Source organism: Pseudomonas sp. W2Aug9 (assembly GCF_023127755.1).
Taxonomy (GTDB): Bacteria; Pseudomonadota; Gammaproteobacteria; order Pseudomonadales; family Pseudomonadaceae; genus Aquipseudomonas; species Aquipseudomonas synxantha_A.
The window spans coordinates 413,199-454,803 of record NZ_SPKL01000010.1 but is presented as its reverse complement, the minus strand read 5'-3'; the positions used below and the strand labels follow the sequence as shown (position 1 = coordinate 454,803).

48 protein-coding genes (1 of these 48 running past the window's edge) are annotated in these 41,605 nt (G+C 58.7%); 16 read left to right on the top strand and 32 right to left on the bottom strand.

Annotated features, from left to right (window positions below):
• Positions 1 to 255: 255 nt before the first annotated feature.
• The gene (locus E3O56_RS08920) at positions 256 to 963 is read right to left on the bottom strand and encodes a tellurite resistance TerB family protein (protein WP_148852476.1); all 708 of its coding nucleotides are present in this window, start codon (positions 961 to 963) and stop codon (positions 256 to 258) included.
• Positions 964 to 1,266: 303 nt separating this feature from the next.
• On the opposite strand from E3O56_RS08920, the gene E3O56_RS08915 reads away from it, so the two are divergent.
• Positions 1,267 to 2,892, top strand: a complete 1,626-nt coding sequence (locus E3O56_RS08915) for a glucan biosynthesis protein D (protein ID WP_032877493.1) — start codon at positions 1,267 to 1,269, stop codon at positions 2,890 to 2,892.
• A gap of 53 nt (positions 2,893 to 2,945) precedes the next feature.
• Here the strand turns inward: E3O56_RS08915 and E3O56_RS08910 are convergent, their stop codons facing one another.
• The 3 genes from E3O56_RS08910 to E3O56_RS08900 form a co-directional block, all read right to left on the bottom strand.
• Positions 2,946 to 3,131, bottom strand: a complete 186-nt coding sequence (locus E3O56_RS08910; RefSeq protein WP_005785481.1) for a hypothetical protein — start codon at positions 3,129 to 3,131, stop codon at positions 2,946 to 2,948.
• 301 nt (positions 3,132 to 3,432) lie between these two features.
• Positions 3,433 to 4,539 (bottom strand): NADH:flavin oxidoreductase/NADH oxidase, encoded by a 1,107-nt coding sequence (locus E3O56_RS08905; protein WP_194440210.1) that lies wholly within the window; start codon positions 4,537 to 4,539, stop codon positions 3,433 to 3,435.
• A gap of 126 nt (positions 4,540 to 4,665) precedes the next feature.
• Positions 4,666 to 6,567, bottom strand: a complete 1,902-nt coding sequence (locus E3O56_RS08900) for a potassium transporter Kup (RefSeq protein WP_005785476.1) — start codon at positions 6,565 to 6,567, stop codon at positions 4,666 to 4,668.
• 399 nt (positions 6,568 to 6,966) lie between these two features.
• Here E3O56_RS08900 and E3O56_RS08895 point away from each other — a divergent pair, with 399 nt between their 5' ends.
• From E3O56_RS08895 to tsaA, 7 genes are all read left to right on the top strand, one after another.
• On the top strand, positions 6,967 to 7,290 hold the full coding sequence (locus tag E3O56_RS08895; protein WP_032877494.1) for a type II toxin-antitoxin system RelE/ParE family toxin: 324 nt from the start codon (positions 6,967 to 6,969) through the stop codon (positions 7,288 to 7,290).
• Positions 7,287 to 7,622: an addiction module antidote protein gene (locus E3O56_RS08890; RefSeq protein ID WP_032877495.1), complete on the top strand. Its 336-nt coding sequence runs from the start codon at positions 7,287 to 7,289 to the stop codon at positions 7,620 to 7,622. Before E3O56_RS08895 ends, E3O56_RS08890 begins: the two co-directional genes overlap by 4 nt.
• Positions 7,623 to 7,814: 192 nt before the next feature.
• Entirely contained in the window at positions 7,815 to 9,143 is a 1,329-nt protein-coding gene (gene rimO, locus E3O56_RS08885) for a 30S ribosomal protein S12 methylthiotransferase RimO (protein ID WP_169899532.1), read from the top strand.
• 109 nt (positions 9,144 to 9,252) lie between these two features.
• The gene (locus E3O56_RS08880) at positions 9,253 to 9,726 is read left to right on the top strand and encodes a GNAT family N-acetyltransferase (RefSeq protein ID WP_078820442.1); all 474 of its coding nucleotides are present in this window, start codon (positions 9,253 to 9,255) and stop codon (positions 9,724 to 9,726) included.
• Between the two features lie 71 nt (positions 9,727 to 9,797).
• Positions 9,798 to 10,508, top strand: a complete 711-nt coding sequence (locus tag E3O56_RS08875) for an rRNA pseudouridine synthase (RefSeq protein WP_005785471.1) — start codon at positions 9,798 to 9,800, stop codon at positions 10,506 to 10,508.
• 68 nt (positions 10,509 to 10,576) lie between these two features.
• The gene (locus E3O56_RS08870) at positions 10,577 to 11,038 is read left to right on the top strand and encodes a DUF1456 family protein (protein ID WP_005785469.1); all 462 of its coding nucleotides are present in this window, start codon (positions 10,577 to 10,579) and stop codon (positions 11,036 to 11,038) included.
• Positions 11,039 to 11,041: 3 nt separating this feature from the next.
• Positions 11,042 to 11,737, top strand: coding sequence for a tRNA (N6-threonylcarbamoyladenosine(37)-N6)-methyltransferase TrmO (tsaA, locus tag E3O56_RS08865; RefSeq protein WP_103733430.1), 696 nt, complete (start codon positions 11,042 to 11,044; stop codon positions 11,735 to 11,737).
• Positions 11,738 to 11,803: 66 nt separating this feature from the next.
• Here the strand turns inward: tsaA and fpr are convergent, their stop codons facing one another.
• A complete protein-coding gene (gene fpr / locus E3O56_RS08860) occupies positions 11,804 to 12,583 on the bottom strand; it encodes a ferredoxin-NADP reductase (protein ID WP_003189055.1) in 780 nt (259 codons plus the stop codon).
• Between the two features lie 125 nt (positions 12,584 to 12,708).
• On the opposite strand from fpr, the gene E3O56_RS08855 reads away from it, so the two are divergent.
• On the top strand, positions 12,709 to 13,635 hold the full coding sequence (locus tag E3O56_RS08855) for a LysR family transcriptional regulator (protein WP_010212678.1): 927 nt from the start codon (positions 12,709 to 12,711) through the stop codon (positions 13,633 to 13,635).
• A gap of 3 nt (positions 13,636 to 13,638) precedes the next feature.
• Here the strand turns inward: E3O56_RS08855 and E3O56_RS08850 are convergent, their stop codons facing one another.
• The 3 genes from E3O56_RS08850 to E3O56_RS08840 form a co-directional block, all read right to left on the bottom strand.
• On the bottom strand, positions 13,639 to 14,001 hold the full coding sequence (locus E3O56_RS08850; protein ID WP_003189051.1) for a diacylglycerol kinase: 363 nt from the start codon (positions 13,999 to 14,001) through the stop codon (positions 13,639 to 13,641).
• A 75-nt stretch (positions 14,002 to 14,076) separates the two neighbouring features.
• Positions 14,077 to 14,727 (bottom strand): response regulator transcription factor ErdR, encoded by a 651-nt coding sequence (gene erdR / locus E3O56_RS08845; protein WP_032877498.1) that lies wholly within the window; start codon positions 14,725 to 14,727, stop codon positions 14,077 to 14,079.
• Positions 14,728 to 14,978: 251 nt separating this feature from the next.
• A complete protein-coding gene (locus tag E3O56_RS08840) occupies positions 14,979 to 15,698 on the bottom strand; it encodes a tRNA-uridine aminocarboxypropyltransferase (RefSeq protein WP_032877499.1) in 720 nt (239 codons plus the stop codon).
• 178 nt (positions 15,699 to 15,876) lie between these two features.
• On the opposite strand from E3O56_RS08840, the gene E3O56_RS08835 reads away from it, so the two are divergent.
• The gene (locus E3O56_RS08835; protein WP_103733429.1) at positions 15,877 to 16,317 is read left to right on the top strand and encodes a PA3611 family quorum-sensing-regulated virulence factor; all 441 of its coding nucleotides are present in this window, start codon (positions 15,877 to 15,879) and stop codon (positions 16,315 to 16,317) included.
• Between the two features lie 293 nt (positions 16,318 to 16,610).
• A complete protein-coding gene (locus E3O56_RS08830) occupies positions 16,611 to 17,723 on the top strand; it encodes a TIGR00730 family Rossman fold protein (protein ID WP_032877501.1) in 1,113 nt (370 codons plus the stop codon).
• A gap of 61 nt (positions 17,724 to 17,784) precedes the next feature.
• On the opposite strand, the gene recX is transcribed toward E3O56_RS08830, so the two are convergent.
• From recX to E3O56_RS08715, 23 genes are all read right to left on the bottom strand, one after another.
• Positions 17,785 to 18,252, bottom strand: coding sequence for a recombination regulator RecX (gene recX, locus E3O56_RS08825; protein ID WP_005785456.1), 468 nt, complete (start codon positions 18,250 to 18,252; stop codon positions 17,785 to 17,787).
• A gap of 8 nt (positions 18,253 to 18,260) precedes the next feature.
• Positions 18,261 to 19,319 carry a recombinase RecA gene (gene recA, locus E3O56_RS08820; protein WP_005785454.1) on the bottom strand — a complete coding sequence of 353 codons (1,059 nt, stop codon included), beginning with the start codon at positions 19,317 to 19,319 and terminating at the stop codon, positions 18,261 to 18,263.
• Positions 19,320 to 19,402: 83 nt separating this feature from the next.
• On the bottom strand, positions 19,403 to 19,903 hold the full coding sequence (locus E3O56_RS08815; RefSeq protein WP_005785452.1) for a CinA family protein: 501 nt from the start codon (positions 19,901 to 19,903) through the stop codon (positions 19,403 to 19,405).
• An 81-nt stretch (positions 19,904 to 19,984) separates the two neighbouring features.
• Complete coding sequence (locus tag E3O56_RS08810) at positions 19,985 to 20,464, bottom strand: lysis system i-spanin subunit Rz (protein WP_248128105.1); 480 nt, start codon at positions 20,462 to 20,464, stop codon at positions 19,985 to 19,987.
• The gene (locus E3O56_RS08805) at positions 20,452 to 21,009 is read right to left on the bottom strand and encodes a glycoside hydrolase family 19 protein (RefSeq protein WP_032877504.1); all 558 of its coding nucleotides are present in this window, start codon (positions 21,007 to 21,009) and stop codon (positions 20,452 to 20,454) included. Before E3O56_RS08805 ends, E3O56_RS08810 begins: the two co-directional genes overlap by 13 nt.
• Positions 21,010 to 21,076: 67 nt before the next feature.
• The gene (locus E3O56_RS08800) at positions 21,077 to 22,087 is read right to left on the bottom strand and encodes a contractile injection system protein, VgrG/Pvc8 family (protein WP_248128104.1); all 1,011 of its coding nucleotides are present in this window, start codon (positions 22,085 to 22,087) and stop codon (positions 21,077 to 21,079) included.
• A 9-nt stretch (positions 22,088 to 22,096) separates the two neighbouring features.
• Entirely contained in the window at positions 22,097 to 22,309 is a 213-nt protein-coding gene (locus E3O56_RS08795) for a tail protein X (protein WP_005785409.1), read from the bottom strand.
• The gene (locus E3O56_RS08790; protein ID WP_248091054.1) at positions 22,302 to 22,685 is read right to left on the bottom strand and encodes a phage tail protein; all 384 of its coding nucleotides are present in this window, start codon (positions 22,683 to 22,685) and stop codon (positions 22,302 to 22,304) included. Before E3O56_RS08790 ends, E3O56_RS08795 begins: the two co-directional genes overlap by 8 nt.
• Complete coding sequence (locus E3O56_RS08785; protein WP_248128103.1) at positions 22,685 to 24,526, bottom strand: phage tail tape measure protein; 1,842 nt, start codon at positions 24,524 to 24,526, stop codon at positions 22,685 to 22,687. The genes E3O56_RS08790 and E3O56_RS08785 overlap by 1 nt, the downstream gene beginning before the upstream one ends.
• 127 nt (positions 24,527 to 24,653) lie before the next feature.
• Positions 24,654 to 25,226: a phage tail assembly protein gene (locus tag E3O56_RS08780; protein WP_032877507.1), complete on the bottom strand. Its 573-nt coding sequence runs from the start codon at positions 25,224 to 25,226 to the stop codon at positions 24,654 to 24,656.
• A 180-nt stretch (positions 25,227 to 25,406) separates the two neighbouring features.
• Positions 25,407 to 25,913, bottom strand: coding sequence for a phage major tail tube protein (locus E3O56_RS08775; protein WP_005785401.1), 507 nt, complete (start codon positions 25,911 to 25,913; stop codon positions 25,407 to 25,409).
• Complete coding sequence (locus tag E3O56_RS08770; protein WP_032877508.1) at positions 25,913 to 27,079, bottom strand: tail protein; 1,167 nt, start codon at positions 27,077 to 27,079, stop codon at positions 25,913 to 25,915. Before E3O56_RS08770 ends, E3O56_RS08775 begins: the two co-directional genes overlap by 1 nt.
• A gap of 2 nt (positions 27,080 to 27,081) precedes the next feature.
• A complete protein-coding gene (locus E3O56_RS08765) occupies positions 27,082 to 27,255 on the bottom strand; it encodes a hypothetical protein (RefSeq protein ID WP_248128102.1) in 174 nt (57 codons plus the stop codon).
• An 85-nt stretch (positions 27,256 to 27,340) separates the two neighbouring features.
• Positions 27,341 to 27,577 carry a tail fiber assembly protein gene (locus E3O56_RS08760; protein ID WP_122736075.1) on the bottom strand — a complete coding sequence of 79 codons (237 nt, stop codon included), beginning with the start codon at positions 27,575 to 27,577 and terminating at the stop codon, positions 27,341 to 27,343.
• A gap of 11 nt (positions 27,578 to 27,588) precedes the next feature.
• Positions 27,589 to 28,341, bottom strand: coding sequence for a hypothetical protein (locus E3O56_RS08755; RefSeq protein ID WP_148852481.1), 753 nt, complete (start codon positions 28,339 to 28,341; stop codon positions 27,589 to 27,591).
• Between the two features lie 89 nt (positions 28,342 to 28,430).
• Complete coding sequence (locus E3O56_RS08750) at positions 28,431 to 28,967, bottom strand: hypothetical protein (protein WP_032877511.1); 537 nt, start codon at positions 28,965 to 28,967, stop codon at positions 28,431 to 28,433.
• On the bottom strand, positions 28,964 to 29,602 hold the full coding sequence (locus E3O56_RS08745; RefSeq protein WP_078820421.1) for a phage tail protein I: 639 nt from the start codon (positions 29,600 to 29,602) through the stop codon (positions 28,964 to 28,966). The genes E3O56_RS08750 and E3O56_RS08745 overlap by 4 nt, the downstream gene beginning before the upstream one ends.
• Entirely contained in the window at positions 29,599 to 30,594 is a 996-nt protein-coding gene (locus E3O56_RS08740) for a baseplate J/gp47 family protein (RefSeq protein ID WP_248128101.1), read from the bottom strand. The genes E3O56_RS08745 and E3O56_RS08740 overlap by 4 nt, the downstream gene beginning before the upstream one ends.
• Positions 30,591 to 30,923: a phage baseplate protein gene (locus E3O56_RS08735; protein WP_148852484.1), complete on the bottom strand. Its 333-nt coding sequence runs from the start codon at positions 30,921 to 30,923 to the stop codon at positions 30,591 to 30,593. The genes E3O56_RS08740 and E3O56_RS08735 overlap by 4 nt, the downstream gene beginning before the upstream one ends.
• A 9-nt stretch (positions 30,924 to 30,932) precedes the next feature.
• Positions 30,933 to 31,544 carry a phage baseplate assembly protein V gene (locus E3O56_RS08730; RefSeq protein ID WP_060767087.1) on the bottom strand — a complete coding sequence of 204 codons (612 nt, stop codon included), beginning with the start codon at positions 31,542 to 31,544 and terminating at the stop codon, positions 30,933 to 30,935.
• Positions 31,545 to 31,547: 3 nt separating this feature from the next.
• A complete protein-coding gene (locus E3O56_RS08725; RefSeq protein WP_078820417.1) occupies positions 31,548 to 32,063 on the bottom strand; it encodes a hypothetical protein in 516 nt (171 codons plus the stop codon).
• Between the two features lie 23 nt (positions 32,064 to 32,086).
• Entirely contained in the window at positions 32,087 to 32,425 is a 339-nt protein-coding gene (locus E3O56_RS08720; protein WP_005785384.1) for a phage holin family protein, read from the bottom strand.
• A gap of 590 nt (positions 32,426 to 33,015) precedes the next feature.
• Positions 33,016 to 33,759 (bottom strand): XRE family transcriptional regulator, encoded by a 744-nt coding sequence (locus E3O56_RS08715; RefSeq protein WP_177327421.1) that lies wholly within the window; start codon positions 33,757 to 33,759, stop codon positions 33,016 to 33,018.
• Positions 33,760 to 33,992: 233 nt separating this feature from the next.
• On the opposite strand from E3O56_RS08715, the gene E3O56_RS08710 reads away from it, so the two are divergent.
• From E3O56_RS08710 to fdxA, 5 genes are all read left to right on the top strand, one after another.
• Complete coding sequence (locus E3O56_RS08710) at positions 33,993 to 34,481, top strand: type II toxin-antitoxin system antitoxin SocA domain-containing protein (RefSeq protein WP_248128100.1); 489 nt, start codon at positions 33,993 to 33,995, stop codon at positions 34,479 to 34,481.
• Complete coding sequence (locus E3O56_RS08705; protein WP_248128099.1) at positions 34,474 to 34,845, top strand: hypothetical protein; 372 nt, start codon at positions 34,474 to 34,476, stop codon at positions 34,843 to 34,845. Before E3O56_RS08710 ends, E3O56_RS08705 begins: the two co-directional genes overlap by 8 nt.
• A gap of 203 nt (positions 34,846 to 35,048) precedes the next feature.
• Positions 35,049 to 36,992: an acyltransferase family protein gene (locus E3O56_RS08700; RefSeq protein ID WP_148852485.1), complete on the top strand. Its 1,944-nt coding sequence runs from the start codon at positions 35,049 to 35,051 to the stop codon at positions 36,990 to 36,992.
• A gap of 288 nt (positions 36,993 to 37,280) precedes the next feature.
• Positions 37,281 to 39,872, top strand: a complete 2,592-nt coding sequence (gene mutS, locus E3O56_RS08695) for a DNA mismatch repair protein MutS (RefSeq protein ID WP_032877521.1) — start codon at positions 37,281 to 37,283, stop codon at positions 39,870 to 39,872.
• Positions 39,873 to 40,014: 142 nt separating this feature from the next.
• Positions 40,015 to 40,338, top strand: coding sequence for a ferredoxin FdxA (gene fdxA, locus E3O56_RS08690; RefSeq protein WP_003208688.1), 324 nt, complete (start codon positions 40,015 to 40,017; stop codon positions 40,336 to 40,338).
• Positions 40,339 to 40,800: 462 nt separating this feature from the next.
• Here the strand turns inward: fdxA and apbC are convergent, their stop codons facing one another.
• On the bottom strand, positions 40,801 to 41,605 hold the 3' portion of the coding sequence (apbC, locus tag E3O56_RS08685) for an iron-sulfur cluster carrier protein ApbC (protein WP_032877523.1). Its footprint extends 290 nt past the window's final position; only the last 805 of its 1,095 coding nucleotides appear in the window; its start codon lies beyond the right edge, outside the window; its stop codon occupies positions 40,801 to 40,803.

The window sequence follows — 41,605 nt, the reverse complement described above, 5'->3', positions numbered from 1 at the left end:
TCTTGCCCCACCACTCGGCACCTCGCTTAGGCTCGGTGTGCCCGTAATCCGCCATGGATTTGGGAGGCCGCCGCCACGCGCCGTCCATGGCGCGGGGCGGCTAAACCGGCATCCCTGCCGGTTTACCCCCCAAATCCCTGTCGAATTCCGGCCAGCGTGGTTTGACGGGGCGCCTAAGATCAAGATCAAAAGCAGATCAAGAGCGGCTCGCTTCGCATCGTGGTTAGCGGGGCAGAGCTGCGTCGATAGCCTTACTTATGCGTTGAGCCGCACTTGCTTTTCCAACTCCAGCTTTAAGCCGGGTTCAAGTTTCAGTTGGCGGGCCAGTTCATCCAGGTAGGCTTTTTCCATGAAATTTTCCTCATCCACCAGCATTACGCTGGCGATGTACATTTCGGCGGCCATTTCCGGGGTGCTGGCGGCGCGGGCGACGTCGGTGGGGTCCAGGGGCTTGTTGAGTTCAGCGTGCAGCCAGTGTTGCAGTTCCTGGTCGTTGTCCAGCTTGGTGAATTCGCCTTCGATCAACGCGCGCTCGCGCTCATCCACATGGCCGTCTGCCTTTGCGGCGGCCACCAGTGCCTTGAGAATGCCCTGGCTGTGTTGTTCAACCTGGGCCGGAGGCAGGCGGTCGATGGTTTGTGGTTCGCCTTGGGGGGCGCTGGCTTGCTGGGCTTGCCAGTTGCCGTAGGCTTTATAGGCAATCACACCCAATGCGGCCAGGCCGCCGTAGGTCAGGGCCTTGCCGCCGAATTTGCGCGCTTTTTTGTTGCCCAGCAGCAAGCCCATGGCTCCGGCCGCCAGGGCGCCGCCACCGGCACCGCCGAGCATGCTGCCCAGCCCGCTACCCCCGAGTAAACCGCCAAGGGCGCTTTTGTCGCTGGATTTGCGTTGGCCGCCAGCCTTGTTTTGCAACATATCCTGGCCAGACTTGAGCAACTGATCGAGCAATCCGCGGGTATTCATTCGTAGCCTCCAGACACTTGGGTTCATAGGACCAATAGGCCCCCAGCGTAAGACGAAGTGCCAAAAAGCCGCGATCTAGAGTGCTTCCAGATGTAACGCGGGTATTCGACCAGGAAATGTCTTGTTGCATATGCAGCGCCATCATCCCGCCATCAATCAATTTGCCTTGTTCATCGAACCGCTTAAGCTATCCGGCGTCTGTTTATTGTCCGTTGCGTTTGGCCGAAGGCATGTCCGAACCGTTATTTCTGATCCGCTACGTGCCAGGAACGGCGCGGGATTTGCTCACGACAGGTTGTCTCTATGCACCGCAGGAATTTGCTCAAAGCATCCATGGCCATTGCGGCTTACACCGGTTTGTCGGCCAGCGGCCTGCTGGCCGCGCAGGCTTGGGCCGGGAACCGTGCCGCCGACGGCGAGGCCGTGGCGTTCGATTTCGAAGCGCTCAAGGCGCAAGCCAAGCAACTGGCCACCCGTGGCTATCAAGACACTAAGCAGGTGCTGCCGCCAACCCTGGCCACCATGACCCCGCAGAATTTCAACGCCATTGGCTACGACGGTAACCATTCGTTGTGGAAAGAGTTGAACGGCCAACTGGACGTGCAATTCTTCCATGTCGGCATGGGCTTCAAGACGCCGGTGCGCATGCACAGTGTCGACCCCAAGACCCGCGAGGCTCGCGAAGTTCATTTCCGCCCTTCGCTGTTCAACTATGAAAAAACCACGGTAGACACCCAGCAACTGACCGGCGACCTGGGTTTTTCCGGCTTCAAGCTGTTCAAGGCGCCGGAGCTGGACCGCCATGACGTGCTGTCGTTTCTCGGCGCCAGCTACTTTCGCGCGGTGGACTCCACCGGCCAATATGGCCTGTCGGCCCGCGGCCTGGCGATTGATACCTACGCGAAAAAACGCGAGGAATTCCCCGACTTCACGCAGTTCTGGTTCGAAACTCCGGACAAGAATGCCACCCGCTTTGTGGTCTACGCCCTGCTTGACTCGCCAAGCGCCACCGGCGCCTACCGCTTCGATATCGACTGCCAGGCCAACCAGGTGGTGATGGCAATCGACGCGCACATCAATGCACGCACTGCCATCGAACAATTGGGCATCGCCCCCATGACCAGCATGTTCAGCTGCGGCACCCATGAGCGGCGCATGTGCGACACCATCCACCCGCAAATCCACGATTCGGACCGCTTGGCCATGTGGCGCGGCAATGGCGAGTGGATCTGCCGCCCGCTGAACAACCCGGCCAAGCTGCAATTCAACGCGTTCGCCGACACCGACCCCAAAGGCTTCGGCCTTGTGCAGACCGACCATGAGTTCGCCAGCTACCAGGATACCGTCGACTGGTACAGCAAGCGCCCAAGCCTGTGGGTTGAACCGACCACCGCGTGGGGCGAAGGCTCGATCGACCTGCTGGAGATCCCCACCACCGGCGAAACCCTGGACAATATCGTCGCCTTCTGGACCCCGAAAAAGCCCGTAGCCGCGGGTGATTCGCTCAACTATGGCTACAAGTTGTACTGGAGCGCACTGCCACCGGTGAGCACGCCGCTGGCGCAGGTCGACGCGACCCGGTCAGGCATGGGTGGTTTTACCGAAGGCTGGGCACCCGGCGAGCATTACCCGAAGGTGTGGGCGCGGCGTTTCGCCGTAGACTTCAAAGGCGGCGGGCTGGATCGCCTGCCAGCGGGCACCGGCATCGAGCCGGTGGTGACCTGCTCCCATGGTGAGGTGAAGGATTTCAGCGTGCTGGTGCTGGATAACATCAAGGGCTATCGCATTCTGTTCGACTGGTACCCCACCAGCGACAGTGTGGAGCCGGTGGAGCTGCGCCTGTTTATTCGCACCCAAGACCGCACCCTGAGCGAAACCTGGCTGTATCAGTACTTCCCGCCCGCACCGGAGCAGCGCAAGTACACCTGAAATTAACCGCCTGATCATTCCCACGTCGCAGCGTGGGAATGATCGCAGGTGGCTTAGAACCGCGATACGCTTTTCATCGCGCCAATCAGATACCGCATCGCCACCTGATCACTCTCGGTCAGCGCCCGGTACTGGGCCAGCAACTCCATTTCATCCGAACTCAACCTTCGACCCCGCAATGACATCCGGCGGCTCAGAAAAGACGCCATTGCACCCGCTACGCCATAGGATTTGGCCATGGACCACTACTCCTGATATCAGTCAAATACTCCTGGTGCCCATTTCCAAACTCCCCCCGAAGCACAACGCTTTCGTGGTCAAGCAGCCTACCTCCCTGGGCTAGGAACCAGGCTTACCCTAAGCTTAGAAACTATCTTGTGGCACGTGGGATTTTTTTAGAGTATTCACTTAAAAAAATGGCCTCGGTAATAAAACCCTACAGCGCTTGCTTACGCCGTGGTCGATACAGGACGCGAGTTCTGGCAACCGCAAGAAAAAACCCACCGTATCAGGGTGGGTTCGACCTAACTGTGCGCGGGATCAATCGCGCAGATCCGACTCATGAATCGGCTGGTCCCGATGGGTTGCCCGCTGGTACTGCGCCGGCCAGATAGCCTTGCGCCCGCCCAGGTCATCGTCGGCATGCAGCGGCCAGTACGGGTCGCGCAGCAGTTCACGGGCCAGGAAGATGATGTCGGCCTGGCAGGTGCGCAGGATGTGCTCGGCCTGGGCCGGTTCGGTAATCATGCCAACCGTGCCGGTGGCGATGCCCGACTCCTTGCGCACGCGCTCGGCGAAGCGCGTCTGGTAGCCAGGGCCGGTGGGGATCTCGGCATTGGCGGCGGTGCCCCCGGAGGACACGTCGATCAGGTCGACGCCCAGTTCTTTGAGGCGGCGCGCCAACTCCACGGTTTCATCCGGGTTCCATCCGTCTTCGACCCAGTCGGTAGCCGATACCCGCACAAACAGTGGCAACTCCTGAGGCCAGGCCGCACGTACGGCCTTGGTCACCTCCAGTACCAGGCGAATGCGGTTTTCGAACGAGCCGCCGTAGTGGTCCTGACGCTGGTTGCTGATGGGCGAGAGAAACTGGTGCAGCAGGTAGCCATGGGCAGCATGGATTTCCACCACTTCAAAACCTGCGGTCAAGGCGCGCTTGGCGGCAGCGACAAAGTCGGCGATTACTTGCTGAATCTGCCCTTCGTCCAATTGCTTGGGCTGGGTGTGATTGGGGTCGAAGGCAATCGGCGAAGGGCCCACCGGCACCCACCCGCCCTCCTCCGGCTTGACGCTGCCATGCTTGCCGATCCAGGGCCGATGGGTGCTGGCCTTGCGCCCGGCATGGGCCAGTTGAATACCCGCCACCGCGCCCTGGGCCGCGATAAAGCGCGTGATACGCCGCAGCGGCTCGATCTGGGCGTCGTTCCACAGGCCCAGGTCCTGGGCGGTGATACGCCCATCAGCCGTCACGGCGGTGGCTTCGGTGAAAATCAGCCCCGCGCCCCCCACGGCTCGGCTGCCGAGATGCACCAGGTGCCAGTCATTGGCCAGGCCGTCGTCGCTGGAGTATTGGCACATCGGCGAGACCGCGATGCGGTTGAGCAGGGTCAATTGGCGCAGGGTATAGGGTTCGAGCAGTTGACTCATGGCGCACCTCTTCTGGGTTCTATGGGCACTGTTCAACAGTGTTTAGAGCCTAGTCGACAACCACCGATTGCACAGGGTTCAGAAAGGAAAGCGGGAGCCGATTGCCGGCTCCCGTTATGCAGCGCCTTACATTTCGACCTGGGTGCCCAGCTCGATCACACGGTTTACCGGCAGCTTGAAGAAGCGCAGGTTACCGTTGGCGTTCTTCAACATGAAGGCGAACAAGGTTTCGCGCCAGCGCGCCATGCCCTTGATGCGCGAGGCGATCACGGTCTCGCGGCTGAGGAAATAGGTGGTGCGCATCGGGCTGAAATCCAGATCATCCAGATGGCACAGTTTCAGCGCTTCGGGCACGTCCGGTTCATCGGTGAACCCGAAATGCAGGATCACGCGAAAGAAACCTTCACCGTAGGAGTCCACCTCGAAACGCCGTGCGGCAGGCACCCGTGGAATGTCTTCGTAGACCACCGTCAGCAGCACCACCTGCTCATGCAGCACCTGGTTGTGCAGCAGGTTATGCAACAGCGCGTGGGGCACCGCATCCGGGCGCGCGGTCAGGAACACCGCCGTGCCCTGCACGCGATGAGGCGGCTGCACGCGGATGCTGCTGATAAAAATCGGCAATGGCAGCCCACCCTCGTCGAGGCGCTCGACCAGCAATTGCTTGCCGCGCTTCCAGGTGGTCATCAACACGAACAACACAATCCCCGCCAGTACCGGGAACGCGCCGCCCTGGATCACCTTGGGCACGTTGGCGGCGAAAAACAGACCGTCCACCAGCAAGCAGCAGAGCAACACCGGCACCGCCAGCACCGGCGGCCACTTCCACAGCAACAGCATGACCGCCGACACCAGGATGGTGGTCATCAGCATGGTGCCGGTCACCGCTACGCCGTAGGCCGACGCCAGGGCACCGGAAGATTCGAAGCCCAGCACCAGCAGGATCACGCCCACCATCAACGACCAGTTCACGGCGCCGATGTAGATCTGGCCTTGCTCGGCACTCGAAGTGTGCTGGATGTGCATACGCGGGATGTAACCCAACTGGATCGCCTGGCGGGTCAACGAGAACGCACCGGAAATGACTGCCTGGGACGCGATCACGGTCGCCAGGGTGGACAAGCCCACCAGCGGGATCAGCGCCCAGCTCGGTGCCAGCAGGTAAAACGGGTTGCGCGCGGCCTCCGGATCGCCCAGCAGCATCGCGCCCTGGCCGAAATAGTTGAGCACCAGCGCCGGCAGCACCAGGATGAACCAGGCACGGGCGATGGGCTTGCGCCCGAAGTGGCCCATGTCGGCGTACAACGCTTCGGCGCCGGTCAAGGCCAGCACCACCGCGCCAAGAATTGCCACGCCGATGCCGGGGTGAACCATAAAGAAGCGCACGCCCCATGCAGGGTTCAGCGCATTCAATACTTCAGGCTGCTGCAGAATGCCGTACACCCCGAGACCGCCCAACACCAGGAACCAGGTGACCATCACCGGGCCGAACAGCTTGCCGATACGATCGGTGCCGTGTTTCTGGATCAGAAACAGCGCCACCAGCACGATCAGCGCGATGGGCACCACCCATTTTTCCAGGCCGTCAAACGCCAGCTCCAGACCTTCAATGGCCGACAATACCGAAATCGCCGGGGTGATCATGCTGTCGCCATAAAAGAGCGCCGCGCCACACAGGCCGCACACCACCAGGAAACTGCGCAATTTAGCGCGCTCCCCAGCAGCCCGCCGCGCCAACGCGGTGAGAGCCATGATGCCGCCCTCGCCCTGGTTGTCGGCACGTAGCACGAACAACATGTACTTGATCGACACCACCCAGATCAGCGACCAGAAGATCAGCGCCAGAATCCCCAAGACGCCGTCATGGTTGACCTGCACCCCATAACCACCGTTGAACACCTCTTTAAGGGTGTAGAGCGGGCTGGTCCCGATATCGCCATAAACCACCCCGACCGCTGCCACCAGCATGCCAATCGGCTTGGCGTTTGAATGCTCGGCACCTGCTGCCTGACTACTTGCCTGACCCATCAACCACTCCTGCCCTTTGACCCAAGGTCTTTTATAAACAGCACGACTAAGCTGACCCTAGCATGCGCTGTTTTACTTCTCGAAACAGACGTTTTATTGACCCAAGGGCATTACCCGTGCGCAACGGCGCGAAGCATAGCGCAGCACTCGTCGCATTTCGCTGTTCCAGTAGCTGAGACGTCGCTTTATGTAGTCAGCAATGACTGAGGCGGCATTTTGGCGCCTTTTTGCCTGCATTGATGACATCGCGGCCAACCGTATATGTTGGCCCGGCTCAGCAGGGTTGCCTCAGAAACTACTTAATCAGCTTGGCCGATCAATAAATTACGATCCGGCATGTCACCTTCAGTCCATATAAAAACTCAATCATCGCCCTGTCTCTTTTAAGGTACATTGCTCATGTACGAAGTGAAACATGTGCTGTCAGTCAATGGCGTGGATATCTACCAAGCTTGGCTAGACACCGTGCAAGACACACGTTCAAAAGCAAGAATCACTGCCAGAGTGGACCGCGCTTCGTTGGGTCACTTTGGCGTTACCGAGCCAGTAGGTGATGGAGTCTTTGAGATGAAGCTCGACTTCGGGCCTGGATTTCGCGTCTATTACGCAATCCAGGATCGAAAAATTGTGTTTCTGCTAGGCGGAGGCTCAAAGGCCAGACAGCAAAACGACATCAATCAGGCCAAGGCTCTCTGGACGTCTTATAAGGGGCAGCAAAAATGACCAGTCGGACTCGCTCTCATGAAGATAGCGTTCTTGAAATGCTCCAAGACGACGAGGCGTTTGCTCTCGAGTATCTCTCTGTAGCTCTTGAGGAAATCGATGAAGCGGGTGGTGAGGACGCCTTCCTTGTTGCTGTCCGCCGAGTCGCGGAAGCCCGTGGCGGAATGCTTAGCTTGTCGCAAAACACAGGGCTCAATAGGGCTAATCTCTACAGGTCCATCGCTGTGGGCGGCGATCCAAAGCTCTCCACCCTCCTGAAAGTACTTCAGGCATTAGGTGTGGGCATGTCTAAAGTCGTCTCGCACCGTACAGAACAAGACGTACGCGCTTGAAAGCGTTGTAAGCACTCTGCGAATTATCCAGCGCAGCACTCGTCGCATTTCCCTGCATAAAGCTGGTCAAGTGCGCTGCCCGCCGATAGAATTGCGCACTTTTTGATCAGAGGCGCACCAAGCGCCCATCCGTGCCTTGTCGTGCACGACCGGCAGCGTCATTCAATACCGAGGTTAGACATGTCCACCACCATCGCAAAAGCCAACCCCAAGGTTGGCTTTGTTTCCCTGGGTTGCCCGAAGGCTCTGGTCGACTCCGAGCGCATCCTCACGCAATTGCGGATGGAAGGCTATGACGTCGTGTCCACGTACCAGGACGCCGATGTGGTGGTGGTCAACACCTGCGGCTTCATCGACTCGGCCAAGGCGGAGTCGCTGGAAGTGATCGGCGAAGCCATCAAGGAAAACGGCAAGGTCATCGTGACCGGCTGCATGGGCGTGGAAGAAGGCAATATCCGTAACGTGCACCCGAGTGTGCTGGCGGTGACCGGCCCGCAGCAGTACGAGCAGGTGGTCAACGCCGTGCATGACGTGGTGCCGCCACGCCAGGATCACAACCCGCTGATCGACCTGGTGCCGCCTCAAGGTATCAAACTGACCCCACGCCACTACGCGTACCTGAAGATATCCGAGGGCTGCAACCACAGCTGCAGCTTCTGCATCATCCCGTCGATGCGCGGCAAACTGGTGAGCCGCCCGGTGGGTGATGTGCTTGACGAGGCCCAGCGCCTGGTCAAATCCGGCGTCAAGGAGCTGCTGGTGATCTCCCAGGACACCAGCGCCTACGGCGTCGACGTGAAATACCGCACTGGCTTCTGGAACGGCGCGCCGGTGAAAACCCGCATGACCGAACTCTGCGAAGCCCTCAGCAGCCTGGGCGTGTGGGTGCGCCTGCACTACGTTTACCCGTACCCGCACGTGGACGAGCTGATCCCGTTGATGGCCGCCGGCAAGATCCTGCCGTACCTGGACATCCCGTTCCAACACGCCAGCCCCAAAGTGCTCAAGGCAATGAAACGCCCGGCGTTCGAAGACAAGACCCTGGCGCGTATCAAGAACTGGCGCGAGATCTGCCCGGAGCTGATCATCCGCTCCACCTTCATCGTCGGCTTCCCCGGCGAGACCGAAGAAGACTTCCAGTACCTGCTCGACTGGCTGACCGAAGCGCAGCTGGACCGCGTCGGCTGCTTCCAGTACTCGCCAGTGGAAGGCGCTCCGGCCAACCTGCTGGACCTGGCCGTGGTGCCGGACGACGTCAAGCAAGATCGTTGGGAGCGCTTCATGGCGCACCAACAGGCGATCAGCTCTGCACGCCTGCAACTGCGCATCGGCAAGGAAATCGAAGTGCTGATCGACGAAGTCGACGAGCAAGGCGCCGTTGGCCGCTGCTTCTTCGATGCACCGGAAATCGACGGCAACGTGTTTATTGACGATGCCAGCGGCTTGAAGCCGGGCGACAAGGTCTGGTGCACCGTGACCGACGCCGACGAGTACGACTTGTGGGCTGAAAAGCGCGACTGAAGCGTGTTTGCGTAATATTTTGAAAAAGCCCCGCCTCTGACAAGATGCGGGGCTTTTTTAGGTCTATCGTTTTGCTCATCAGCGCAAATAACGCCAAGAGGCAGCGGTCATGCGACAGCATTCGGTCATCTATACGCCTAAATCCAGCGACTACCCGCGCCTGGCGCAGATCTGGGAAGCCTCAGTACGCGCCACCCACGACTTCCTGCCGGACAGCTATATCGACCGGTTGAAAAACCTGGTGCTGACCCGCTACCTGGATGCGGTGATGCTGATCTGCACCAAGGACTCGCGCCAGCGCATCACCGGGTTCGCCGGGGTGGTGGCCGGCAAGGTGGAAATGCTGTTTATCGACCCGCAACACCGTGGCCAGGGCCTGGGCCGGCAATTGCTGGGCTATGCCATCGAACACCTGAACGCCGAGGAACTGGACGTCAACGAGCAGAACCCCCAGGCGCTGGGCTTTTACCTCAAGCAGGGCTTCGAGGTGATCGGACGCACGGAGCATGATGGCCTTGGGCAGCCTTACCCGTTGCTGCATATGCGTTTGCGCCAGCTGCAACAGCAGGCGCGCCAGGGCTAAATGAAATGGGCTCGGGATTAACCGGCGCCAGGCAGGTACAATAGCCGCCCCCTTTTGTTACGGCCCTTGTCATGACTGACCCCATACGCCTCTCCAAACGCCTTATCGAACTGGTCGGTTGCTCCCGTCGGGAGGCTGAGCTGTTTATCGAAGGCGGCTGGGTCTCGGTGGACGGCGAAGTGATCGACGAGCCGCAGTTCAAGGTCACAACCGAAAAAGTCGAGCTGGACCCAGAGGCCAAAGCCACCCCACCAGAGCCGGTGACCATTCTGTTGCACGCGCCGGCAGGCATGGACGCTGAAACCGCCATGGCCACGATCAGCGCCGAAACCTTGTCTGAAGAACACCGCTTCAGCAAGCGCCCGCTCAAGGGGCATTTCCTGCGCCTGACCGCCAGCGCCGACTTGCAAGCCAAGGCCAGCGGCTTGCTGGTGTTCACCCAGGACTGGAAGATTCTGCGCAAGTTGACCGCCGATGCCGCCAAGATCGAGCAGGAATACGTAGTAGAAGTCGAAGGCGACATGGTTGCCCACGGCCTCAACCGCCTGAACCACGGCCTGACCTACAAAGGTAAGGAACTGCCCGCTGTGAAAGCCAGCTGGCAGAACGAAAACCGCCTGCGCTTTGCGATGAAAAACCCGCAACCCGGCGTTATCGCGCTGTTCTGCGAAGCTGTTGGCCTGAAAGTCATCGCCATCCGCCGTATCCGCATCGGCGGCGTGTCCATTGGCAAGGTGCCAGTGGGCCAATGGCGCTACCTGTCCGGCAAAGAGAAGTTCTAAGCCGTTCCCCTTTTCCCGACACCGCCTGATTGGGCGGCGTCATCAGTTCAATAGCAGGATTGCTCACCATGATTCACAACGACGTACTGCGCAGCGTGCGCTACATGCTCGACATCAGCGACAACAAGATGGTCGAGATCATCAAGCTCGGCGGCATGGACGTGACCAAGGAAGACCTGCTGACCTACCTCAAGAAAGATGAGGAAGAAGGCTTCGTGTTCTGCCCGGATGAAGTCATGGCTCACTTCCTCGATGGCTTGGTCATCTTCAAGCGCGGCAAGGACGAAAGCCGTCCACCGCAGCCGATCGAAACGCCGGTGACCAACAACATCATCCTGAAAAAGCTGCGCGTGGCCTTCGAACTGAAGGAAGACGACATGCATGCCATCCTCAAGGCAGCGGAGTTCCCGGTGTCCAAGCCAGAGCTGAGCGCGCTGTTCCGCAAGTTCGGCCATACCAACTACCGCACCTGTGGTGATCAGTTGCTGCGTAACTTCCTCAAGGGCCTGACCTTGCGGGTCCGTGCCTAAGCCATGAGTTACCAGGTCTCGCCCGTCGGTTTCGTACGCTCCTGCTTCAAGGAGAAGTTCGCCATCCCGCGCCAACCGCAACTGGCACCGGCTGCCCGTGGCGTGCTGGAGTTGGTGGCGCCGTTCGACCAGGGCGAGGCGGTGCAGGGGCTGGAACAGGTCAGCCATGTGTGGTTGCTGTTCCTGTTTCATCAGGCCCTTGAAGACAAGCCACGCCTGAAAGTGCGCCCGCCACGCCTGGGCGGCAATACGTCCATGGGCGTGTTTGCCACCCGTGCCACCCACCGACCTAATGGCATTGGCCAATCGGTGGTCAAGCTGGACAAGGTGGAACCGGGGCGACTGTGGATTTCCGGGATCGACTTGCTCGATGGCACGCCGGTGCTGGATATCAAGCCATATGTGCCCTATGCCGACATTGTCGACAGCGCTACCAACACCATTGCCAGCAGCGCGCCGCAACTGATTGCGGTGCAGTGGCTGAAGACGGCGCTGCAACAGGCGCAAGGCCACGCTCAACGCCTCGGCGAGCCGTTGGTGGAACTGATTGAGCAGTGTTTGGCGCAGGATCCGCGGCCGGCGTATCAGGTTCCTACGTCGGAACGGGAATACGGTGCGCAATTCTGGGATGTGGATGTGCGCTGGCACTACCCGGAACCCGGGATGATTTGTGTGCTGGAAGTGGTTCCCGCCGGATAAACCGGAGACTGAATGTGGGAGGGGGCTTGCCCCCTCCCACATTTTGATCTGCTTACTGACGCTGTATTACTTCTCGACGAACGCACGCTCGATCAGGTAATCGCCCGGCTCACGCATCCGTGGCGAAACCTTCAGGCCGAAGCTGTTCAGCACTTCGCTGGTCTCATCCAACATGCTTGGGCTGCCGCACAGCATGGCGCGGTCGTCTTCGGGGTTGATCGGTGGCAGGCCGATGTCGCTGAACAGCTTGCCACTGCGCATCAGGTCGGTCAGGCGGCCTTCGTTTTCGAACGGCTCGCGGGTCACGGTCGGGTAGTAGATCAACTTGTCACGCAGGGCCTCGCCGAAGAATTCGTTCTGCGGCAGGTGCTCGGTGATGAATTCGCGGTAGGCGACTTCGTTGACGTAGCGCACGCCGTGGCACAGGATGACTTTTTCGAAACGCTCGTAGGTCTCCGGGTCCTGGATCACGCTCATGAACGGCGCGAGGCCAGTGCCGGTGCTGAGCAGGTACAGGTGTTTGCCCGGCTTCAAATCGTCAAGCACCAAGGTGCCCGTCGGTTTTTTGCTGATGATGATCTCGTCGCCTTCCTTCAAGTGCTGCAATTGGGAAGTCAGCGGGCCATCCGGCACCTTGATGCTGAAGAATTCCAGATGCTCTTCCCAGTTCGGGCTGGCAATCGAGTAAGCGCGCATGAGCGGGCGGCCGTTGGGCTGTTGCAGGCCGATCATCACGAACTGACCGTTCTCGAAGCGCAGGCCCGGATCGCGGGTGCACTTGAAGCTGAACAGAGTGTCGTTCCAGTGATGAACACTGAGGACACGCTCGTGGTTCATGTTGCTCATGTACGGGGGACTCCTGGAAATGGGTCTGCGCCAAAGGTAAGGATGCGCAATTGCACAGCATTCTAATGGCGGCGACAATATCTGTTAACTGGATTATTAAGATAAGGGTTATCGGTTATATCGATATGCGATTTACTCTCCGTCAACTGCAAGTTTTCGTCGCCGTCGCCCAGCAGGAAAGCGTCTCGCGCGCTGCTGGCCTTCTGGCCTTATCTCAATCCGCCGCCAGCACGTCGATTACCGAGCTGGAGCGTCAATCCAGCTGCCAATTGTTCGACCGCGCCGGCAAACGCCTGAGTCTCAACGCCCTCGGTCACCAGCTATTGCCCCAGGCGGTTGCACTGCTGGACCAGGCCAAAGAGATCGAGGACCTGCTCAACGGCAAGTCCGGCTTCGGCTCCTTGGCGGTCGGCGCGACCCTGACCATCGGCAATTACTTGGCGACGCTGCTGATTGGCAGCTTTATGCAGCAGCATCCCGAAAGCCAGGTGAAACTCCATGTGCAGAACACTGCACATATCGTGCATCAGGTAGCGCACTACGAAATTGACCTGGGTCTAATTGAAGGCGACTGCAGCCACCCGGATATCGAGGTGCAAACCTGGGTAGAAGACGAGCTCGTGGTGTTTTGTGCGCCCCAGCATCATCTGGCCAAACGTGGCGTGGCCAGCATGGATGAGTTGACCCACGAGGCGTGGATCCTGCGCGAACAAGGCTCGGGCACGCGCCTGACGTTTGACCAGGCCATGCGCCATCATCGCAGCGCGCTGAATATCCGTCTGGAACTGGAACACACCGAGGCGATCAAGCGGGCAGTGGAGTCGGGGTTGGGGATCGGCTGCATTTCGCGGCTGGCGCTGCGCGACGCGTTCCGCCGCGGCAGCCTGGTACCGGTGGAAACCCCGGATCTGGACCTGGCCCGGCAGTTCTACTTCATCTGGCATAAGCAGAAATACCAGACCTCGGCGATGCGCGAGTTTCTCGAACTGTGCCGCGCCTTCACCGCCGGGGTGCAGCGCAGCGACGAGATCGTACTGCCGAGTATCGCCTGATCGTCAGATCAGGATCACAGCCCACACCAGGGTGATCATGGTCAGTGCCACAAATTGCGCGGCGCTGCCCATGTCCTTGGCGTTCTTCGACAGCGGATGGCGGTCCAGGGAAATACGGTCAATGGCCGCTTCTACCGCAGAGTTGAGTAATTCGACAATCAACGCCAGCAGGCACACCGCAATCAGCAGTGCTCGCTCGACCCGGCTGACCTGCAGGAAAAAGCTCAAAGGGATCAGGATGACGTTCAACAACACCAACTGACGGAACGCCGCCTCGCCGGTGAAAGCTGCGCGCAGACCATCCAGGGAATAGCCCCCTGCATTGAAGATACGTTTGATACCGGTTTGACCCTTGAAAGGCGACATAGATGTAGGCAACTGAACCAAAGAAGTGGGGAAGCTAGATCACGCAAAGTCAAAAAAGCGTGAAGCGGCTGTAACTTAATGTTGCGAGATTGACTCAAGTTGTTGCAAGAGCAACGCCGCCTGGGTCCGGGTACGCACTCCCAGCTTACGGAAAATCGCCGTTACATGGGCCTTGATGGTCGCTTCCGACACGCTCAATTCGTAGGCAATCTGCTTGTTCAGCAAACCCTCGCAGACCATGGTCAGCACCCGAAACTGCTGGGGTGTGAGACTGGCCAGGCCATCACGGGCGGCCTTGGCTTCGTCGGACACGTTGATTTGTTCAAACGCCTGGGGCGGCCAGGACACATCGCCGTCCAATACCGCGCGCACGGCTTTCTGGATATCTTCCATCGCGCTGGACTTGGGAATGAAGCCACTGGCGCCAAACTCCTTGGAGCGCACCACCACGTCGGCTTCCTCCTGGGCCGAGACCATCACCACGGGGATCTGCGGGTATTGCCCGCGCAGCAGCACCAGCCCGGAAAAGCCGTAGGCACCGGGCATGTTCAGGTCAAGCAGCACCAGGTCCCAGTCGGATTTTTCGGTGAGGCGAGCTTCCAGTTCGGCGATGCTGGCCACTTCGACCAGGCGAACATCAGGGCCAAGCCCCAGGGTGACTGCCTGATGCAGAGCGCTGCGAAACAGCGGATGGTCATCGGCTATCAGGATTTCGTATGTGGCCATTGGTTAAATGATCCTGTTTTTTATGGCAGCCCTGATGGTTCAGGGCTCACCAATACACAAGGCGACGGCCTGGCAGCTATCGCCACAGGGCCTGCTCAACGTCAAAAGCACTTGAAACGACGTCAGGCATTCACGGTTGCGCCCCAATCGGCGCCCAGCATGACCAGCGTAGCCTGGAGGGTCAAGCACTACGCCCGCGGGCATTTTAGCGGGTTGCAGGTTTACGGTGCCATCATGCAAACGTCGTCTGGTTATACCGCCGGGATGTAGGGTGCAAGGCGAGTATGCACAGCGTCCATCGGGTCCAGCGGCATTTGGAACTTGGCAGCCAGGTAATGGGTGCTGAATACATCGAGATAGGCATCCAACACTTCGCTGGCGGCCACGTCTTCGGCCAACTCCAGACAAAGTGCCGCCACCTCGGCGGTGCAGAAATGGTCATCACGCTTGGAACGCCGCAGTTTGTAGCGTGACAACTGCTCTGGCGCCAGGCTCAGTACCGGCAAGTGCTCCAAGTAGGGGCTTTTGCGAAACATCTTGCGCGCTTCGCTCCAGGTGCCGTCCAGCAAGATAAACAGCGGGCGCTTGCCCTCCTCCATGCGCACTTCACTGACCACCCGTTCTGGTGCCACGAATTCACCGGGGAAGACAATATATGGCTGCCACTGCGGATCGGCCAACAATCTGAGCAAATCGGGGTCGACTTCGGTGCGCGACCATGCGAATGCAGTGGTGTCGTGTATGACATCAGCGATCAGCCAACCCGTGTTGCTGGGTTTCATCGGCTCAACGTCATGCATCAACAGGCACATGGCCGACTTGGCTTGTACCTGGGGCCGCCAGGCACATAAGCAGTACTCGGGAATTACCCGACAGCCGGGGCAACGCTCAGCTCGGGAACCACGATTAAGAAACGGCCTGACGGCACGCGCCAGACGCTGAGCACGCAAACGGGAAACGGCGTGGCTCATCGGGCACGCGGCGAAGAAAAGGGAATCGGCACGGAAGAAACTCGTGAAAAGCAGAAGTCCCGCAGTTTACCAGCGATACGCCTGGCTGTAGTGGCAAGGGCTCACCTATAATTGCGCGCCACTGAACGCACAGCGCAGTGGCTGGTCTATGCACCAGTAACCGAATCAGGAGAGTTTCATGCTGCGTTCCATGCTGCGCCTTGTTGCCCCATCCCTCGCCATAGCGTTGGTCTTGCCTATGGGCGCCCACGCGGCCTCGCTGCTGGAGGCTCAAATGAACAGGAAACTGCAAAGCGTCGCGGCCGAAAGCAACAAGGACCTGCCCCGGGAAATTGATGAAAAGACCCTGGAAGTGGCCTACACCGTTGAAGGTATGCAGCTGATTGATCACCTCAGCGTTCAGCCTGATCGTGCCGAACAGATGCGTGCCAACCCCAAGGCTGTGTATTTCCAGCTCGGCCGCAGCGTCTGCACCAACCCAGGCTACCGCGAGCTGATGGCCAAGGGCGCAGTGATGCGCTATGAAATCACCGAGAACAAAAGCAACCGCCCTGTGGCATCGGTCAAGTTCGTTGAAGCGGATTGCCCGGCACCGGCTGCGGCGAAGAAGAAAAAGTAAGCACGATTTGACCGTCGCGCGCTGCTGTCCAGCGGCGCGCACTCCCCCGCTCCAGCTCCTGCCAACGACTAAACTACGCGATGAGTAACCAATAAGCGGTTGCCAGCCAAGGGTTTTTCGGCCCATGATCAAGCCATCCCATACGCCCGCCCACAGCTACTTCAATGCTGTTCTGTAACACTTTCAGGGCATAAGCGGCCTGCCCTCCTGTGGCATGCAACGACACATGCAGTGTCGTGGCCCCGACGACGCTCTCGTCGACTATCCAGGCCCTGTAAAGAAGGAGAAGTTGAATGCCTTATGAATCCAATGATCAGTTGCTTCGTCATTTTGAAGAAAACGGGACCGACCTCACGCAGCAGGTCGACGCGCAAATCCAGTTGATCGCCCCCAACAGCCCGAATATCCCCCTTTATCGCGACATGATCCTTACCGTTCTGCGCATGGCCCAGGACGACCGGGATCGCTGGAATGCCAAGATCACCCTGCGCGCCATTCGTGAATTGGACCATGCATTTCGCGTACTCGAACAATTCAAGGACCGGCGCAAGGTGACGGTGTTCGGCTCGGCACGTACACCTGTGGAAAGCCCACTGTATGCACTGGCACGAGAGGTGGGTGCAGCATTGGCGCGCTCCGACCTGATGGTGATCACCGGCGGTGGCGGCGGCATCATGGCGGCAGCCCACGAAGGCGCGGGCCTGGCGCACAGCCTGGGGTTCAATATCACGCTACCCTTTGAACAGCACGCCAACCCCACCATCGATGGCACCGAAAACCTGCTGTCATTCCACTTCTTCTTTACCCGCAAGCTGTTCTTCGTCAAGGAAGCCGACGCGCTGGTGTTGTGCCCAGGCGGTTTCGGCACCCTGGACGAGGCTTTGGAAGTACTGACCCTGATCCAGACTGGCAAGAGCCCGCTGGTGCCAGTAGTGTTGCTGGATGCGCCGGGCGGTGGGTTCTGGCAAGGTGCCCTGGACTTTATCCGCAGCCAGTTGGAAGCCAACCGCTACATTCTGCCTACTGACCTCAAGCTGATACGCCTGGTCTACAGCGCCGAAGAAGCAGTGGATGAAATCAACCAGTTCTATGCCAACTTCCACTCCACCCGTTGGTTGAAACGCGAGTTTGTGGTGCGCATGAACCATCCTCTCAGTGAGCGTGCTCTGGCCCATTTGCAGCAAGAGTTTGCCAGCCTGCGGCTCAGTGGCGAGTTTCAACAGCTCGCCTATACAGGCGAAGACCATGACGAACCAAGGTTCAGTCACTTGACCCGCCTGATGTTCAACTTCAATGGCCGCGACCAGGGGCGACTGCGTGAATTGGTGGATTACATCAACCTGCCGGAAAACTGGGCACAGGCCCAAGGCAAGACGCAGCAACGTGTGACGTCACTGCCGGCGTAGTTTTTTGCAGGCGAAAAAAAAGCCCACTATTTTCATAGTGGGCCTTTTCGTTTTGGGGCGTTCAGTCGTCCATATCGCGGCCGCTCAACAAGCGGCTGATCATGTCCATCGAAAACCCGCGATAGCTCAGAAAGCGCCCTTGCTTCGCACGCTCCCTGGCGTCAATCGGAAGGTGCCCCGCAAACTTGCGGCGCCAAGTGTCTTCCAACTGCGACTGCCAGTTGATACCGCACTCACGCAGGGCAAGGTCGATATCGGCACGTTGCAGACCACGCTGGCTCAGCTCTTCACGAATCCGCGCAGGGCCGTAACCGGAGCGCGCTCGATAGGACACAAAACTTTCAAGGTAACGGGCTTCCGACAACAGCCCTTCTTCTGTCAAACGGTCGAGGGCTGTTTCGATCATCTCAGGCTCTGCGCCGCGCTGACGCAATTTACGCGTCAGCTCGACTCGGCCATGCTCGCGGCGAGCGAGCAGGTCCATTGCAGTGCGCCGAACGGCAACGAGTGTATCCAGTACAACGGTCATCGTTTGCTTCAGATGTCAGTGTCGGCTTCTTCCATCTCGTCAACCGGCTCGCGGTTAGCGGCAGCTTTCACGTCCGGCGCCGGGGTCAGCAGCTTGTCGCGAATCTGCTTCTCAAGCGTGGCAGCGATATCCGGGTTGTCCGCCAGGAACTTGGCCGAGTTGGCCTTGCCCTGACCGATCTTGCTGCCGTTGTAGGCATACCAGGCACCGGACTTTTCGACGAAACCGTGCAGTACACCCAGGTCGATCATCTCGCCGTTCAGGTAGATACCCTTGCCGTAGAGAATCTGGAACTCAGCCTGACGGAATGGCGGGGCCACTTTGTTCTTCACAACCTTGACGCGAGTTTCGCTACCGACAACCTCGTCACCTTCCTTCACCGCGCCAGTACGGCGGATATCCAGACGGACCGAAGCGTAGAACTTCAGCGCGTTACCACCGGTGGTGGTTTCCGGGCTGCCGAACATCACGCCGATCTTCATGCGGATCTGGTTGATGAAAATCACCAGGCAGTTGGCGTTCTTGATGTTACCGGTGATTTTACGCAGCGCCTGGGACATCAGGCGGGCTTGCAGGCCCACGTGCATGTCGCCCATTTCGCCTTCGATTTCAGCCTTGGGTACCAGGGCAGCCACGGAGTCGACCACGATCACGTCAATGGCGTTGGAGCGCACCAGCATGTCGGTGATTTCCAGGGCTTGCTCGCCGGTGTCCGGCTGGGAAACCAGCAGGTCATCGACGTTGACGCCCAGCTTGCCGGCGTACTCAGGATCCAGGGCGTGCTCGGCGTCGACGAACGCGCAGGTGGCGCCCATCTTTTGCGCCTGGGCAATCACCGACAGGGTCAGGGTGGTTTTACCGGAAGATTCAGGACCGTAGATTTCAACGATACGGCCTTTTGGCAGGCCGCCAATGCCGAGCGCGATGTCCAGACCCAGAGAGCCAGTGGAAATAGCCGGGATCGCCTGACGGTCGTGATCGCCCATACGCATTACGGCACCCTTGCCGAATTGACGTTCGATCTGACCCAGGGCCGCAGCCAAGGCTTTCTTCTTGTTGTCGTCCATTAAAGTCCTCACGTAATCAATAAGGCCTGACGGCCAACACCTGTATAAGTAGACAGTATTGTTCCACAAAGATCGGTGATCGCCTACCCCTGTTTCTCGATTTCTGCTGCAGCTCGTCGCAACAAGCCCTCCAGTGCGGCTTTTACCGTTTGTCGGCGCACCTCGTCGCGGTTGCCGGGGAAGTGCGCAAGCTCGGCTGTCACCTCGTCGCCCACTGCAAAGGCCAGCCAAACGGTGCCCACCGGCTTGTCTGGCGAGCCGCCATCGGGGCCGGCCACACCGCTGACCGCCACGGCAAACCGCGCCAGGCTTTTTTCCTGAGCGCCGCGGGCCATCGCCTCCACCACTTCCTGGCTGACGGCGCCTACTTTGGAAAAGAGTTTTTCCGGCACGTTCAACTGCCGGGTCTTCTGGCGATTGGAATAGGTGACATAGCCCGCCTCGAACCAGGCCGAACTGCCCGGGATCCGCGTGATGGCTTCGGCAATGCCGCCGCCGGTACAGGACTCGGCAGTGGTGACGTGGGCACTGAGCACCTGCAAACGGCGACCCAGTTCAGCGGCCAGTTGAGTGATTTCCTTCACGGTCGTCTCCAGGAGTGGGCGGGGGTTCGCCTACCCTACAGGAGCCTATCGGCCATGCAAGATACAGAGTGCATCAAGAGGCTAACGCGCGACGGCCTGCACATAGGCCTGGCAAGCGCGCAAGGCGATCAGGGCGCTGTCGCCGTCGTCGGTGATGCGGATAATTCGCTGAGCATGCGCCGGGTCAAGTCGGGCTCGCGGGGCTGCATGAACCAGGCTGCCGGCGGTGGTGGAGGCAGGCACTGTACAGCCAGTGGCGGAATCGGCGGCGTCGAGAAGGACTGACAACCGCACATCAGCAGTGGCCAGACGGTCACGCAGAGCAGCTTGGTTGCGTTGGGCATCGCTCAACTCCTGGGTGTGTTGGTGGTCGTTGACGTTGAGCTGTTGCTCCAGAGCCCGGCGTTGGTTTTGTGCTGCCAGCCTTTGCTGGTTCAGCGCTTGAACATGGGTGCTTGATTGCAGCTCAAGCTGCGCACCATATCGCCAAGCCTGGACCTGCCAAACAAACGCCATGAGCAGACACACGCCGATCAAACGCAACGCACTTAGGAGATGCATAACACCGCCTTGGCCCGCGCCCACAAGCGCAAACGCTCATCCAGGCCATTGAGACCGCCGTTGATACGCCGAGTGATAGCGGTGAATTGGTCCCTGTCGGCCAGTTCATTCAAACCGTTGCTCTGCCAAAACCAGGCTGCCGATTCGCAAGCCCATTGCGGTTGCTCCAGCAATTGCGGTTGCAGCAGCAGGCGATCATCGCCGAACAGCGCTCGGCTGCAGGCCAGGTAGTTGCGACGCCCCGTGATCTGGATAAGCCCCCTGCCCCGATACTTCTGGCCATCGCCATCCGCCTCGGGCGTGTTGCCCAGCCGGGCGGCCAGGGTACCGGTGTCGTATTTGCTCAGGTAGTGATCGCTACCCAGTTCTCGCACATAGAGCAACTGAGCAGATTCGTGGCCGATTTGGGCGAGGAATGCCGCAGTGCGTTCAGGTGTGGTGATTTGGTGATGGGACATCGCCGTGTTTAACGCCGAAATGAAAACTCCCGCTTTAAGGCGGGAGTTTGGTAGTACTTTAACCAGCTGTTGCTCAGATAGAACCATGCATCCCTCCTTCTTGAGCTCGAGCTTTCAGTGATACACGAACTCAAGCTCCCTCTTCTGCCCGCGCCTAAGACGCCAATCCACTGGCCATGATCGAACTGCGATACCCCGTCGCCGGGTCGCCAACGTGGGTCACTTGAGTAATCGACCAGCGCCCCTGCATATACGAAGGCCAGGTTTCATCCAGCACCAGCAAGCCTTCGGCAGCGAGCAACGGGTTACCGGGGCAATCGATCTGCAGCTTCAAACCTTCACGTCCCACCCGGCGCAGTTCGCCTTCGGCCACGGCGCGGGCTTCGGCTTCGTTCTGGCAGCGCTGGCGCAGGGTCTTGAACGGGGCAATCCCGACCTGGACCATGCGCTGCTTGCCAGCTCCGGAATCCCACCAGCTGACGCGGCTGCCCATGTATTTGGAGCGCGATTTTTCGTCGAGCTTGGCGGTGATAAAGGCCTGCTCACCGGGACGGTTGTCCTCGGTCACCGACAATTTCACTTGCGGTAATAGCTGGCCGGAGAGTGATTTGGCTTGCCCCGCTTCGGCCAGCACATAGAGTTCGTTGAACGGCTTGGTGACAGCGTTGTAGCGTTTGGCCAAGCGGGTGATGAAGGCCATGTCGCTTTCGTTGGACTGGTCGATGTGCGCAATCGCAATGCCGTCCAACGTCGGTGCCACTCGCGGTGAAAAACCATGGCGGCTGACCAGTTGACGAAACAATGCCCCCAAGGTAGTCGGCCCATGGCTGGCGGAGCGGCGCTGGCGATAGCCGCTTTTATCCGCCTCGCTGAAGGGCGCGGCGGTGGCCACGATCATCAGGCGCATCGGAAACAACACCGGGGTGCGTTGGGTGACAACAAACTCGCCTTTTTCCACCAAGCCGGTTTCCAGGTAACCGACACGCAGGCCGATCTTGCCACTGAGGCTGGGCAAGCCCTCCATCCCTTCTATGTTAAGGGTCAGTTCCAGGCGGTCAGTCTGGATACCCGCGGCGTCGGTGTGGCTCCAGTGCATCAGGCGTTGATTGAGCAGCGCCGCGTTGGCGCCGTAGAACTCTACGACCGGGGTAAATCCCTGTGCCATGCAGCCTCCTTAATCCCAGGCCAGAACGGGCCGTACAGCAGCCGGCCGGGCTTGCATCTCAGGCACGACCACCCATACGCCTGCCGGCAGTACCGGGCCGTATTCAGCCAGTTCAGGGTTCAAGCGCCAGAGGGTTTCTTCCGCCGCGTCATCGCAACGCCCCAGTTCGCGGTAGAGCAGCAGGTTGACCGAGTCACCGGCGATACTTCGTACTCTACGCATTGACGAATTCCTCCAGTTCAAGGGTCCAGGTCATGACCATGGCGGTGCCGTCATCGATCACGTTGCTCTGGTTTTCCATCACTGCATTGATCCGCCACTGGCCCCAGTTACGGCCGATGCCGTCGACCAGCGGCAACGGCGCTCGCGCATTTTGCAGAGCGCGCAATTCGTCCAGGCGCTGCATGCCAACGGCGTACATGGCCGTGCCGCTGAAGATGAGTTTTTCCAGCTTCTGGCCGCTCTGACGCGACTGCGGCTTGCTGGCAATGATCGCCAGATCACTCCAGCCGCCGTCGCTGTTGCGGGCCAGTGTGGAATAGGCGAACCCTCGGGATAAGCCAAAAATAAAGTCGCCCAGTACCATTTGTTGTCGCATCAATCACCTCCTGAGGGATCGGCCAGTGCCGCGTTGCGCCGGATGCCCAGGGAATCGGTGACCATCGGCACGCATTGAAATTGCAGGGCCTGGATCACCTGATTGACCACTTGCTGGGCGTCCGCCGGATTAACGCCGGTGATCTGAATGCTCGGTGAGAGCGTGATCTGGACGTTGTCCGTTCGCGCGCTGTTGAGCTCTTTACTCAGCGCGTTCGGCGCAGGCAGACGATCGCCTGAACCGAACAACTTGTCCCCAAGCCAGCTTCCGGCTTCGCTGCCGAGCAAGCCACCGATGGCGCCGCCGACTGCGGTGCCGATGCCTGGGAAAACCAGAGTGCCGAGCGCGGCGCCGGCGGATGCTCCCGCCCAGGCGCCGCCAGCGATGCCAAGGCCAGCACCGACGGCCTTGACGTCGCCATTGCGTACGCCCTGGACCACGTCAACGGCGGTGTCGACATACTTCAGCGGGCCGAGACGGCGCGCGCCGGCAGACTCCAGCTTACTCATCACGCCCAACAGCCCGGAAGCCGGTATTTTGGGCGCGGGAGTCACCACAGGCACGGCTGAACGCTCATGGCTGACAGCCTGTGAGTGTGGCTGGGTCGTTGCGCGAGCTCCGGAAGGCACGGGCACGCGCCTGCGTTCCGAGGCTTCAATCAGCCCAGGGGCTCTATTCGGGATCGAATGACGCAGATCAGTGTGAGTCGTTCGGTTATTGACCTGGGCACCACGCGGCTGCAGACCTTGCACGGGTGCTCCGGCATGGAAACCATTGGACTGCGCCGGGAATAAGGGTTGGATGAAGCGCTCAGACAGACTGCGCAGCGTCGACATCACCCCAGCGTTTTTCACAGATGCCCGCTTTGTAAACGCCGGCCTCGCCACAGACGCCTGTTTCTTCTGCGCTTGCTGTTTCTTCTGCGCGTTGCGCGCCTTCTGGTTTTTCTGCGACTTGGGCCTATTGCTACCCCTTTTCCTGACAGAAGAGCCTCTGCGACTGGAGCGGCGACTACTCAGTGAGGCTTGGGTTGCAGTGGCGCAGCAGCATGGCTGATCCTTTTTAAAGCCGTCGCTCTTGAACAGTTTGCCAACCACTCCAGGCAGTTTGCCCAGCGTCACGTCGACCACATTGCTCGTCACCCGACTTTTTATCGTATCTCCCAAACCCGAAAAAAAGTCGGTAAACACAGGTGAAAACACCGGCAGAATCACCGCCTCAGCGGTTTTCACAGTGGTGGCGGCAGCCGGAGATGTACTCGCCCAGGCGTTGGCTTTGTCCATCACTTCGGTCTTTTTCTGAAGCCACACGTCTTCCCAGAGTACCGGTGCTGGCTTGAGCGTCGTGGAGAGCCGCTCCTCGCTCTTTGAGGACGCCTCGCGCAGCTGCGCTATGGTTTTTTCCTTGATGGCTGGCGCAGCAAACGATTGTTGAAAAGCTGCGACCGGATCGAGGCTCTTTACCTCGCTCAGCGTCATGGCTTCACGGATCAGCCGCAGTTCTTGCGATGTGCTCGACGTCACTTCGGTGGTTGTCGTCTGATCGCTGCGTTTTTCGGTTTTGGACGGTTCAATGCCCATTGCCGTAAGCTGCGGCAAGGAGGCTTGCAGCGCGTCCACACTATCGCGCAGCAACCCCAGGGACAGCGAAAGCCCCTGGAGTTGCAAACCGGCATTGGTCAGTTCCAGGCCCATCGAGGACAATGGCGCCGCCTCTGCATGACTTTCAGATGCCATCGGGCCCGGGTTAACACTATCGGCACCCTTCGCGCCGCCTGCGTTGCTGAATACACCCTGGCCATCCTTGACCATGGCATATGCGAGCGAATACTTGTGCTGCATCCCGCTTACTCCTGTTTAACGCCAAGGCGAGTGATCGCAATGTCGTAGCGGCGCAATGCTTTTCCGGCGTCCCAGTCGAGGATCTCCGCCTCATTGACCGAGTAGATCAGCGGCACCACATCGAGGATTACTTCGATGTCGCGCTGCGAAAGAAGTCCGCCGGTTGATTTAAAAAATCGTCGATACGCTCCTGCAGTTCCGTCCAGTCGGGCACGGTCAAGCCGGCCAGGTCAGGGATCATCAGGCCGGTGCAATGGGCGGTGATGAACTCGGCGCGCTCTTTGTTGGTGGCGAGTTTTTTCATCACCTTGGTGGCGCGCAGGGCAGGCATTTCCAGGGGCAGTTCGGTCAGGGTTCGGCCGGCTGCGTTCAGGGGCAATAGCAACTGGACGGGTTGGTCGTGGGGTGTCGCTTCATCCGCATTCAGGAAGAACGACGTCGGGCGCGTCGACATCTCGTGTACGTACTGGGCAATGCTCACGTAGTCAGGGCGCTTGAGCTGGTCGAGCTCTTTTTCCGACAGGCCAGTGGCGAGTTTCGCCAGTTCGAAAAACTGATCGTCCTCGTCATCACCGGCCCGGGCCAGCGCGTCTTTTTGCGCGGCGTAGAACAACGGTTTTAGCTGAACCTGCTGGATCGTCGCGCCGGTGTCGGCGGTGATCGGAGCCAGCAGGATGTGCAACGGTGGCATCCAGGCCATGGGGCAATTCCTTGTAGAGCGGTATTGAAAAGCACGGGAATCCCAATCTGAGCGCGGTCTCTGTGGGAGCTGGCTTGCCTGCGATAGCATCAACTCGGTGCTCCAGACGCACCGAGTCGCCTGCATCGCGGGCAAGCCCGGCTCCCATATTGACCGTGCCCGCTTCGATTGCAGTTATCCTTACGGCATCAGCACGGCGCGGCGCGCATCGCCAAGAATATCGACGCCGTTGAGCACGAACTTCTGGGTGCGCACGTCGATGTCGATCACCGAAACGCCATTTTCCAGACGGTTGTAGGTACGGCAGGACAGTTCCAGCGTGGTGGTAGCCTTGTCGCCCATTTTCAGCTTCGCCTCCTCCAGGGATTTGAGCTTGCCGCCGACGGTGTGGTAGGTGAAGTAGGTCTTCCCGTCCTGGTCCTGGCCGGCTTCACGCACGTTCAGCAGGATGTCGTCGCCCATGCGCACGCCCAGGGCCAGCATGATTTCCGGACCGGCACCTTGCAGCACCAGCTTGGCATTGAGCACCTTGCCGCTCTTGGCCATTTCCTCGGCGATAAAGCGACCTCCGGACATGGGCTCCATGTCGAACTCGATCTTCGGCGGGGTGAACTCTTCCACGGTTGCGGACAACGGCAGGCCTTGAAGGGTGGCCGCAATGGCCTGTCTGACTCGGTTGGTAAACATTAGAGAACGTCCTCCAGGAACTGCTCGATGATTTCATCGCGGGCGTTGAGTTGATAAACCATGTGTTCGTTCGGCGCGTAGCGGCCGTAGTCGATAACGATGAACCAGGTGCCGTTCTTGTACTTCTCGACGCTGTTCAATTCCGGGTGCAGGTATACGCTGCCGCCAGGGATGGTCTCGTCGGCCACCAGGGTTTGCAGCCAGTCGTTGATGCGCTTGACCTCCTGGTCCATGAAGGACTTGGTGAGGTTCTTGGCCATGGCTTTCTGGCCGGCCTTGACCAGCTTGCGGCTGATAGCATCTTCCAGGCCGACGTAGCTGATGAACTTGCCGGTGATGGAGCGGTTACCCAGCAGCGAGAAACCGCCGAGGATGGTGCGGGCGTAGTAGCTCACGCCGTAGCGGTTGAGCAGGTCCCCTTCGGTGGAGGTATCGAGGATGTTGTACTCGACCACGCGGGAAACGTCTTCGGCGAAGGTCACCTGGTTGCCCGGGCTTTCCCACTGTTTGACCTTGGCCAGTGCGGCGATGGCCAACGAGGATGGCGACAGGAATACGTTTTTCTTCGCGGCCTTGGAGTACACCGACGGCATGTTGTGCACCAGCAGGCAACGGTCGAAACCGAGGTCGGCACCGCCCAGCTCGCCGCTGTAGGTCACTTGATCGGCCACCGAAGCGTCCTTGCCATCCAGTACCACACGCGCCTTGATGCGCTTGCCGAAGGAGGCAAACTCACCGGCCACGGCCTTGGTGCCGGTAAAGCCTGGAGCGCCGATGATGGTCAGGTCTTCAGGCACGCTGCTCAGGGCCGCTAGGCCCAGCTTGCGGCCGGTGACCGGGTCGTTGCCGCCGATCACATTGTTGATCGTATCGGCCGGGGTGGCGCCTTCTTCGACGATGACCACATAGACCGGCACCTTGACCACTTTGAGGATCTGGTACACCGCCTGGAACAAGGTGCCCGACTCGGTGCCGGTGGGGTCCAGCAGCGCCTGGGTGGTGAAGCTGTTGATGCGAAACGGCGCGTTTTTGGGAATCGAAGCATGGGCATTCGGCGCAGTGCCGACCAGGCCGATCACGTTATCGCCAAGGCCACCCATGGCCTCGGGGGATTCAGTGGCATTCACAGTGATGCCGTTGTGCTCGAAGTTCAAAACCTCAGCCATGATTATTCAGCCTTCTTGGGGGTGGAGTTGAGGACGCTGGTCAGTTCCAGGCGGCCAGCGATGCGCAGGGCGGATGCTTCGACGTCCAGCAGTTCCAGCTCCTCGCCGGCGGTAGACCAATGGCCGTTACCGATGGGGAATGGGATGAGGACGGTGTAGGTTTGGCGGGTGGGCATGGGTGGAAATCTCCGGGTGGAAAATGCCAAAGCCCCTGCGGGGAGGGGCTTGGGGGAGGCGAAAAAAAGCCGCTTTCGCGGTGGGTTATTTCAGAAAACCAGGTTTAGGAGGCCACACAACTGCATCAGGATCGCTGCCTTGATCAGGGATATCACGCAAGCCCTGACGGTAGGCCATAAATACAGGACGATCCTTATCCAGCATTGGATAGTCGGGCATGGCCGCATAATCACTGGCCGCCAAGTCAGCATCACGAGCTTTACGAATCAGTGTCCATTTAATCAGCGGGTGAATCTCAGCAAGTGCAAATTCAGGTTTCATCAGTATTTTCCTTAACCCAGAGCCAACATAGTTCCCCAATCGGATGGGTGAGTGACGACACCTGTACAGGCACCGCCAAGCATGACTTCAATTAGTCCACTATTAGAAGTACGCATAGGGTGAATATGCATATAGTGAGAAAAGAACCCTGTCGGTGGTACAGGCACAGCGCACCAGCGCCATTTACCCTTTTTGTTGCCGGTAGTCCATGTGCCGTCGACAGAACCCTCTACCACCCGAACAAAAGCAGCTATCGTCATATGAGTGTTGAGAGGCACAGGTGTTGTTCCGCTCAATCGTTCCATATCGACCGCACAAGGGAACGCAAGCCACGGACTGACATTGTCCTCCGACCATTTCATCTGCCAGACATGAATCGGGTTTCGCCAATACTCGGCTGAACTAATATCGAAATCAGGAAACTGCTCACGCACATCTGCCTGAACCTGGCGCATAAAATCGACGTCTGCCTGAGGGCGTCCCGCCGACTGAGCTACCTGAGTAATCGTTCGTGTTTTTGTCGCCGTGACTTGGGTATGAACATACCAGCCGTCAATCAGGTTGCCCGTCGCATCGGGAGCCATATGAAAGTTTTTTGTCATCGCCACTCTGGGTATATGGCGACTCAAACTCAAAAGCTGGTCTTCATACTTCCTCTGGGCATCTGCAAGGGCTTTGTCAATTTCCCCTACCTTACCCGCCACAGTATTCGTCAAGTTGTTTGCCGCGCTGACAACGGCGGCCAATTGCTGTTCAGTACTCAATGTTTGAGCTCCTTGTTTTACTGGTCATCCCTTAACGGCTTTCAATCAAGCCAACGTATTCCGTCCTCAGGGTCATTTGAAAGAGGCGGTTAAACTGTTCTCTCCTCCAGCGCCATCAGGCGAAATAGAACCCCGATACCCCGTGTCATATTGTCGATGCTCGCTGCCGAGAGTGAAGCCAGCTCTTCCGTTAGTAAGACATTGAGATTCTCAGTCCCCACCACTACTGTCACGCTATCCGCCGGCAAGGGCGATACATCCAACGTAAACTTCTGCAGCACCCGAGCCGCCGCCGCCTTATACGTCAGCAACTTCCCCGCCACGGAATACACCGCCAGCAAAGTCCCGCTTGCGAGGTAAAAACCGAACTCGCCAATCTCATATTCACCGTCGCCATCAAACAGCGCGGCCATCCTGAGTTGGCGCGCGCCCAGGTCTTCGTAATCGACGATGGCCACCCGTTGGCGCTCATCGCGCAAGGCTACCTCGCTACCGTCGGGGGTATAGCGGCCAGTGCCGGCGCCGATATGGGTGATTTCGCCTTTGAGGCCCTGGTTCTTTGCCTGCAGCACTTCATCCAAACCTTTGGAGGTGAAGCGCACCAGGCGCGTTATTTCATCTGTCATGGCTGCGCCCTGAGGTCGTAGTCGTTAATGGTGTAGTGCTGGGCAACCCCGGCACTGTTTAGCCGGGCAACCAGCGCCAATTCAGGCAGCGCGCCGTTCAGATAGAACTCGCCATCGCTTAAAGGGGCGTCGAGCACTTGCGTAAGCGCGAGCTGACCGTCGGTTTCATGCACGATGGTGATCGTCGCCTGATCGCGCTCACTCTTGGCCGCATTGATACGCCGGATCAGCCGGTTGTGATCGCCGCTGGACCAGCTGCGCCCGATGATCGCCTGTACGTCGAAGGTGTAAGGCACACCCAAGGGGCGCTGCTGATACCAGGCGCTGATGTTGGGGGTAAAACCCAGCGATTCCACCGCATGACTGAGTGCCTTGGGCGTGCCGGCCTGGCGCTGGATTTGCCAGGACAAGGCCACGGTCAGGCGCTTTTCCGCCTCGCTGGCCTCGGCATCCCATTCACTGACGCCGCGGTCGGCGGCCAGGTAAGGCAGGAATTCGCTGGGGGTTTGCAGCGGGTTCATCAACGCTGGAAACGGCGGTGTGACGCGCTCGAGCAATGTGCCGAAACCCAGGTCCAGCGCCTTTTCCAGCGGTGAACTGTTGGTCGGTAGTAAACTCGCTTTAGGCTCACTCATAGCGTGCGCACCTCCACCTCGACGCCCGTGCAATACGGGGCCTGGAACGCGGTGCTGACAATCGGCGCCAGCGGTTCCAGGATCTGCAGTTGCGCAGCTCCGGCACTGTGAATGGCGTAGTCGATCCAGCTGGGGTCGACCCGCCCTTCCAGCCGATGGCAGGACTCTGCGTAGTCTTGCAGCAGTTTCTGCGCCGCTACTTGGGTCAACCCCGAATCCGGGCCGGCGTTGATCTTGGCCACCACGCGAATCTTGTAAGGTTGAATCTGAGCGCCCTGGACGGTGACAAGATCGGTCTCCGGCCTTACATCCGGCCGTGCGAAATGTCGACGTACACCGTCAAGCAAGTCCGCGGACGGCGTGCCGTCGCCCTCGCGGGAAAGCACAGTGACCATGACTTCACCCGGTGCGGTGCGTCGAGCGTTGCCGTCCTTGACCTGGGCTGCATAGCCATCCGGATCGAAGGTGTAGATGACGCTCACCACTCCCGGCGTCGCGCTTTGCACTTTCACCGCCGGGCGCTCGCCAAGGGTGAACACTTCGCGGCGATACTGCATCCGCGAGCCGGCCGCCGGAGCATGGGGCGCCAGGTAGTAACGCAGGCGAGCGTCGTCGTCGCTTTCCAGGGTGGGCGGCACGGGCGGGAAAGCCGCCGGGTCGACAGGGTCGAGCACTTGGCGTTCCAGGCCCATGTCGGCCAGGCGCGCATCCAGGTTGCTGCCGGTAGCCCACCACGCCAGCATCTGCTTGATACGGGCGTTGTATTTGCGCTCGTGGGTTTGCAGGCGCACGCAAAACGCTTCCAGGGCCAGGGTCAGCAGTTCGCTTTCGTTGTCGAGGCTGGCCTTGAGTTTGGCCGCGCTTTGCGGCGCGCGGGTGGCGACGTGGTCGATGACAAACGTCTTGAACTCGGCCAGCAACGGTTCGAACTCATCCACCTTGATGATGGTCGGTTCCGCCAGTTGGTTCTGGCCGGGGATCAACATGCTCATGTCACGACCTCGAAGGTTTGTTGGCGGTTTTTCCAGGTACCGGCAAACCGCAGCAGCAGGCCGGCGCCTTGGCGAGTGGCGACGATGACCTGGGGGTCAAAATCGCTGATGCCGTTATGGGTGTTGTAGAACGCCTGGGCGGCATGGCTCTGGGCGAGAATCAGCAGGTCGTCGCCGAGGTTTTGCCCGAGCAACTGCGGGATCAGCGAGCCATACAACGGACGCTTTTGCCGGGTGCCCACGGGGGTGGTCAGCGCTCGGGTGGCGCGCTGCACAAATTGCAGCCAGTCATCGACGGCTGCGCCGGTGTTCCTCTCGATTCCGAGCATGGGATGTCCTTATCGGGGGCTGATGACGCGTCCTTGATGGTCCACTACCGGGCCGCTGAAGTGAGCTCCGCCAGCATCCAGCAACAGGCTGGTGCCGCCGATTTGCAAAGTGATGCTCTGGGCATTCATGGTCAGGCTGGCAGCGCCGACTTTAATGTCGACCTGTTCACGGGAGCCGCTGACGGTGGTTGGGCCGTTGGCCCAGTTGAAAGTATGGCTGGCGTCGTCGTAGTCGCTTTGGGTGCCGTCTTGATGGCGACGCCTGGTCAGCGTCGCAACGCTGGAGACTGGCGGAAAGCGATCACTGTTGAGGCCGAACAGCGCCACTGACTGCACGCCGCCCTCCCCGCCACCGTAGTTAAGCAACAGGCATTGCTCGCCCACCGTTGGAATGCGGGTTTCCGTTTGCGCACCGGCGCTGGGGTTGAAAAAGCGGATCGCCGGGGTCAGCAAATCACCGTGGCTGACCTTGCAAGTGTTGCTCGCCGCGTCGACCTGCTGGCAAATGCCAATCCGGCAGAAGCTTTCAGCGCGGCGGTAAAGGTCTTCGAGTTGGGTCTCCATCTCTGCCAGGCGTTCGACGATCGGTCCCAATTGCATGCGTAACAGCGCGTCGAACATGGGCTACTCCGCCAGTGGTTTGTATTGGGCTGGGTCGTCGATGTTGGAGACGTCCCAGGTGCAGGCAAACAGCGGCTGGCCTGTAGGATCTTCAAGTAACGGCGGCCCCAGATAGAGGGTTTGAGTGAAGGAAACCGTCCAGGTGTCGTAGTCCGCGTCAAGGGTGCTGCGCACAGCCGGAGCGGCGACGATATTTGCGGGCAAATCGCACTGTGCCTGGGGCAGGTCCCAACGGTTATCCAGCACAAGGTCCATGAGTTGGCTGGCCAGGTCGCAGGCATCGAACGGCAATGCCCCGGGGGCGACCATGGCCCTGAGTGAAATGCTCAGCACGTGAGCCTTGCGCCCTTCGCGAGAGCGAATGCCCGGGCCATTGCCTTCGACTGTGACCTGCACACCGGTTTTTTCAGTGTCGCCCTGGAAGTCCTGATGACTGCCGACCTTGAGGTCCGGGAAGGCTGCATGCAGCGCAGCGCCCACGGCCTGGGGCAGTTGGGATGGCTTTTCGATAAGCGTCATTTTATGTAGCGTCCTTGCAACGATTACTGCGGGTCCTGGCGGGAGCCTTGGTTGATCCCGATGCGCTTGGCCGCCCACCGCTCATAAAGGCCGATAGCCACGTCGGCACCGGCCATGGCGGTCAGGCAACCAATGGCGCCGGCGGTCCAGATCGACATCCCCGCTGCGTAGCACAGCATCAGAGCCGAAACCCCGCAGACCATGCACGCCCCGGAACGCAGGGCCAGGCGTCGGATCAGCGACCAACCGCGAGCCCCTTCCTTATCGGCGCGCCACATCTCGCCGGATACGCCACCGATCACGGCCAATACGATGACCAGCCAGATAGGCATTTCCGCTAACGCTTGCTGTTCATTTGTCATGTCACGCCTCCTGGCTGAGCATTTAATAATCCATATTTCATTTACAGATGCTTCGATAGGTAGGCATTCCAAAAAGCCCGGTTGCCCGGGCTTTTCAGTAATGCTGTCCTCGGACTTTCGGCGCTACTGGCGCGGTACGGTCCTTTCCTCGATGTTTTTCCGACCACGATCCCTGTCTGCCGGATAACTGCTTCTGGTGCTTTACGCTGCACACCCGGGTCAGTTGCCAACCCTCTGAACCGTCAAGGCCGGTTCATCGCTGCCTGTTTTTGAAGCGTTGAAACTAAAGAGCGTCGGCATCCTTGCCGGTGTTGCCTGGCATCCCTGCCATCGCTTCGATGGCGTCCTTGCCGATGTTGCGTGCCTTCCTTGTCTTCCTTGGCAGCATCCTTGCCACCTCCACCAGGCCTTGTTGGCTGGCTTGAGATGGAGAATATGCATGTATGCATATACAGTCAATGCATCAATGCATTTATTTTTGCTATGGAAATGCACAAATGCATTTAAGGCCTTGCCAGCATGGGGTTTGCCGGTTTTTTCGGGGCGAAAAAAAACCCGCTCATGGGCGGGTTTCGTCTTACGCGAGGGGGTTAGCGGGCGTACATGCCCCACCAGAAAACATGACCGAGGATGCTGATCTGCTCATCCTGGATATCCTGGAAGCTGTAGTCCTCATCCGGATGCTCATCACGGTTGAAACTGCGCAGGCGAATCCCGGAAGGCAGGCGGTAGAGCTGTTTAACTCGCAGCTGGCCGTTGTGATTGATGGCATACAGATCACCATCGACGATATCGCCAATGCCGCTTTTACCGGCGTTCACGCCAACCGTGGCGCCGTCGCGCAGTACCGGCAACATGCTGTTGCCGCGTACCGTCACGCACTTGGCCTGGTCGAACTGCACGCCGTTATGCCGCAGACTGCGCTTGCCGAACCGCAGGCTGGCCTTCTCGCTTTCCTCGATGACGAATCTTCCTGATCCAGCAGCCAATTCAACCTCGCGCAGAAAGGGGATCGACACCTCGTCATCATTGACGGGGGTGTCGTCGTCCCACAGGCTTATGTCCTTGAGTTCCGAATGCATCGGGTCGCGCCCGTCATCGCGCAAGGCTCCCACCGCAGCGCGCCCGCGCAGTTGGTCGGTGCTCACGCGAAAATACTCGGCGATACGGGAGATGTGTTTATCCGACGGATCAACGATCTTGCCGCTGAGGATCCGGGACAGTGTGGATTGAGGCACGCCGGTGCGCCGATGAAGCTCCGTGGGGGAGATCCGGTCGCGATCCAGCAGCTCTCTTAAGACGATAGAAACATTGCGTTTTTGCATAACGCGGATAGTGACGGGAGTTTTTAAGGTTGGCAAATGCTAATTTGCATATTTATGCATTAAACATCCAATTGTGTTTAGCCTGAAACAAAATACTGTATATCCAGACAGTTAAATACTCACTATTATTGCGAGCGCCTGAGGTAAGACGCGGCAAATGAACAGCCTCCCTTGCTTATCGACAATTCAGGGGCTATGTATAAAACTCGTCAATCACCTAGCCAGCAACGACGGAGGTGCTCATGGCTTATTCAGCGCTAGCTGTTGCTAACGCCTTCATTGAACGCGCGAAGGAAGGCAAGGTTTCGGGCCTGACCCCGATGAAGCTGCAGAAACTGCTGTTCTATACACAGTCCTGGCATTTGCGCGAGCGAGACCAGCCCCTGATGGATGACCACTTCGCCCGCTGGCTATATGGCCCGGTCATTCCGTCGCTTTACCATGAGCTGAAATCCTACGGTAATCGCCCGGTGACCTCACTGCTCAGCAACCTGAAGCCCGACGCCGAAGACATTGTCTTCGTTACACCGAGGGTTCCGGAGAGCGATACCTATACCCATCGTTTGATTGACCGGATCATTAACAAATACGGCAAATGGTCCGGCACCCAACTGTCCAACCTGTCCCACGAGGACGGCACAGCCTGGGCCCTCAAGGGCGCCGACGGCTCCGCCATAGACTGGGAAGACATGGCAGCACTCATTCACCCAAAGAGCCGTATCCGTGAGTGAAGAACTCGACAACCTGGAACTCACCCTGCCCCCCGTGGCAGGGCCTGACCAGGACTCCCAGGCCGGTGGCGAGCAAGCCATAGGCACCGACGATGAAAGAAGCCAAAACCTCAAAGACCAGAAAGCCGAACGGCAACTGCGCAAGAAGTATGCGGGGCGTGCGTTTTGGTTTGCTGCCTGCGGCGTGATCTTCTGGGCGGTCCTGCTGGTGTGGAATGGCTGGTCGACGTATTACTCGGGTAAAGCGCCGTTCTCGGAAAATGTATTGATTGCCATCACTACGGCGACTTCAATCAACTTGTTTGCGGCGTTTCTTGGGGTGATCAGAGGGTTGTTTCCGGCCAGTGGGCGTAGGTCCAAATAGTTTGGTCGTATTCGCGCCCGCATTCTCTCTATCCTGCATTGTTATATGAAAAGTCAGCTCATCATCTTCCTGGCACTGATCAGGTCGTTATTTTTTGCCTGCCTTATCCAGCAGCAATCCACAAACCTGACACACCCAGCATTCGCTTGTAGAATCCGCCTCGATATCAATTTGCCCCCGGCCACGCCGGAGAAAGGGACTTCATGCACAACAAAAACCTAAAATATCGGCCAGACATCGACGGGCTAAGGGCCGTTGCAGTACTGGCTGTGGTGGTCTATCACCTCAACAAGCTATGGATCCCTGGCGGCTTTGCTGGCGTGGACATCTTCTTTGTAATATCGGGGTTCCTCATAACCGGGATTGTTCACCGCCAATCAGCAAACGGCACCTTCTCATTTTCAGAGTTCTACCTACGGCGAGTTCGGCGAATTTTCCCCGCCGCTTTTCTGGTCACCTTCGTGACACTGGTGTTCGGTGCCGCCTTCATGCTCCCGGAGGATTTCTCCGGACTCGCAAAGTCGGCGTTAGCGGCAACCATCTCAGCTGCAAACATATATTTTTGGCTGTACCTGGATACAAGCTATTTCGCCGCATCCTCTGACACGATCCCCTTGCTGCACCTCTGGTCCCTTGGGGTTGAGGAACAGTTCTATCTGGTGTGGCCGGCGCTGATGATTATCGCCTTCAAGATCGGTGGAAGAAGACTTGTCATCATCACCGCATCTGTCTTGGCAATTGCCTCTTTTGCCATTAGCGAAGCATACGTATCAAAAGCGCCGACATTTGCTTATTACATGCTTCCATCGCGGGCCGGTGAGCTTCTGGCAGGCGGCCTGCTTTTCTTCCTGACGGATGCTTTCAAGGGCTCTGTTTCGAGAGTAATCAGAGAAATAGCCTCGGCTCTTGGCTTGATTCTCATCGTATGGTCGATGATTTTCCTTGACGAGAAAAAAGGCTTCCCAGGATTTATATCCCTGGTGCCGACACTCGGTGCCGTGCTGATTATTTTTGCTGGCGCGTACGGGAGCAGCATCGTCGGCCGCATTCTTTCACTTCGACCAATGGTTGCAATCGGCCTCGTTTCCTTCTCCCTGTACCTTTGGCACTGGCCTGTTTTGGCCTTCTACCGTTACGCCTACGGCGAGCCAGACGCTATGGGCATAGTAGGCTGCTCGGTAATAATGAGCGTGTGTGCACTGCTGGCGTATCGACTTGTTGAAAAGCCAATGAGAACTGCCGGTGAGAAAAAGGGCGTGAAGACTGGAGCAATACTTACCGCCGGCCTGCTGCTGATAGCGGTTTCAGCCAACCCATCGGTGCTTCAAAAAACCGTGAGTGGCGGCGATCAGCAAGAGCAAGCCATGAAGATGCAGGCCACCCCTCCTGCAGATATGCTATACGTCTGCCAGGGGTTCGGGAACGAGGCCGAGGCGCTCATGAATGACGACCGGTGCGTGATCGGTCCAAAGGGGCAAAAGCCGAAAATATTGATGGTAGGCGACTCTACGTCGTCTCACTTTGTCGGCGTGTTCAAACAAATTGCCGATAAGTATGGCGTTTCGATAAGAAACATTTCCCACCCAATCTGCCCAATCTTCCGAGGCGAAAAAAGCGACCCGTACATACCGGTAGGGAATGCGCAGTCCTGCCGTCAATTCAATGAGGTTGTTAGGGCCCACGCTGGGGAATATGAAACCATTGTGATCAATGGGATTTGGCCGACATACGCTGGGAAGTCTGCGAACTTCGAATCCGACATTGAAGCAATGATTAACGATTTTTCGGGGCAAAAGATTCTCATAGGAATGTCAGTTCCGATGTTCTCCAATGCTGATCCAAAGTGCTATGCAAAATCTCTGAGAATCCCTTTCATGGATTGCGAATCCAGAGCAGAAACGCCGTTTCACTTTGACTATGTAGAAAACACAGTTGTGCGGCAGGTGGCTCAAAAACATAAATCGGTATCTACATTCACCCTATTTGACGTGTTTTGTCACGACGACAAATGCTCGTCATATGTAGATGGCAAACCTGTGTTTTGGGACGGCTTTCACTTTAGTGGCGTCGGATCAGAGATAGTTGGATCAATGCTTGTTAAGTCAAACAGGATCCCTACAGAAATCAAAGACATCATGGTTAGGTAATGATAGGGAGGGGGCCGAAAACAGGCCCCTACAATTACAAAATAAGGGGACGCATTTATTTTCGATGAGGAATTCCGAGAGTGTCAGCGGGAGCAAGCTCCCTCGCCACAGGTATGATGGTGCTTCTTCAGTGATTAGTATTAGGGCGACACCGCTTTCGAGTTTTACCTTTCCGTTTGCGACCTGCGTCCCCTCCACCTCGCGTGTTAACCTTGCCGCCATCGCAAAAAATGCTGGGCCAAGCGCCCCCTTTGCCCCATCACTTTCAACGAATTTGCCTACTACCCAATGAGTAAAAACACTTCAGACCTGTCCTCCCACACCCCGATGATGCAGCAGTACTGGCGCCTGAAAAACCAGCACCCTGATCAGTTGATGTTCTATCGCATGGGCGATTTCTACGAGATCTTCTACGAAGACGCGAAGAAGGCCGCCAAGCTGCTGGACATTACCCTGACCGCGCGCGGGCAGTCGGCGGGGCAGTCGATTCCGATGTGTGGCATTCCTTATCACTCGTTGGAAGGCTACCTGGTCAAGCTGGTGAAGCTGGGCGAATCGGTGGTGATCTGTGAGCAGATCGGCGACCCGGCTACCAGTAAAGGGCCGGTGGAACGTCAAGTGGTGCGCATTATTACGCCGGGTACGGTGAGTGATGAAGCGTTGCTGGATGAGCGTCGCGATAACCTGATCGCTGCGGTGTTGGGCGATGAGCGTCTGTTCGGCCTGTCGGTGCTGGATATCACCAGCGGCAACTTCAGCGTGCTGGAGATCAAGGGCTGGGAGAACCTGCTGGCGGAGCTGGAGCGTATCAACCCGGTGGAGTTGTTGATCCCGGATGATTGGCCCAAGGACTTGCCGGCGGAGAAACGTCGTGGGACCAAGCGTCGTGCGCCGTGGGATTTCGAGCGTGATTCGGCGCTGAAAAGTCTGTGCCAGCAGTTCTCGGTGCAGGACCTTAAAGGCTTTGGCTGTGAAACGCTGACCCTGGCCATCGGCGCTGCTGGCTGCCTGCTCAGCTACGCGAAGGAAACCCAGCGCACCGCCCTGCCCCACTTGCGCAGCCTGCGTCATGAACGCCTGGACGATACCGTGGTGCTCGATGGCGCCAGCCGTCGCAACCTGGAATTGGATACTAACCTGGCCGGCGGGCGCGATAACACCCTGCAATCGGTGGTCGACCGCTGCCAGACCGCGATGGGCAGTCGCTTGCTGACTCGTTGGCTGAACCGTCCGCTGCGGGACTTGACCGTGCTGCAAGCGCGTCAAACCTCTATTACCTGCCTGCTCGATGGCTATCGCTTTGAAAAGCTGCAGCCGCAACTCAAAGAAATCGGTGATATCGAGCGTATCCTGGCGCGGATCGGCCTGCGCAATGCACGACCCCGCGACCTGGCGCGCCTTCGTGATGCCTTGAGCGCCCTGCCGCAGTTGCAACTGGCAATGACTGAGTTGGATACGCCTCACTTGCAACAGCTGGCGGTGACTGCCGGCACTTACCCGGACCTCGCGGCGCTGCTGGAAAAAGCCATCATCGACAACCCGCCCGCGATCATCCGTGATGGCGGCGTGTTGAAAACCGGCTACGACAGCGAGCTGGATGAGCTGCAGTCCCTGAGCGAAAACGCCGGCCAGTTCCTGATCGACCTGGAAGCCCGCGAAAAAGCCCGCACCGGTCTGGCTAACCTGAAGGTGGGCTACAACCGCGTGCATGGCTACTTTATTGAGTTGCCGAGCAAGCAAGCGGAGTCGGCGCCTATCGATTATCAACGCCGCCAGACGCTCAAGGGTGCCGAGCGTTTTATCACCCCAGAGCTCAAGGAGTTCGAAGACAAGGCGCTGTCAGCCAAAAGCCGCGCCCTGGCCCGGGAAAAGATGCTTTACGAAGCCTTGCTCGAGGATTTGATCAGCCGTTTGGCGCCATTGCAGGACACTGCGGCCGCCCTGGCGGAGCTGGATGTACTGAGCAACCTCGCCGAACGAGCGCTGAACCTTGACCTGAACTGCCCACGGTTTGTCAGCGAGCCATGCATGCGCATTGTGCAAGGTCGCCACCCGGTGGTGGAGCAGGTATTGACCACGCCGTTCGTCGCCAACGACCTGTCGCTGGACGACGATACCCGCATGTTGGTGATCACCGGTCCGAACATGGGTGGTAAATCCACCTATATGCGCCAGACCGCGTTGATTGTGTTGTTGGCCCATATCGGCAGTTTTGTGCCGGCGGCCAGTTGCGAGCTGTCCCTGGTGGACCGCATCTTCACGCGGATCGGCTCCAGTGATGACCTGGCGGGTGGCCGCTCGACCTTTATGGTGGAAATGAGCGAGACCGCCAACATCCTGCACAACGCTACCGAGCGCAGTCTCGTGCTGATGGACGAAGTGGGTCGCGGCACCAGCACCTTCGACGGCCTGTCCCTGGCTTGGGCGGCGGCCGAACGCCTGGCGCATTTGCGCGCTTATACACTGTTTGCCACGCACTACTTCGAACTCACGGTGTTGCCGGAAAGCGAGCCACTGGTGGCCAACGTGCATCTCAATGCCACCGAGCACAATGAGCGCATCGTGTTCCTGCACCATGTGCTGCCAGGGCCGGCGAGCCAGAGCTATGGCTTGGCCGTAGCACAGTTGGCCGGCGTGCCGAATGACGTGATTACTCGCGCCCGCGAACACCTCAGCCGCCTGGAAACCACAGCCCTGCCCCATGAAACCGTGGTCGCCAGCCCTGCCAAGGCCAGCAAGAAACCCGCCGCGCCGCACCAGAGCGATATGTTCGCCAGCCTGCCCCATCCGGTGCTGGATGAGTTGGCAAAGCTTGATCTGGATGACTTGACGCCGCGTAAAGCGCTCGAAATGTTATATGCACTGAAGACTCGGATATAACGCAGACGCTTGCAAGCTGATAGAATCTCGCGCGGTTTGGGATGCTGCGGGCTTTTAGCCTGGTCCGCAGACTATCGCTCTCAAACCTCGCGAACCCCACCACAAGGGGTTTCGCTGCCGCCGCCTGAGGAGAAAATTAGAAATGACCTTCGTCGTCACCGACAACTGCATCAAGTGCAAGTACACCGACTGCGTAGAAGTGTGTCCGGTGGACTGCTTCTACGAAGGCCCGAACTTCCTGGTTATTCACCCGGATGAGTGCATCGACTGCGCCCTGTGTGAACCAGAATGCCCGGCCGTCGCGATTTTCTCCGAGGACGAAGTGCCTGCGGAGATGCAGGAGTTTATTCAGCTGAACGTCGAGTTGGCGGAAATCTGGCCGAATATCACCGAGCGCAAAGACCCGATGCCCGATGCAGCGGAGTGGGATGGCAAAAAAGGTAAGATTGCAGACCTCGAACGCTGATAGCGTCGCCGCCCCCAAAAGGCCCCTTGCGGGCCTTTTTGCGTTTCTGATGGGAGCGTTTTTACTTTTCTACAGGCGAAAAAAGGGGCGGTATGACCCGCCCACATTTTTTCCCTAGTCCCTGTATTCCTTTTCATCATCCTGATGAATCGCATCCTGCGACGTTCCTTCAAACCATCGTTCCTTGATGGCTGTGTCAATCCGTGGACACAGGGCTGATGTTAGAGGGTTCGAAGATAAGTTCAACGCGACCCGGTTCGATCGACTGGCACGCTCTGACACCTAAACACAGATAAATAAGTCTTGTTTTTCAATGAGATGAAAAAAGTCTCAAAAAAATCGAGACGTCCATGCATGATAAAAAAACCGATCGCTTACGCAAAGGTAAGCAAATGCTTACACGCACAATTGCGGAAAAGGGCAATAAGCCTCATTACCCCCACCGCTTACTGTTGAAAGGCATCAGTCGTCACTGACAGTAATGGTCGGCATCGCCGGCGCAGCAGCTTCCTGCAAGACAATTCTCGCGCCGACATGCCGGGCCAGTTCCTGGTAGATCATCGCGACCTGCCCGTCCGGTTCGGACGCCACGGTTGGTTTGCCACCATCTGCCTGTTCACGAATGCCCATCGCCAGCGGCAACGAAGCGAGCAGCTCGACACCGTATTGGGTCGCGAGCTTTTCGCCCCCACCTTCACCGAACAGATGCTCGGCGTGACCACAGTTGGAGCAGATGTGCACCGCCATGTTTTCCACGACGCCGAGCACCGGGATATTGACCTTGCGGAACATCTCGACGCCTTTCCTGGCGTCCAGCAGCGCGAGGTCCTGAGGCGTGGTGACGATCACCGCACCGGCCACCGGCACTTTTTGCGCCAGGGTCAGCTGGATGTCGCCGGTGCCTGGCGGCATGTCGATCACCAGGTAATCGAGGTCGCCCCAGGCGGTCTGTGTGACCAATTGCAGCAACGCCCCGGAAACCATCGGCCCGCGCCAGACCATCGGCGTGTTGTCATCGGTAAGAAAGGCCATGGACATCACTTCCACACCGAGCGACTCGATGGGTACAAACCATTTCTGATCCTTGACCTTCGGCCGCGTGCCTTCGGCGATGCCGAACATCACGCCTTGGCTTGGGCCGTAGATATCGGCGTCGAGAATCCCCACCCGCGCGCCTTCGCGGGCCAGGGCCAGGGCCAGGTTGGCCGCGGTGGTGGATTTGCCCACGCCACCCTTGCCGGAGGCCACCGCCACCACGTTCTTGACG

Excerpts from the sequence above, each read along its gene's own strand:
- fdxA (WP_003208688.1), top strand. The coding sequence starts at position 40,015 with ATGACCTTCGTCGTCACCGACAACTGCATCAAGTGCAAGTACACCGAC.
- E3O56_RS08900 (WP_005785476.1), bottom strand. The coding sequence starts at position 6,567 with ATGGGTCAGGCAAGTAGTCAGGCAGCAGGTGCCGAGCATTCAAACGCC.
- E3O56_RS08800 (WP_248128104.1), bottom strand. The coding sequence starts at position 22,087 with ATGGCACAGGGATTTACCCCGGTCGTAGAGTTCTACGGCGCCAACGCG.
- E3O56_RS08795 (WP_005785409.1), bottom strand. The coding sequence starts at position 22,309 with ATGCGTAGAGTACGAAGTATCGCCGGTGACTCGGTCAACCTGCTGCTC.
- E3O56_RS08740 (WP_248128101.1), bottom strand. The coding sequence starts at position 30,594 with ATGAGCATGTTGATCCCCGGCCAGAACCAACTGGCGGAACCGACCATC.
- E3O56_RS08725 (WP_078820417.1), bottom strand. The coding sequence starts at position 32,063 with ATGACGCTTATCGAAAAGCCATCCCAACTGCCCCAGGCCGTGGGCGCT.
- E3O56_RS08790 (WP_248091054.1), bottom strand. The coding sequence starts at position 22,685 with ATGCGACAACAAATGGTACTGGGCGACTTTATTTTTGGCTTATCCCGA.
- E3O56_RS08830 (WP_032877501.1), top strand. The coding sequence starts at position 16,611 with ATGCCTTATGAATCCAATGATCAGTTGCTTCGTCATTTTGAAGAAAAC.
- E3O56_RS08810 (WP_248128105.1), bottom strand. The coding sequence starts at position 20,464 with ATGCATCTCCTAAGTGCGTTGCGTTTGATCGGCGTGTGTCTGCTCATG.
- erdR (WP_032877498.1), bottom strand. The coding sequence starts at position 14,727 with ATGGCCACATACGAAATCCTGATAGCCGATGACCATCCGCTGTTTCGC.
- tsaA (WP_103733430.1), top strand. The coding sequence starts at position 11,042 with ATGAGTTACCAGGTCTCGCCCGTCGGTTTCGTACGCTCCTGCTTCAAG.
- E3O56_RS08760 (WP_122736075.1), bottom strand. The coding sequence starts at position 27,577 with ATGAAACCTGAATTTGCACTTGCTGAGATTCACCCGCTGATTAAATGG.
- E3O56_RS08840 (WP_032877499.1), bottom strand. The coding sequence starts at position 15,698 with ATGAGCCACGCCGTTTCCCGTTTGCGTGCTCAGCGTCTGGCGCGTGCC.
- E3O56_RS08785 (WP_248128103.1), bottom strand. The coding sequence starts at position 24,526 with ATGCAGCACAAGTATTCGCTCGCATATGCCATGGTCAAGGATGGCCAG.
- E3O56_RS08765 (WP_248128102.1), bottom strand. The coding sequence starts at position 27,255 with ATGCCCACCCGCCAAACCTACACCGTCCTCATCCCATTCCCCATCGGT.
- E3O56_RS08750 (WP_032877511.1), bottom strand. The coding sequence starts at position 28,967 with ATGACAGATGAAATAACGCGCCTGGTGCGCTTCACCTCCAAAGGTTTG.
- fpr (WP_003189055.1), bottom strand. The coding sequence starts at position 12,583 with ATGAGCAACATGAACCACGAGCGTGTCCTCAGTGTTCATCACTGGAAC.
- E3O56_RS08855 (WP_010212678.1), top strand. The coding sequence starts at position 12,709 with ATGCGATTTACTCTCCGTCAACTGCAAGTTTTCGTCGCCGTCGCCCAG.
- E3O56_RS08780 (WP_032877507.1), bottom strand. The coding sequence starts at position 25,226 with ATGGCCTGGATGCCACCGTTGCACATCCTGCTGGCTCCGATCACCGCC.
- recX (WP_005785456.1), bottom strand. The coding sequence starts at position 18,252 with ATGACCGTTGTACTGGATACACTCGTTGCCGTTCGGCGCACTGCAATG.
- E3O56_RS08920 (WP_148852476.1), bottom strand. The coding sequence starts at position 963 with ATGAATACCCGCGGATTGCTCGATCAGTTGCTCAAGTCTGGCCAGGAT.
- E3O56_RS08835 (WP_103733429.1), top strand. The coding sequence starts at position 15,877 with ATGCTGCGTTCCATGCTGCGCCTTGTTGCCCCATCCCTCGCCATAGCG.
- E3O56_RS08700 (WP_148852485.1), top strand. The coding sequence starts at position 35,049 with ATGCACAACAAAAACCTAAAATATCGGCCAGACATCGACGGGCTAAGG.
- E3O56_RS08905 (WP_194440210.1), bottom strand. The coding sequence starts at position 4,539 with ATGAGTCAACTGCTCGAACCCTATACCCTGCGCCAATTGACCCTGCTC.
- E3O56_RS08735 (WP_148852484.1), bottom strand. The coding sequence starts at position 30,923 with ATGCTCGGAATCGAGAGGAACACCGGCGCAGCCGTCGATGACTGGCTG.
- E3O56_RS08875 (WP_005785471.1), top strand. The coding sequence starts at position 9,798 with ATGACTGACCCCATACGCCTCTCCAAACGCCTTATCGAACTGGTCGGT.
- E3O56_RS08730 (WP_060767087.1), bottom strand. The coding sequence starts at position 31,544 with ATGTTCGACGCGCTGTTACGCATGCAATTGGGACCGATCGTCGAACGC.
- E3O56_RS08890 (WP_032877495.1), top strand. The coding sequence starts at position 7,287 with ATGACCAGTCGGACTCGCTCTCATGAAGATAGCGTTCTTGAAATGCTC.
- E3O56_RS08805 (WP_032877504.1), bottom strand. The coding sequence starts at position 21,009 with ATGGTTCTATCTGAGCAACAGCTGGTTAAAGTACTACCAAACTCCCGC.
- mutS (WP_032877521.1), top strand. The coding sequence starts at position 37,281 with ATGAGTAAAAACACTTCAGACCTGTCCTCCCACACCCCGATGATGCAG.
- E3O56_RS08775 (WP_005785401.1), bottom strand. The coding sequence starts at position 25,913 with ATGTTTACCAACCGAGTCAGACAGGCCATTGCGGCCACCCTTCAAGGC.
- E3O56_RS08770 (WP_032877508.1), bottom strand. The coding sequence starts at position 27,079 with ATGGCTGAGGTTTTGAACTTCGAGCACAACGGCATCACTGTGAATGCC.
- E3O56_RS08870 (WP_005785469.1), top strand. The coding sequence starts at position 10,577 with ATGATTCACAACGACGTACTGCGCAGCGTGCGCTACATGCTCGACATC.
- E3O56_RS08745 (WP_078820421.1), bottom strand. The coding sequence starts at position 29,602 with ATGAGTGAGCCTAAAGCGAGTTTACTACCGACCAACAGTTCACCGCTG.
- E3O56_RS08895 (WP_032877494.1), top strand. The coding sequence starts at position 6,967 with ATGTACGAAGTGAAACATGTGCTGTCAGTCAATGGCGTGGATATCTAC.
- E3O56_RS08880 (WP_078820442.1), top strand. The coding sequence starts at position 9,253 with ATGCGACAGCATTCGGTCATCTATACGCCTAAATCCAGCGACTACCCG.
- E3O56_RS08915 (WP_032877493.1), top strand. The coding sequence starts at position 1,267 with ATGCACCGCAGGAATTTGCTCAAAGCATCCATGGCCATTGCGGCTTAC.
- recA (WP_005785454.1), bottom strand. The coding sequence starts at position 19,319 with ATGGACGACAACAAGAAGAAAGCCTTGGCTGCGGCCCTGGGTCAGATC.
- E3O56_RS08850 (WP_003189051.1), bottom strand. The coding sequence starts at position 14,001 with ATGTCGCCTTTCAAGGGTCAAACCGGTATCAAACGTATCTTCAATGCA.
- E3O56_RS08910 (WP_005785481.1), bottom strand. The coding sequence starts at position 3,131 with ATGGCCAAATCCTATGGCGTAGCGGGTGCAATGGCGTCTTTTCTGAGC.
- E3O56_RS08710 (WP_248128100.1), top strand. The coding sequence starts at position 33,993 with ATGGCTTATTCAGCGCTAGCTGTTGCTAACGCCTTCATTGAACGCGCG.
- E3O56_RS08720 (WP_005785384.1), bottom strand. The coding sequence starts at position 32,425 with ATGACAAATGAACAGCAAGCGTTAGCGGAAATGCCTATCTGGCTGGTC.